At 34.2% G+C, this 57,671-nt stretch carries 55 protein-coding genes and 10 pseudogenes (1 of these 65 running past the window's edge); 49 read left to right on the top strand and 16 right to left on the bottom strand.

Translation table 11 applies throughout. The annotated features are described in order from the left end of the window. Positions 1 to 39: 39 nt before the first annotated feature. The 8 genes from Y7E_RS0101295 (at position 40) to spoIISB (ending at position 6,442) form a co-directional block, all read left to right on the top strand. Complete coding sequence (locus Y7E_RS0101295; protein WP_026049041.1) at positions 40 to 1,350, top strand: DEAD/DEAH box helicase; 1,311 nt, start codon at positions 40 to 42, stop codon at positions 1,348 to 1,350. 206 nt (positions 1,351 to 1,556) lie between these two features. After that, positions 1,557 to 1,967, top strand: a complete 411-nt coding sequence (locus tag Y7E_RS0101290; protein WP_017149508.1) for a VOC family protein — start codon at positions 1,557 to 1,559, stop codon at positions 1,965 to 1,967. Positions 1,968 to 2,135: 168 nt separating this feature from the next. Further along, on the top strand, positions 2,136 to 2,621 hold the full coding sequence (locus tag Y7E_RS0101285; protein WP_017149507.1) for a MarR family winged helix-turn-helix transcriptional regulator: 486 nt from the start codon (positions 2,136 to 2,138) through the stop codon (positions 2,619 to 2,621). Between the two features lie 284 nt (positions 2,622 to 2,905). Beyond that, positions 2,906 to 4,060 carry an IS200/IS605 family element RNA-guided endonuclease TnpB gene (gene tnpB, locus Y7E_RS0101275; protein WP_017149506.1) on the top strand — a complete coding sequence of 385 codons (1,155 nt, stop codon included), beginning with the start codon at positions 2,906 to 2,908 and terminating at the stop codon, positions 4,058 to 4,060. A gap of 205 nt (positions 4,061 to 4,265) precedes the next feature. After that, a complete protein-coding gene (gene gpmA, locus Y7E_RS0101270; RefSeq protein ID WP_017149505.1) occupies positions 4,266 to 5,000 on the top strand; it encodes a 2,3-diphosphoglycerate-dependent phosphoglycerate mutase in 735 nt (244 codons plus the stop codon). A gap of 196 nt (positions 5,001 to 5,196) precedes the next feature. Next, on the top strand, positions 5,197 to 5,937 hold the full coding sequence (locus Y7E_RS0101265; RefSeq protein WP_017149504.1) for a type II toxin-antitoxin system SpoIISA family toxin: 741 nt from the start codon (positions 5,197 to 5,199) through the stop codon (positions 5,935 to 5,937). Positions 5,938 to 6,060: 123 nt separating this feature from the next. Further along, positions 6,061 to 6,189: a hypothetical protein gene (locus tag Y7E_RS0101260; protein ID WP_017149503.1), complete on the top strand. Its 129-nt coding sequence runs from the start codon at positions 6,061 to 6,063 to the stop codon at positions 6,187 to 6,189. Between the two features lie 76 nt (positions 6,190 to 6,265). After that, the gene (gene spoIISB, locus Y7E_RS31205) at positions 6,266 to 6,442 is read left to right on the top strand and encodes a stage II sporulation protein SB (RefSeq protein ID WP_017149502.1); all 177 of its coding nucleotides are present in this window, start codon (positions 6,266 to 6,268) and stop codon (positions 6,440 to 6,442) included. Between the two features lie 15 nt (positions 6,443 to 6,457). Here the strand turns inward: spoIISB and Y7E_RS0101250 are convergent, their stop codons facing one another. Next, entirely contained in the window at positions 6,458 to 6,844 is a 387-nt protein-coding gene (locus tag Y7E_RS0101250) for a GNAT family N-acetyltransferase (protein WP_017149501.1), read from the bottom strand. Positions 6,845 to 7,079: 235 nt separating this feature from the next. On the opposite strand from Y7E_RS0101250, the gene Y7E_RS0101245 reads away from it, so the two are divergent. The 14 genes from Y7E_RS0101245 to Y7E_RS0101180 all read left to right on the top strand — a co-directional run bounded on the left by Y7E_RS0101245 (position 7,080) and on the right by Y7E_RS0101180 (position 21,771). Beyond that, positions 7,080 to 8,546 (top strand): aminoacyl-histidine dipeptidase, encoded by a 1,467-nt coding sequence (locus Y7E_RS0101245; protein ID WP_017149500.1) that lies wholly within the window; start codon positions 7,080 to 7,082, stop codon positions 8,544 to 8,546. 645 nt (positions 8,547 to 9,191) lie between these two features. Then, on the top strand, positions 9,192 to 9,443 hold the full coding sequence (locus Y7E_RS0101240; protein WP_017149499.1) for a hypothetical protein: 252 nt from the start codon (positions 9,192 to 9,194) through the stop codon (positions 9,441 to 9,443). Positions 9,444 to 9,652: 209 nt separating this feature from the next. Beyond that, positions 9,653 to 10,378 (top strand): ABC transporter ATP-binding protein, encoded by a 726-nt coding sequence (locus Y7E_RS0101235; protein WP_017149498.1) that lies wholly within the window; start codon positions 9,653 to 9,655, stop codon positions 10,376 to 10,378. Next, positions 10,375 to 11,394 (top strand): ABC transporter permease, encoded by a 1,020-nt coding sequence (locus tag Y7E_RS0101230; RefSeq protein WP_017149497.1) that lies wholly within the window; start codon positions 10,375 to 10,377, stop codon positions 11,392 to 11,394. The genes Y7E_RS0101235 and Y7E_RS0101230 overlap by 4 nt, the downstream gene beginning before the upstream one ends. Positions 11,395 to 11,419: 25 nt before the next feature. Further along, the gene (locus Y7E_RS0101225; protein ID WP_017149496.1) at positions 11,420 to 12,073 is read left to right on the top strand and encodes a TetR/AcrR family transcriptional regulator; all 654 of its coding nucleotides are present in this window, start codon (positions 11,420 to 11,422) and stop codon (positions 12,071 to 12,073) included. A gap of 4 nt (positions 12,074 to 12,077) precedes the next feature. Further along, the gene (locus tag Y7E_RS0101220) at positions 12,078 to 13,046 is read left to right on the top strand and encodes a YbgA family protein (RefSeq protein WP_017149495.1); all 969 of its coding nucleotides are present in this window, start codon (positions 12,078 to 12,080) and stop codon (positions 13,044 to 13,046) included. Between the two features lie 215 nt (positions 13,047 to 13,261). Beyond that, positions 13,262 to 14,407 carry an acyl-CoA dehydrogenase gene (locus Y7E_RS0101215; RefSeq protein ID WP_017149494.1) on the top strand — a complete coding sequence of 382 codons (1,146 nt, stop codon included), beginning with the start codon at positions 13,262 to 13,264 and terminating at the stop codon, positions 14,405 to 14,407. A gap of 14 nt (positions 14,408 to 14,421) precedes the next feature. Then, positions 14,422 to 15,759 (top strand): acetyl-CoA carboxylase biotin carboxylase subunit, encoded by a 1,338-nt coding sequence (locus tag Y7E_RS0101210; RefSeq protein WP_017149493.1) that lies wholly within the window; start codon positions 14,422 to 14,424, stop codon positions 15,757 to 15,759. Positions 15,760 to 15,786: 27 nt separating this feature from the next. Continuing rightward, on the top strand, positions 15,787 to 16,002 hold the full coding sequence (locus Y7E_RS0101205; RefSeq protein ID WP_026049038.1) for an acetyl-CoA carboxylase biotin carboxyl carrier protein subunit: 216 nt from the start codon (positions 15,787 to 15,789) through the stop codon (positions 16,000 to 16,002). Positions 16,003 to 16,024: 22 nt separating this feature from the next. Beyond that, complete coding sequence (locus Y7E_RS0101200; protein WP_017149491.1) at positions 16,025 to 16,936, top strand: hydroxymethylglutaryl-CoA lyase; 912 nt, start codon at positions 16,025 to 16,027, stop codon at positions 16,934 to 16,936. 4 nt (positions 16,937 to 16,940) lie between these two features. Beyond that, positions 16,941 to 17,729, top strand: coding sequence for an enoyl-CoA hydratase (locus Y7E_RS0101195; RefSeq protein ID WP_017149490.1), 789 nt, complete (start codon positions 16,941 to 16,943; stop codon positions 17,727 to 17,729). 2 nt (positions 17,730 to 17,731) lie between these two features. Next, positions 17,732 to 19,273 (top strand): acyl-CoA carboxylase subunit beta, encoded by a 1,542-nt coding sequence (locus Y7E_RS0101190; RefSeq protein WP_017149489.1) that lies wholly within the window; start codon positions 17,732 to 17,734, stop codon positions 19,271 to 19,273. 48 nt (positions 19,274 to 19,321) lie between these two features. Beyond that, a complete protein-coding gene (locus Y7E_RS0101185; protein WP_017149488.1) occupies positions 19,322 to 21,262 on the top strand; it encodes an AMP-binding protein in 1,941 nt (646 codons plus the stop codon). A 158-nt stretch (positions 21,263 to 21,420) separates the two neighbouring features. Continuing rightward, complete coding sequence (locus tag Y7E_RS0101180) at positions 21,421 to 21,771, top strand: hypothetical protein (protein WP_017149487.1); 351 nt, start codon at positions 21,421 to 21,423, stop codon at positions 21,769 to 21,771. A gap of 85 nt (positions 21,772 to 21,856) precedes the next feature. Here the strand turns inward: Y7E_RS0101180 and Y7E_RS0101175 are convergent, their stop codons facing one another. Then, positions 21,857 to 22,537 (bottom strand): ArsR/SmtB family transcription factor, encoded by a 681-nt coding sequence (locus Y7E_RS0101175; RefSeq protein WP_017149486.1) that lies wholly within the window; start codon positions 22,535 to 22,537, stop codon positions 21,857 to 21,859. 95 nt (positions 22,538 to 22,632) lie between these two features. Here Y7E_RS0101175 and Y7E_RS0101170 point away from each other — a divergent pair, with 95 nt between their 5' ends. The 7 genes and pseudogenes from Y7E_RS0101170 to Y7E_RS0101135 all read left to right on the top strand — a co-directional run bounded on the left by Y7E_RS0101170 (position 22,633) and on the right by Y7E_RS0101135 (position 26,758). After that, positions 22,633 to 23,247: a flavin reductase family protein gene (locus tag Y7E_RS0101170; protein ID WP_017149485.1), complete on the top strand. Its 615-nt coding sequence runs from the start codon at positions 22,633 to 22,635 to the stop codon at positions 23,245 to 23,247. Positions 23,248 to 23,269: 22 nt separating this feature from the next. Then, positions 23,270 to 23,758 carry a GNAT family N-acetyltransferase gene (locus tag Y7E_RS28895; RefSeq protein ID WP_017149484.1) on the top strand — a complete coding sequence of 163 codons (489 nt, stop codon included), beginning with the start codon at positions 23,270 to 23,272 and terminating at the stop codon, positions 23,756 to 23,758. Between the two features lie 307 nt (positions 23,759 to 24,065). Beyond that, positions 24,066 to 24,242, top strand: a complete 177-nt coding sequence (locus Y7E_RS34035; protein WP_017149483.1) for a hypothetical protein — start codon at positions 24,066 to 24,068, stop codon at positions 24,240 to 24,242. Positions 24,243 to 24,249: 7 nt separating this feature from the next. Further along, a pseudogene (locus Y7E_RS28890) lies at positions 24,250 to 24,648 on the top strand (alpha/beta fold hydrolase); the annotation flags it as partial. Positions 24,649 to 24,663: 15 nt separating this feature from the next. Beyond that, entirely contained in the window at positions 24,664 to 25,125 is a 462-nt protein-coding gene (locus tag Y7E_RS0101150) for a DinB family protein (RefSeq protein WP_017149481.1), read from the top strand. A gap of 47 nt (positions 25,126 to 25,172) precedes the next feature. Further along, the gene (locus Y7E_RS0101145) at positions 25,173 to 25,619 is read left to right on the top strand and encodes an AAA family ATPase (RefSeq protein WP_017149480.1); all 447 of its coding nucleotides are present in this window, start codon (positions 25,173 to 25,175) and stop codon (positions 25,617 to 25,619) included. Between the two features lie 329 nt (positions 25,620 to 25,948). After that, entirely contained in the window at positions 25,949 to 26,758 is an 810-nt protein-coding gene (locus Y7E_RS0101135; protein ID WP_017149478.1) for a glycosyltransferase, read from the top strand. 60 nt (positions 26,759 to 26,818) lie between these two features. On the opposite strand, the gene Y7E_RS0101130 is transcribed toward Y7E_RS0101135, so the two are convergent. Further along, the gene (locus Y7E_RS0101130; RefSeq protein ID WP_017149477.1) at positions 26,819 to 27,829 is read right to left on the bottom strand and encodes a D-alanyl-D-alanine carboxypeptidase family protein; all 1,011 of its coding nucleotides are present in this window, start codon (positions 27,827 to 27,829) and stop codon (positions 26,819 to 26,821) included. A 393-nt stretch (positions 27,830 to 28,222) separates the two neighbouring features. Between Y7E_RS0101130 and Y7E_RS0101120 the strand changes: the two genes are divergently transcribed. Continuing rightward, a complete protein-coding gene (locus tag Y7E_RS0101120) occupies positions 28,223 to 29,596 on the top strand; it encodes a short-chain fatty acid transporter (protein ID WP_017149475.1) in 1,374 nt (457 codons plus the stop codon). A 183-nt stretch (positions 29,597 to 29,779) separates the two neighbouring features. Further along, positions 29,780 to 30,097, top strand: coding sequence for an antibiotic biosynthesis monooxygenase family protein (locus Y7E_RS33855; RefSeq protein ID WP_017149473.1), 318 nt, complete (start codon positions 29,780 to 29,782; stop codon positions 30,095 to 30,097). Between the two features lie 105 nt (positions 30,098 to 30,202). Here Y7E_RS33855 and tatC read toward each other — a convergent pair whose 3' ends face one another. The 4 genes and pseudogenes from tatC to Y7E_RS28880 all read right to left on the bottom strand — a co-directional run bounded on the left by tatC (position 30,203) and on the right by Y7E_RS28880 (position 34,134). Then, on the bottom strand, positions 30,203 to 30,949 hold the full coding sequence (gene tatC / locus Y7E_RS0101105; RefSeq protein WP_017149472.1) for a twin-arginine translocase subunit TatC: 747 nt from the start codon (positions 30,947 to 30,949) through the stop codon (positions 30,203 to 30,205). A 54-nt stretch (positions 30,950 to 31,003) separates the two neighbouring features. Further along, the gene (locus Y7E_RS0101100; protein WP_017149471.1) at positions 31,004 to 31,207 is read right to left on the bottom strand and encodes a twin-arginine translocase TatA/TatE family subunit; all 204 of its coding nucleotides are present in this window, start codon (positions 31,205 to 31,207) and stop codon (positions 31,004 to 31,006) included. A gap of 171 nt (positions 31,208 to 31,378) precedes the next feature. Then, entirely contained in the window at positions 31,379 to 32,788 is a 1,410-nt protein-coding gene (locus Y7E_RS0101095; RefSeq protein ID WP_017149470.1) for an amidohydrolase family protein, read from the bottom strand. Positions 32,789 to 32,914: 126 nt separating this feature from the next. Continuing rightward, positions 32,915 to 34,134: pseudogene (locus tag Y7E_RS28880) on the bottom strand (amidohydrolase). A 198-nt stretch (positions 34,135 to 34,332) separates the two neighbouring features. On the opposite strand from Y7E_RS28880, the pseudogene Y7E_RS28875 reads away from it, so the two are divergent. Then, a pseudogene (locus tag Y7E_RS28875) lies at positions 34,333 to 35,215 on the top strand (LysR family transcriptional regulator). 463 nt (positions 35,216 to 35,678) lie between these two features. On the opposite strand, the gene Y7E_RS0101080 reads toward Y7E_RS28875, so the two are convergent. Then, positions 35,679 to 36,836 (bottom strand): sensor histidine kinase, encoded by a 1,158-nt coding sequence (locus tag Y7E_RS0101080; protein ID WP_017149469.1) that lies wholly within the window; start codon positions 36,834 to 36,836, stop codon positions 35,679 to 35,681. Beyond that, entirely contained in the window at positions 36,826 to 37,521 is a 696-nt protein-coding gene (locus Y7E_RS0101075) for a response regulator transcription factor (protein WP_017149468.1), read from the bottom strand. Before Y7E_RS0101075 ends, Y7E_RS0101080 begins: the two co-directional genes overlap by 11 nt. A gap of 354 nt (positions 37,522 to 37,875) precedes the next feature. On the opposite strand from Y7E_RS0101075, the pseudogene Y7E_RS31190 reads away from it, so the two are divergent. From Y7E_RS31190 to Y7E_RS33080, 5 genes and pseudogenes are all read left to right on the top strand, one after another. After that, a pseudogene (locus tag Y7E_RS31190) lies at positions 37,876 to 37,989 on the top strand (DUF3885 domain-containing protein); the annotation flags it as partial. Between the two features lie 24 nt (positions 37,990 to 38,013). After that, the gene (mtnN, locus tag Y7E_RS0101065) at positions 38,014 to 38,721 is read left to right on the top strand and encodes a 5'-methylthioadenosine/S-adenosylhomocysteine nucleosidase (protein ID WP_017149466.1); all 708 of its coding nucleotides are present in this window, start codon (positions 38,014 to 38,016) and stop codon (positions 38,719 to 38,721) included. A gap of 34 nt (positions 38,722 to 38,755) precedes the next feature. Beyond that, positions 38,756 to 39,391, top strand: a complete 636-nt coding sequence (locus Y7E_RS0101060) for an SDR family oxidoreductase (RefSeq protein ID WP_017149465.1) — start codon at positions 38,756 to 38,758, stop codon at positions 39,389 to 39,391. A 74-nt stretch (positions 39,392 to 39,465) separates the two neighbouring features. Next, positions 39,466 to 39,822, top strand: a complete 357-nt coding sequence (locus tag Y7E_RS28870; protein ID WP_237741327.1) for an SRPBCC family protein — start codon at positions 39,466 to 39,468, stop codon at positions 39,820 to 39,822. Between the two features lie 176 nt (positions 39,823 to 39,998). Continuing rightward, positions 39,999 to 40,157, top strand: a pseudogene (locus tag Y7E_RS33080) (IS1595 family transposase); the annotation flags it as partial. 131 nt (positions 40,158 to 40,288) lie between these two features. On the opposite strand, the pseudogene Y7E_RS31185 reads toward Y7E_RS33080, so the two are convergent. Beyond that, a pseudogene (locus Y7E_RS31185) lies at positions 40,289 to 40,462 on the bottom strand (GyrI-like domain-containing protein); the annotation flags it as partial. A gap of 573 nt (positions 40,463 to 41,035) precedes the next feature. Here Y7E_RS31185 and Y7E_RS0101050 point away from each other — a divergent pair. The 3 genes from Y7E_RS0101050 to Y7E_RS33075 all read left to right on the top strand — a co-directional run bounded on the left by Y7E_RS0101050 (position 41,036) and on the right by Y7E_RS33075 (position 45,058). Continuing rightward, on the top strand, positions 41,036 to 42,415 hold the full coding sequence (locus Y7E_RS0101050) for an aldehyde dehydrogenase (protein WP_017149463.1): 1,380 nt from the start codon (positions 41,036 to 41,038) through the stop codon (positions 42,413 to 42,415). 787 nt (positions 42,416 to 43,202) lie between these two features. After that, positions 43,203 to 43,808 (top strand): sterol desaturase family protein, encoded by a 606-nt coding sequence (locus Y7E_RS0101045; RefSeq protein ID WP_017149462.1) that lies wholly within the window; start codon positions 43,203 to 43,205, stop codon positions 43,806 to 43,808. A gap of 425 nt (positions 43,809 to 44,233) precedes the next feature. Then, positions 44,234 to 45,058 (top strand): NPP1 family protein, encoded by an 825-nt coding sequence (locus Y7E_RS33075; RefSeq protein ID WP_161603947.1) that lies wholly within the window; start codon positions 44,234 to 44,236, stop codon positions 45,056 to 45,058. Between the two features lie 4 nt (positions 45,059 to 45,062). Here Y7E_RS33075 and Y7E_RS34940 read toward each other — a convergent pair. Then, positions 45,063 to 45,235, bottom strand: a pseudogene (locus tag Y7E_RS34940) (IS4 family transposase); the annotation flags it as partial. A 74-nt stretch (positions 45,236 to 45,309) separates the two neighbouring features. Between Y7E_RS34940 and Y7E_RS0101035 the strand changes: the two are divergent. Further along, positions 45,310 to 46,245: an alpha/beta hydrolase gene (locus Y7E_RS0101035; protein ID WP_237741326.1), complete on the top strand. Its 936-nt coding sequence runs from the start codon at positions 45,310 to 45,312 to the stop codon at positions 46,243 to 46,245. A 195-nt stretch (positions 46,246 to 46,440) separates the two neighbouring features. On the opposite strand, the pseudogene Y7E_RS28865 reads toward Y7E_RS0101035, so the two are convergent. Then, positions 46,441 to 48,128 (bottom strand): annotated as a pseudogene (locus Y7E_RS28865) (M3 family oligoendopeptidase). An 18-nt stretch (positions 48,129 to 48,146) separates the two neighbouring features. Continuing rightward, entirely contained in the window at positions 48,147 to 49,085 is a 939-nt protein-coding gene (locus tag Y7E_RS0101025; protein WP_017149458.1) for a DMT family transporter, read from the bottom strand. A 124-nt stretch (positions 49,086 to 49,209) separates the two neighbouring features. Between Y7E_RS0101025 and Y7E_RS0101020 the strand changes: the two genes are divergently transcribed. From Y7E_RS0101020 to Y7E_RS28860, 3 genes and pseudogenes are all read left to right on the top strand, one after another. After that, on the top strand, positions 49,210 to 50,583 hold the full coding sequence (locus Y7E_RS0101020; protein WP_017149457.1) for an aminotransferase-like domain-containing protein: 1,374 nt from the start codon (positions 49,210 to 49,212) through the stop codon (positions 50,581 to 50,583). An 81-nt stretch (positions 50,584 to 50,664) separates the two neighbouring features. After that, a complete protein-coding gene (locus Y7E_RS0101015) occupies positions 50,665 to 50,946 on the top strand; it encodes a hypothetical protein (RefSeq protein ID WP_051128641.1) in 282 nt (93 codons plus the stop codon). An 18-nt stretch (positions 50,947 to 50,964) separates the two neighbouring features. Then, positions 50,965 to 51,843, top strand: a pseudogene (locus Y7E_RS28860) (SDR family oxidoreductase). Positions 51,844 to 51,952: 109 nt separating this feature from the next. Here the strand turns inward: Y7E_RS28860 and Y7E_RS0101005 are convergent. Continuing rightward, positions 51,953 to 52,168, bottom strand: coding sequence for a spore germination protein (locus Y7E_RS0101005; protein ID WP_017149453.1), 216 nt, complete (start codon positions 52,166 to 52,168; stop codon positions 51,953 to 51,955). A gap of 185 nt (positions 52,169 to 52,353) precedes the next feature. On the opposite strand from Y7E_RS0101005, the gene Y7E_RS0101000 reads away from it, so the two are divergent. Next, positions 52,354 to 52,770 carry a CHRD domain-containing protein gene (locus Y7E_RS0101000; protein WP_017149452.1) on the top strand — a complete coding sequence of 139 codons (417 nt, stop codon included), beginning with the start codon at positions 52,354 to 52,356 and terminating at the stop codon, positions 52,768 to 52,770. Between the two features lie 299 nt (positions 52,771 to 53,069). Here the strand turns inward: Y7E_RS0101000 and Y7E_RS34025 are convergent. After that, positions 53,070 to 53,291 (bottom strand): annotated as a pseudogene (locus Y7E_RS34025) (RDD family protein); the annotation flags it as partial. A gap of 90 nt (positions 53,292 to 53,381) precedes the next feature. Here Y7E_RS34025 and Y7E_RS0100990 point away from each other — a divergent pair. Continuing rightward, positions 53,382 to 53,936 carry an undecaprenyl-diphosphatase gene (locus Y7E_RS0100990; RefSeq protein WP_017149450.1) on the top strand — a complete coding sequence of 185 codons (555 nt, stop codon included), beginning with the start codon at positions 53,382 to 53,384 and terminating at the stop codon, positions 53,934 to 53,936. Between the two features lie 26 nt (positions 53,937 to 53,962). On the opposite strand, the gene pdxR is transcribed toward Y7E_RS0100990, so the two are convergent. Continuing rightward, a complete protein-coding gene (gene pdxR / locus Y7E_RS0100985) occupies positions 53,963 to 55,399 on the bottom strand; it encodes a MocR-like pyridoxine biosynthesis transcription factor PdxR (RefSeq protein WP_017149449.1) in 1,437 nt (478 codons plus the stop codon). Positions 55,400 to 55,546: 147 nt separating this feature from the next. Between pdxR and Y7E_RS0100980 the strand changes: the two genes are divergently transcribed. The 3 genes from Y7E_RS0100980 to Y7E_RS0100970 all read left to right on the top strand — a co-directional run. Then, positions 55,547 to 56,464, top strand: coding sequence for a DMT family transporter (locus Y7E_RS0100980; protein WP_017149448.1), 918 nt, complete (start codon positions 55,547 to 55,549; stop codon positions 56,462 to 56,464). Between the two features lie 345 nt (positions 56,465 to 56,809). After that, positions 56,810 to 57,241 carry an isochorismatase family protein gene (locus Y7E_RS28855; RefSeq protein ID WP_017149446.1) on the top strand — a complete coding sequence of 144 codons (432 nt, stop codon included), beginning with the start codon at positions 56,810 to 56,812 and terminating at the stop codon, positions 57,239 to 57,241. Positions 57,242 to 57,455: 214 nt separating this feature from the next. Continuing rightward, positions 57,456 to 57,671: the start of a GNAT family N-acetyltransferase gene (locus Y7E_RS0100970; RefSeq protein WP_017149445.1), read on the top strand. Its footprint extends 249 nt past the window's final position; the window shows 216 of its 465 coding nt (coding positions 1-216); it begins with the start codon at positions 57,456 to 57,458; the stop codon falls past the right edge of the window.

The raw sequence follows: 57,671 nt of genomic DNA, 5'->3' as shown, positions 1-57,671 counted from the left end.
GGTACAATATAAACTTAATGTGAAAAATAAGGAAAAGAAGTGATCTGTTTGAAAAACTTTTTAGAATTAGGAATTAGTGAAACATTTAATCATACACTACGTGAAACCGGGATTGCTGAAGCAACGCCAATCCAAGAGAAAGCAATTCCAGTTGTTATGGCTGGAAAAGATATAATTGGTCAGGCAAAAACAGGAACAGGAAAGACTCTTGCTTTTGTTTTACCAATTTTAGAAAAAATTGATCCCGAATCAAGTGATATACAAGCTTTAATCGTTGCACCAACTAGAGAATTAGCACTGCAAATTACAACTGAAATTGAAAAGATGCTTGTTCATAAAGAAGATATCAATGTTCTTGCTATATATGGTGGTCAAGATGTAGCGCAGCAAATGAGAAAGTTAAAAGGAAATACACATATTGTTGTAGCAACGCCAGGACGTTTATTAGACCATTTACGTCGTGAAACGATTGTGTTATCAAATGTTTCTATGCTTGTGTTAGATGAAGCAGATCAAATGCTTCATTTCGGCTTTTTATACGATATAGAAGACATTTTAGAAGAAACACCTGAGAGTAAACAAACGATGTTATTCTCGGCAACGATGCCAAAAGATATTAAAAAGCTTGCAAAGCGCTATATGAAAGAACCTGAGATGATTCAAATTCAAAGCGAAGAAGTAACGGTAAATAATATTAAGCAACGTGTAATTGAAACGACAGACCGTGCAAAGCAAGATGCGCTGCGCTATGTGATGGACCGTGATCAGCCGTTTTTAGCTGTTATTTTTTGTCGTACAAAGCGTAGAGCAAGTAAATTATATGGTGATTTAAAAGGATATGGTTATAACTGCGATGAACTTCATGGTGATTTATCGCAAGGGAAACGTGAACGAGTGATGAAAAGTTTTCGCGATGCAAAAATTCAATACTTAATCGCAACAGATGTAGCTGCTCGTGGATTAGATGTAGAAGGTGTAACGCATGTATTTAACTACGATATACCTGAAGATGTAGAGAGCTATATACACCGAATTGGACGAACTGGACGTGCTGGTGGATCAGGACTTGCAATTACATTCGTTGCACCGAAAGATGAAATGCATTTAAAAGAGATTGAAAAAGGCATTGGTACAACGCTGCAAAGACAAGAATTGGAGTTACCTGCAAATCAAGCACCTGTAAAAAATGAGCAAAAGAAAAAAGAACACACAAGGAAACCAAAGAAAACGGGACAATATCGTCAAAGAGATAATCGTGAAGGATCCAAAAATGAAAAACAACGATCATTTGATAAATCAAGTAAAAAGAAAAGTGATACAAAGCAAGGTCAGCAAAGACGCAGTCGTTAATATAGAGTAAGTATTAATAGTGAAAAGTCGTTTTCCTTTAAAGAAAGGAACGACTTTTTTATTTTGTTATTCTCTCAAAACTTAGAAGTTATTATAAGTTGACAACTTAGTATCTTTTGAGGAATATACAATTATAAGAATGTATGTTCCGTTTACTGAGGGACTAACGATTTCATGTGTATCTACATAAAAGGAGCTGTTTCTAAGTGAAGAATTTAAAACAAAAAATTACTACTTTTTTAATGTTTGAAGGCAATGCAGAGGAAGCGATGAATTTATATACTTCTTTATTTGATCAGTCGGAAATTATAAATATTTCTCGTTACGATGCAAATGGACCAGGCAAAGAAGGAACTGTAATGCATGCTACATTCACATTAAATGGACAAGAGTTTATGTGTATCGATAGTTATGTGAAGCATGAGTTTACATTTACTCCTTCGATGTCGTTATATGTAAATTGTAATACAGAGGAAGAGATTGCTGAAGTTTTTAATAAGTTAGCGCAAGAAGGAGAAGTTTTAATGCCACTTACAGCTTATCCATTCAGCAAGAAATTCGGTTGGCTAAATGATAAGTATGGTGTTTCTTGGCAGTTAAACCTTACTGAAAACTAGGTATATAGTTAGTAAATAAAAGCGTATTCTCAATTTAATGAGTAATACGTTTTTTTATTCATAGTGCTACTAATAAGTTTAAGCGGAATCCCCTTTATTAAGTCAAAACGGTTGATTTAATATTTCAGAAATAAATTGTGGTATAATTTACATATAGGGGGAAAGTAGATGACACAGCACAAAGAAGAACAAATGAATCAGGCGCTCGCACTGTTTTATTTTGCATACAAAACATTTACAGAAAAACCAGATGAGATTATAAAAAAATATGGTATACAGCGAGTGCATCATCGAATTTTATTTTTTATTGCTCGTTTTCCAGGGCTCAGTATAAATGAATTGTTATCTCTGTTAGAAATAAGTAAACAAGCTCTTCACGGACCACTTCGTCAGCTTCTCGAAAAGGGGCTTATTGAAAGCAATGAAGCAGAACATGATCGTCGCGTGAAACAGCTTATCCTAACTAAAGAAGGAGCAGAGCTAGAGAAAAAATTAAGCGATGTGCAAAGAAAGCAAATGGGAAGTATTTTTTCAAAATTTGGTGAAACATGCGAAGAAAATTGGCATCAAGTTATGACGGAACTAGCAAATAGCCGCTTAGGTTTTGATGCATGGTTATCTAAGCGTGAAGAGCCAGTTGATCAAAATGAGTAAATAAATCATTCGTCTGTTTTTAGAGTTTAAAAAAACAATTTTATCGTAAATAGGCGAGAAGACTCCCACCTCAAGGAATGTGTAGGGCGCAGTCCAATGAGTAGGCGGGAGATGAATAATAGTTTGGGTACGAGTTGTAAATCCCTTCTTTTCTTTGAATTCGTCAATACATTTCAAAAATTCTTTTGGATAACGCATATTTACAACTTGTGACATAGTATAATCCTCCTTGTTAAAATATACATGATACAATAAATGTATATTTTAACAAGGAGGTGAAATCAATGTTAGTGAAGAAAGCATACAAATTCCGTCTCTATCCAAACAAAGCACAAGAAATTCTAATCGCAAAGACGATTGGCTGTTCACGGTTTGTGTTCAATCATTTTCTAGCAAAGTGGAATGATGCTTATAAAGAAACAGGCAAAGGATTAACTTATAATGCTTGTTCTTCTCAATTAACTGAGCTAAAGAAAGAATTAGTATGGCTAAAAGAGGTAGACAGCATTGCTATTCAATCTTCACTTAAAAAACTTGCTGATTCGTATACTCGATTCTTCAAGAAACAGAATAAAGCACCACGATTTAAGTCTAAAAAGAATAGAGTTCAATCTTATACAACAAAGCACACGAACGACAACATCGCCATTGTGGGAAATAGAATCAAATTACCGAAACTTGGACTTGTAAAGTTTGCAAAAAGCCGTGAAGTAGGAGGGCGTATTTTGAATGGAACTGTTAGACGTAATCCAAGTGGAAAATACTTTGTTTCCATTCTTGCAGAAGTGGAAGTTCATGAATTTCCTAAAACTGGTTCATCTGTCGGTGTGGATGTCGGGTTGAAAAATTTTGCTATCCTTTCTACAGGTCAAATATTTGATAATCCTAAGTTTCTCCGTACTTTAGAAAAGAAGTTAGTCAAAGCACAACGGGTTCTTTCCAGACGGCAAGAGTTAGCAGTGAAACGAACATGCAAGTTGGACAAATCTAAAAACTATCAAAAACAAAAACGCAAGGTAGCTCGTATTCACGAAAAAATCACCAATGCGAGAACGGATTACTTGCAAAAAATCTCTACTGACATCATCAAAAACCACGATATAATCGGTATTGAAGATTTGCCAGTAAGCAACATGTTGAAAAATCACAAATTAGCTAAAGCGATTAGTGAGGTATCTTGGTCACACTTCAGAACGATGTTAGAGTACAAGGCGAAATGGTACGGTAAGCAAGTTATTGCAGTATCAAAGACATTCGCTTCTTCGCAGTTGTGTTCTCATTGTGGTTATCAAAATAAAGACGTTAAGAATCTAAACCTTCGTCAGTGGAACTGTCCATCTTGTGGCACGCACCACGATAGAGATATTAACGCAGGACAAAATCTTAAAAATGAAGCTATAAGACTTCTAACCGTAGGGACTACGGGGTTAGCCTACTAAGATAATCGAAGGATACTTTGGTGTTCGTAGGAATTCCCCACTTCAAACAGACCGTAAGGTTGTTAAGTGGTGGGTAGTTCAACCATGTATTTTGGCAACTATGGGTGAATCATAGACTAAATGGATAAAAAATTACATTACCAGATACTTTATGACGTGTACGCATTGAAAAATTTATATTTTTATTTCCGAAAGGGGAATTAATGTGATAAAACTTGTACTCATTCGTCACGGACAAAGTTTATGGAATCTTGAAAACAGATTTACAGGATGGACAGATGTAGACTTATCGAAAAATGGATTAAGTGAAGCAAGAGAAGCGGGTGCAATTTTAAAAAACAATGGATACACGTTTGATGTTGCATACACTTCTGTTTTAAAACGGGCAATTCGAACACTTTGGATTATTCTTCATGAAATGGATCTTGCTTGGGTTCCTGTACATAAGTCCTGGAAGTTAAATGAAAGGCATTACGGAGCATTGCAAGGTTTAAATAAGGATGAGACAGCAAAGAAATATGGTGATGAGCAAGTTCATATATGGAGAAGAAGTACGGATGTAAGACCACCAGCTCTTACTGAAGATGATCCAAAGTATGAAGCTGATGATCCGAGATATAAGTTTTTGAAAAAAGACGAGTTTCCACTTACAGAGTGTCTAGAGGATACGGGACAAAGAGTACTGGAATTTTGGCATAATGAAATTGTACCGACGTTACAATCTGGACAAAAGGTCATTATCTCATCTCATGGAAATACGATTCGTTCTCTTGTGAAATATTTAGATAATCTATCGGATGATGGTGTTGTATCATTAAATATTCCGACGAGTATACCACTCGTATATGAATTAGATGAAAATTTACGCCCAATTCGTCATTACTATTTAAGTATGAATGGTGAAGTTCCGGAAGGTGTGATTCCGAAACATATATCCTGATAAAAAATATTTGTGAAAATTTGAAATGCATGCTTGTCTACATATACAATGTAGATTCATTATAAAAGACGTGGGTTCCTTTTTAGTATATGCAATGTAGCTTACTTTAGAAGGTTGTCCATGTCTTTTGTCATAATGAGAGTGAAGTGAGCATGTAATGATATCGTGAGAAGTTTTTGAATGGAGGGTGATGTGATTGACAGTCTCTAACATTCGAATTGGTTTGTTTTTTCTCGTACTAGTTTTTTTATTTCTTATTTTCTTTTATTGGAAAAATGAAGAACTGTACGAAGAGAAAAAGCAACTTATTCGAAAAACATGGTATGGTGTGTTTATTACATCGGTTACAATTTATTTCATGATGAAAGGAATTGATTTGACCCTCTGGAAAAATATTTTACTGTTCGTTGCGATGGTGATATTTGTTGATATTGCATTTATTTTAACTCCAAATATTTCAGAAATATGGGGTGCGAAATTTAGTGATATCGGAAAGACCGTTCAATCCATTAAACGCTCACTAATCGCTTCGAAAGCACGAGGAGAGATTTATACTACAATTATTCAAAATGTAAATCCCGCAGCATTTGGTACGATGGAGTGGCGGGCAGAGGCTGAGTATGCACAAAGTTTAAATGCATTTCTTGATACGTACGCTGAAAAAATTGGAGCGAAAATCGTTGTATTTGTGACAGCAGATGAATTGAATACGAATTTCCGTGGTATCCGCTCTCAATTTAGTATTACAGTACCTTTAGAACATATAGAGCAGTTAAATGAGCAAAAAGCGGTGCAAGTTGAAAATGTCGGTATCATACCTGCGAAAATAGTAAAAGATGTTTGTATTGTTATTGATGGTCAAAAGAACAATCTTCAAGATCGAGATTTTGAAAATGTATATAATTTAACGATTCATCATAGTTATTTTAGGAAGTAAGGACAGAATATGAATTCTGTCCTTTTCTCCTATACATAATTTAGAACAAATTCCGAGTTAATCGGACAAAAGTTGAATAAAATCGGACAATCATTCCTACACTAGCACGTAGAGGTGATTGTAGTGGAAAAAGAGTATAGTAATGAATTCTTTAAAGAAGAAGCTGAGGATATAACAGATTTCTCTTTAATTAAAGGAGATACAATGCAGCAAGTAGAAGATTTAGAAGAAGAATTAAAAAGAAAAGGATAAAAGTGCGTCTGGTTTATATTTGGGATATAATTAAGAGAGAAAGATTGTATCTTTTTTAAAAAAGGGGGAGGAAAAAATGCAAGAAATGAAACAACAAAAACTTGCTTTTTTTAAGGAAAAAAAAGAAGCACCGAATACAGATTTCTCTCTTGTGAAAGGTGCATTAACGGAAAATATTAATCGACTAGAAAAGCTCATGAACGGTGATGCATCAAAATATATACAAGGGAAAAAATTGAAAGAAAATGTATAAAAGCATTTTCTTTTTTTATTTCTTCTTCATTCCTGTCGCAAATTCCTTAAAATCTAGTTTCTCATAGTAGGGAACATTTTCCTCTGTACAAAGTAATTGTAAATGAAGATTCGTTTGTTGACACTTCACTACCAACTTCTCAATTATTTTTCTACCTATTCCTTGATTCTGGTATAGTGGATGGACGATTAAGCCACAAAGATAAGCATTGATTGCTCCATCTGAAATGACGCGCCCTGTACCTATTAATTGATTTTTGTCATAGGCAGATACTACAAAAGTGCTTTGAGCAGTAGCTATAAATAATTGTTCTTTTGATAACTTCAGGTAATCATTCCAGCCGACAGAATCATACAAATCGAAAATATGCTCAGGACAAGGGAGCTCCTCTGTAAAATGCATATACATTCTCCTTAAAATTGAAAATTTAATGTGTTAATTTATACTAACATTTCTAAAGTAGTTACACGAAGAACACTTTAAGAGTTAAATAGAAAATAGTTTTGATAAGTAGAGCAGGGAAGATTCAAAACATTAATAAAAATTGAAACGATGAAGCGTGGTATAATGGTATGGAGAAGAATGAATTAAAATGAACTTTTATTCAATGAATTATATGTAAGAGAGGAGCTTAAAAATGTATTCTAATTTAGAACAATTAACAAAGCACCCTGTATTTTATCATTTTGCAGAAATTTCAAAGATTCCAAGAGGATCTGGAAATGAAAAAGAAATTAGTGATTTCTTAGTGAAATTTGCAAAAGATCGTAATCTAGAAGTGATACAAGATGAAGCTTTAAACGTAATTATTAAAAAGTCAGCAACTGCTGGCTATGAAAATGTTCCTGCAATTATTATTCAAGGCCATATGGACATGGTTTGCGAGAAGAACCAAGCAACAGTTCATGATTTTGAAAAGGATCCAATTGAGTTACGAATTGTTGGAGACATGTTGTATGCAAACCAAACGACTTTAGGTGCAGATAATGGTATTGCGGTTGCATATGCATTAGCACTATTAGATTCAACAGATATTCCGCATCCAGCTCTTGAAGTTGTTATTACGACAGAAGAAGAAACAACAATGGGTGGTGCTTTTACTGTTGATTCGAAGCACTTTGATGGAAAAATATTTATTAATATTGATTCTGAAGAAGATCATAAATTATTAGTGAGCAGTGCAGGCGGAGCAAAGGCAGTTGCAACGATTCCTGTTGTTTGGGAAGAATCACTTGCTGAACTAGAAGCATATCGTTTATATGTCGGAGGCTTAAAAGGTGGCCATTCTGGTATGGAAATTGATAAGCAACGCGGTAATGCGAATAAAGCTTTAGGAAGAGTTCTTCATGATTTATCAAATGAAATCCCATTTTACATGAGTGAAGTTCATGGTGGATTAAAAACAAATGCAATTCCACGTGAAAGTGTAGCAACAATCTTATTATCTGCAAATAATGTACAAAAAGTAGAAGAGAAAGTAGCAGGATGGACACGTATATTACAAGAAGAGTTGCGTGCTGTAGATCCTGATGTACATGTTTCTCTCACAAAATTAGAAGAAAAAGTAGAAAAAGTATTTGCAAAAGAAACACAAAAACAACTTATTTCTTCTTTATTCTTAATTCCAAATGGCATTCAAAGCATGAGCATGGACATTAAAGGACTTGTAGAAAGCTCAACAAATTTAGGTGTTATTGAAACAATACATAATGAAATTAAATTGCGAAACGAAGTAAGGAGTTCTGTAAGTAGTTTAAAACAGCACATTACGAATGAAATTAAGCATATTGCAGAATTAGTTGGAGCAAAGTTTGAGAAGGAATCTGAGTATCCAGAATGGCCGTACAATCCAAATTCATCTATTCGTGATTTGTTTGAAAAGGTGCATAAAGAAAAATATAATAAAGATGCTGAAATCTTTGCGGTACATGCTGGTATCGAATGTAGTGTATTTGTTCAAAAAATGCCTGAATTAGATGCGATCTCATTTGGACCAGATATTTTCAACGTTCATACACCAGATGAGCATATTAGTATTTCATCAGTTGTGAATAACTGGGGATATTTCGTTGATGTTATGAGAGAAACGAAAACATTAGCATAAAGATATAAATTAATTGAACTACCTAAGATTTCCTTAGGTAGTTTTTTATTGTATTAGGATGGCAAACACATAGAAATTTGTATACAGATAAAATCAATAAGAGGAAGAGGATATTTGTAATTTTAGTTAGAGAGGACGAAATTTGAGGGCGATAATTTCATGTACTGTATTGAAAGAAGAAATGAAATATTTTAAAACTAAACTATTTGATAAAAACTTAATGATGTGATTAAAAAGAAGTGCTAAAAATATATGTAATAGAACTTTTATAAGGGAAAAAATATGAAAAAAGGATATAAAAGATTATTCACTATAAGTGCGTTAGCAATAGGAGTGAGTACATTCTCATATTTACAAAATAATTTATTAAGTGTAAGTAAAATAGTAATAACATCTAGTAAAATATCTTCTCAGTTCAAAGGATTTTTAATAGACCAGAAATTGCAGTCGTACAGTTGAGTTAAGTTGTACCAAAAAGTACAGGTATCCATTACAATTTTGTTAAATTTGTTGTACGTTTCATAAACTAACAAATTTTGACGTCCTTTTTTGTTATAGTGTAAATAATTAAAATACTCAGCTTTTATTTAAATTAGAATGTTTATAGCTAGTGCATATAAAAACTTTTTATAAAGGAGTGTACACATGCATAAAGAATTTGAAATTGAGGAATACACTGCAATTGAGGAGCAAATCCATTATTATAGTCAGAGCTTATTAGTGAATCATCCAGAGCAAGTTGTAAAGTACTTAGAAAAGAGGTTAGAAAAATATACAGAAACATTAAAATATGCGCACTTGTATCCTGAAAAAGTTATTTTGCCTATACAACAATTAGTTATTGAGTATTCTTTAGATCTTGCTAGAATTAGAAAGTATTTAAATTTAGAGACGTAGCTTATAAATAATGAATTAAAATGAAACAGAGTCGACGGTGAGAAATTCATTCTATTGTCGACTCTGTTTCATTGTTTTATAGAAAATATATTCGTCGTTCGGTAAAGGTTAGAAAAATAATACTTATAAATAAAGTTTGACATATAATACTCTAAGAGTAAAATAAAAGTGAGTACTCACTCATTTTTTGTAAAAGGAGGATGATTTTAATGTCACAAATCCCCGTAATTTTAGAAAGTGTATCAAAGCGTTTTGGAAAGAAAGAAGTATTGCATAATATTTCTTTATCCATAGCGCAGACAGAGATTTTTGGTTTAGTAGGTCCTTCAGGTTCTGGGAAAACGACACTTATTAAGATGATTGCTGGTATTAGTGAAGCAACGACCGGTGAAGTAACAGCTTTAGGAACGAAAATGCCTAATTTAAGTGGCACGAAACAAATAGGGTATATGGCGCAAGCAGATGCGCTGTATGAAGAATTATCAGCATATGAAAATGCGGATTTTATTGCAACTATGTATGGATTAAAAGGTAAGCGTAAGAAAGAGAGAATAGAAGAAGTATTTACATTAGTTCAATTATCACAGCATGCAAAAAAGCAAGTACAACATTTTTCAGGTGGAATGAAGAAACGTTTATCACTTGCAATAGCACTTTTACATGAGCCAAAGTTATTGATTTTAGATGAACCAACTGTTGGAATTGATCCAGTTCTTCGTAAATCTATTTGGGAGAAATTTTATGAACTCAAAAAACAAGGAACAACGATTATTGTGACAACACATATTATGGATGAAGCGGAATTTTGTGAACGTCTTGGATTAATTAGAGATGGTAAGTTAATTGCGACGGGAACACCAAATGACTTAAAAGATCGAACTTCATCAGGACGGATTGAAGATGTCTTTCTATTGGAAGGAGCGATTGAATCATGAGAATTGGTGGTGTAGTTATTCGTATTATTCGTCAGTTTTTTCGAGATAAACGATCACTTGCGATGATGTTTGGAGCTCCGATGTTACTCCTTTGGTTATTATCGCTTGTGTTTACTCAGAAGGATTATACACCTCAGATTGCGCTAGTAGATGTTCCAGCACCTGTTGTAGAGGCAATGAAAAAACAAGATGCAACAATTTATGAGTATAGTAAAGACAATGCGCATTCTAAATTAGAAAAGCAAAAAATAGATGCGATTATAACTTTAGAAAATGGAAAAGTAAACGTATTATTAGAAGGTAGTGACTCTTCGAAAAATCGTGCCGTGCTACAAGTATTACAAAAGGGCGCCGAAAAAAATGAAATGCCTGGTATGAAACCAGAAATTGATTTTTTACATGGATCTGCAGACTTTACAATGTTTGATGGACTTGGACCTGTATTAATTGGTTTCTTTACATTTTTCTTTGTCTTTATTTTATCAGGTGTATCTTTTGTACGTGAGCGGTTAAGTGGAACGTTGGAAAGACTTTTATCCACCCCAGTGCGAAGATGGGAAATTGTTGTAGGTTATATACTGGGATTTGGTATTTTTGCGTTTTTACAATCTGTTATCATTGTAAGTTTCTCTGTTTATATTCTTGATTTATATGTAGCAGGATCTCCGTGGCTTACATTACTGATTACATGTATGCTTTCATTAACAGCATTAACATTAGGAACATTTTTATCAGCATATGCGAATAACGAATTCCAAATGATTCAGTTTATTCCGCTAGTCATCGTACCGCAAATTTTCTTTTCAGGTTTGTTTCCAATGGAATCAATGAATAAGTGGCTACAAATGCTTGGAAAGCTATTTCCGCTCACATATGGTGCTGATGCGATGAGACAAGTGATGATTCGTAATCAAGGATTTACTGAAATTGCAGGAGATCTTGGTGTGTTACTTCTTTTTGCGCTATTATTTGCGGTAGGAAATGTATTTGCTTTAAAGAAACATCGCAGAATATAATGTTTATAAAAAAGGGGCATTATGAATGAAAAAAGATTGGTTAGAGGAGTTGATCGCTGCTACGGATACAGATAAGCGTAATGAACGGCAGATGCGTATATTAGAAGCAGCGGTTGATATGTTTGGAGAGAAAGGATATGCATCCACTTCAACGAGTGAGATTGCAAAGCGTGCTGGTGTAGCGGAGGGAACGATCTTCCGCTACTATAAAACGAAAAAAGATTTACTATTAGCGGTTGTCATGCCTACATTAACAAAGTTCGCTGCACCATTTTTTGTACAAGCTTTTGCAAAAGAAGTACTTGAAAATACGTATAAATCTTATGAAGAGTTTTTAAGAGTGGCGATTCGAAATCGGTTTGAGTTCGCTAAAAAACATTTTCCAATGTTAAAAATTTTAATGCAAGAAGTACCGTTTCAACCAGAATTAAAAAATGAAATACAACAATTAGTAGAGGAGGAACTTTTTTCCCGCTTTAAAAAATTAATTGTGTATTTTCAAGAACAAGGGCAAATTATTGAAATGCCGACACCTTCAGTTATACGTTTTACTTTATCAGTTATAATAGGCTTGATTTTAACTCGATTTTTATTGCTACCCGAAGAAAAATGGGATGATGAAGTGGAAATTGAAAATACAATTCAATTTATTTTGTATGGATTAACGCCTCGGAGGTAATAAAATGCGACAATTTGCTAAGCCGACAGTTGTTGTCAGTAAATGTCTAGAATTTGATGCTTGTCGTTATAATGGAGATATGATTCCTGATGTTACAATTCGAAACTTACAGCCGTTTGTTACGTTTATTCCCGTATGTCCTGAAGTGGAAATTGGATTAGGAATTCCACGCGAAACCATTCGAATTGTCGAAGATAGTGGAGTTCATAAGCTTGTACAGCCTTCAACAAGAGAAGATGTGACAGAGAAAATGCAACGGTTTTCTGATCAATTTTTAAGTACTTTACCGGAAGTTGATGGTTTTATTTTAAAGAATCGTTCTCCGAGTTGTGGAACTAGAGATGTGAAAATTTATACGGGATATGAAAAATCACCAGCAAAAGGGAAAGGTGCAGGTCTATTTGGTAGTGCCGTACTAAAAAAATTTTCGCATGTTGCGATAGAAGAAGAAGGTAGATTGTCGAATTTTATTATTCGTGAGCATTTCTTTACGAGGTTGTTTACAATCGCTCACTTTAAAACGATTAAACAGAATAAAGCTTTGAAAGAACTAGTATCATTTCAGTCAGATCACAAATATTTATTTATGGCATATAATCAGGTGAAACAGAAAGAATTAGGCCGAATTATTGCGAATCATACAAAGGATAATATTGAAAATATCTTTGACAATTATGAGGAAACCTTATATGAATTATTGAAGCGGACACCTCGCTATACATCAAATATAAACGTATGCCAGCACATTTTTGGATACTTTAAAAGTAAGTTAAAAAAGCAAGAAAAAGAGTATTTTTTAACGTTGCTTCAAAAATATGCAGATAAGAAAATACCTCTTAGTAGTTTACTTGTCGTTTTAAAGTCGTGGGTCTTTCGTTTTGAAGAGCACTATTTGTTAAGACAAACATATTTTGAACCATATCCTGAAGCATTAGTAGAAATATCAGATTCAGGTAAAGGAAGAGATTATTAAAGAAAAATCGCATAATTCGACATGAAAATTCCTACGTTGTTGTAGAACAATGTAGGAATTTTTTTGTGCATGAGTACAGAATCTGTTTTAAAATTAAATTATGACAGAATTATAACAATTATCTAACTAATAATCTTGTCTTTTGAAAAGCAATGTTTGTAGTACAGACTCGCACGCTGTCGAAACTCAATATTCGATAAGGAGTGTGTAGCGGAATGGAATTTACTCTAACTCGCGAAAAACAAATGATTAAAGAAATGGTACGTGACTTTGCTGAAAAGGAAATTGCACCAAAAGCTGTGTATTATGACAAAACAGCTGAATTTCCATATGAAACATTTCAAAAAATGGGCGAACTAGGACTATTAGGAATCCCATTCCCAGAAGAGTATGGAGGTTCTGGCGGCGATACTCTATCGTACGCGTTAGCTGTTGAAGAAATTGGCCGTGCTTGTGGCGGTACAGGTTTAAGTTATGCTGCAACAATTTCATTAGGTGCTTCGCCAATTTATTACTTTGGTACAGAAGAACAAAAGCAGAAGTATTTAGTTCCAATGGCATCTGGAAAAACATTAGGTGCTTTTGGTTTAACAGAGCCGAACGCTGGATCCGATGCAGGTGGAACACAAACAAAAGCGTTTTTGGATGGCGATGAATATGTGATTAGCGGTGAGAAGTGTTGGATTACAAATGCAGAGTATGCAAATACAATTATTGTAACCGCTGTCAACGGTGTCGAAGAAAATGGAAAAAAACGTATTTCTGCATTTATTGTACCAACAACAAGTGAGGGATTAACGATTTCAAGTCCATACGATAAGATGGGTGTTCGTGCCTCTAATACTTGTGAAATCGTACTTGATAGCGTTCGTGTACCGAAAGAGAATATTCTTGGTGATGTAAATAAAGGATTTAAGCAATTCTTATATACACTTGATGGAGGCCGGATTTCAATCGCAGCATTAGCTGTAGGGATTGCACAGTCTGCTTTTGAGCGTGCACTTCAATATGCAAAAGAGCGCCAGCAATTTGGAAAAACGATTTCTAATTTCCAAGCGATTCAATTTAAACTGGCAGATATGGCTACTGAAGTGGAATTGGCGCGTAATTTAGTACATAAAGCAGCTTGGTTAAAAGATCATGATAAACCTTTCGGTAAAGAAGCGGCTATGGCAAAATTATTTGCATCTGAAGCAGCAAGCCGTATTGCGAATCAAGCAGTGCAAATTCACGGTGGATATGGTTATATGCGTGAATATGAAGTAGAGCGTCATATTCGTGATGCGAAACTTTTAGAAATTGGTGAAGGAACTTCTGAAATTCAACGTCTCGTAATTGCAAGACATTTAGGGTGTAGATAAAAGGAGGACTCACTATGTTTCAAAAAATATTAATTGCTAATCGTGGAGAAATTGCAGTTCGTATTATTAAAACTTGTCAAAAACTTGGAATTCGTACAGTTGCTATTTATTCAGAGGCAGATGAAAATGCGCTTCATGTAAAGCTAGCAAATGAGGCTTATGTGGTAGGTGGTCCTCGTGTTCAAGAGAGTTATTTAAACCTTGAAAAAATCATCGAGATTGCAAAGAAAACGAATGTAGAGGCGATTCACCCAGGGTATGGATTATTGTCAGAAAATCCTTCCTTCGCGATTCGCTGTAAAGAAGAAGGAATTGTATTTATCGGTCCTTCTGAAGAAATCATTGCAAAGATGGGTAGTAAAATCGAATCACGTCTGGCAATGCAAGAAGCAAATGTTCCAGTTGTACCAGGAATCACAACGAATATTGAGACTGCTGAGGAAGCGATTGAAATTGCAAAACAAATTGGTTATCCATTAATGCTCAAGGCATCCGCGGGCGGCGGAGGCATTGGAATGCAGTTGATGGAAACTGAGCAAACGCTCACCAAGGCATTTGAGAGCAATAAAACGCGCGCACAAAACTTTTTTGGTAATGGTGAAATGTACTTAGAGCGTTATATTGCAGATGCACATCATATCGAAATTCAACTTCTTGCGGATACACACGGTAATACGGTGTATTTATGGGAACGTGAATGCTCTGTGCAACGCCGTAATCAAAAAGTGATTGAAGAAGCACCGTCTCCATTTTTAGATGAAGAAACGCGTAAAGCGATGGGAGAAGTTGCTGTACAAGCAGCAAAAGCTCTTGGTTATACAAATGCAGGTACTGTTGAATTTCTTGTAGATGATCAGAAAAATTTCTATTTCTTAGAGATGAATACAAGATTACAAGTGGAGCATCCTGTTACGGAAGAAATTACCGGTTTAGATTTAGTTGAACAACAATTACTTATTGCGTCTGGTGAAAAGCTTTCCTTTACGCAGGAGGATATAAATCGTAGTGGTCATGCCATTGAAGTGCGTATTTATGCGGAAGATCCAAAGACATTTTTCCCATCTCCTGGGAAGATTACGGGGCTAACTTTACCAAAGACAGTGCGTATTGATCACTTTTTGGAAAATAATGTGACAATCACACCGTTTTATGATCCGATGATTGCAAAAGTGATTGCTCATGGAGAAACGCGTGAAGAAGCAATTGAAAAATTACATGATGCACTTCAAGAAATGAAAGTGGAAGGTATTAAAACAAATACCTTAATGCTTCTGCAAGTGCTAGAAGATGAAGTATTCCAAAGTGGCATTTATACAACAAGTTTTGTAACAAAACAACTTGTAAAAAAATAAGGTTTATGAATATTAAAGGGGGAAAAAATGATGACAAAAGTGTATGCATCGATGGCAGGTAATGTTTGGAAGATTGTTGTGGGAGTAGGAGACACAGTAGAAGAAGAACAGGATGTCGTCATTTTGGAATCTATGAAAATGGAAATTCCAATCGTTTCAGAAGAAGCTGGCACAGTCATGAAAATAAATGTGCAAGATGGCGATTTTGTTAATGAAGGAGATGTATTGGTAGAGATTGAATAGGGTAAAAAAGGGGTGAAATGTATTGAAGCTACCTACTTTTGCTGTCATTAAAGAAGTGGGACCACGTGATGGTTTACAAAATGAAAAGAAAATTGTTGGCACAGAAGATAAAGTGAAATGGATTCAATTACTTTCAGAAGCTGGATTATCGTATATTGAAGTTTCTTCTTTCGTTCACCCAAAATGGGTTCCTGCTTTAGCTGACGCAAGTGATGTATTTACAGAGCTAAAAAGGAAAACAGATGTTACATATGCTGCGCTTGTTCCAAATCAAAATGGTTTGGAACGAGCTCTATTGCAAAATGTAGATGAGGTGAATGTTTTTCTATCAGCAAGTGAGTCGCATAATAAAAGTAACATTAATAAGTCCATTAAAGAAGCATTATCTGTCGTACAAGATATTTCAAAGCAAGCAGAATTTGCAGGTAAAAGAGTAAGAGGTTACGTTTCTACTGTATTTGGTTGTCCTTATGAAGGAGACGTGAGTATTGATGCTGTAGACGAGTTATGTAATCAACTCTTCTCATATGGCATTTATGAAGTCTCGCTCGGAGATACGATTGGTGTAGCAAATCCATTACAAGTAGAGCGTGTATTAGAACATTTACTTAAAAAATATGATTCTTCTAAATTTGCAATGCATTTTCACAATACGTACGGAATGGCGCTTGCAAATGTCGTTCAGTCATTGGAATATGGTGTTACGAAATTTGATAGTTCTTGTGGTGGTCTTGGTGGTTGTCCTTATGCACCAGGGGCATCAGGTAATGTCGCAACAGATGATTTAGTACATATGCTCCATAAAATGGGCGTACAAACAAATATAAATGAAGAAAAGTTATTAAAGGCTAGTCAATTTATTCAAAGTAAGCTAGATATTCAATTGCCAAGTCATGTGTATAAAGCGTTGCAACATAAAACAATAAGTAGGTGATAAAATGCTACAATTACAAAACATTTCAGTAGATTATGTAACACCGCATATCGCAAAAATAACATTAAATCGTGAACGGCAAGCAAACTCATTGTCTCTTGCACTATTAGAAGAGTTGCAATCTACATTAAATCATATTAATGAAGAAGCTGATGTTCGCGTTGTGATTTTAACAGGCTATGGTGAAAAAGCATTTTGTGCCGGAGCTGATTTAAAAGAACGTGCCAATATGAATGAAGAGCAAGTACGTCATGCAGTTAGAATGATTCGCTCCACAATGGATATGGTTGAGCAATTATCACAACCTGTTATTGCTGCAATAAATGGAATTGCACTTGGTGGTGGTACCGAATTAAGTTTAGCGTGTGATTTTAGAATTGCAGCAGAAACAGCAAGCCTTGGACTTACTGAAACATCTTTAGCTATTATCCCAGGAGCTGGTGGTACGCAGCGCCTGCCAAGACTAATTGGTGTTGGCCGAGCAAAAGAATTGATTTATACAGCGAGACGCATTTCAGCGCATGAAGCGAAGGAATATGGAATGGTAGAGTTTGTGGTACCAGCTAACTTATTAGAAGAAAAAGCAATTGAAATTGCTAGAAGGATTGCTAGTAATGGTCCAATTGCCGTACGATTAGCGAAACAAGCAATTTCAAATGGAATACAAGTGGATTTGCATACCGGATTACAAATGGAGAAGCAAGCGTATGAAGGTGTAATTCATACGAAAGATCGTTTAGAAGGATTACAAGCATTTCAGGAAAAACGCAAGCCGATGTATAAGGGGGAGTAAATGTGCTAGAACAAAAACAACAATCTAATTCATTTCAAGAACGTGTTGAAACAATTAAACAAGGCGGGGCACCAAAATATCATGAGCAAAATAAAGCAAAAGGAAAAATTTTTGTTCGAGATCGCTTAGCTCTTCTATTTGATAATGGTGAGTATGTAGAAGACGCATTATTTGCTAATTGTGAGCAAACAGGCTTACCAGCAGATGGTGTTGTAACTGCTACTGGTAAAATACATGGTCGTACTGTATGCGTTATGGGAAATGATTCAACAGTTAAAGCAGGGTCTTGGGGTTCTCGAACTGTTGAAAAAATCTTACGTATACAAGAAACAGCTGAAAAGTTACGTGTACCACTTTTTTATCTTGTCGATTCTGCAGGTGCTCGTATTACTGACCAAGTTGAAATGTTCCCAGGGCGCCGCGGTGCGGGTCGGATTTTTTATAACCAAGTGAAGTTATCAGGTAAGGTGCCACAAATTTGTTTATTATTTGGCCCTTCTGCAGCTGGAGGTGCTTATATTCCTGCTTTCTGTGACGTTGTTATGATGGTTGAAGGGAATGCCTCTATGTATTTAGGTTCTCCGCGTATGGCTGAGATGGTTATTGGTGAAAAAGTAACACTAGAGGAAATGGGCGGCGCTCGTATGCATTGCTCCGTATCAGGATGCGGAGATGTATTATGTAAAACAGAAGAAGATGCGATTGCTCAGGCAAGACAATATATTTCATATTTTCCAAGTAACTATCAAGAAAATGCTCCTACGACTAAGCCTCAAGAACCAAAACAGTTCGAAAAAACGTTAGAACAAATCATCCCAGAAAATCAAAATGCTCCTTTTAATATGAAAGATCTTATTAATCGCATTATCGATGAAGGCTCTTTCTTTGAAGTGAAAAAATTATTTGCACAAGAACTTATTACAGGATTAGGACGAATTGATGGGAAACCTGTTGGTATTGTTGCAAATCAACCGCGTATGAAAGGCGGCGTATTATTCCACGATTCTGCTGATAAAGCAGCAAAGTTTATTAATTTATGTGATGCGTATCATATTCCATTATTATTCCTTGCGGATGTACCTGGATTTATGATTGGAACGAAAGTTGAGAGAGCTGGCATTATTCGTCACGGTGCGAAAATGATTTCTGCAATGAGTGAAGCGACAGTACCGAAAATTTCAATCGTTGTTCGTAAAGCATATGGTGCTGGTCTATATGCAATGGCAGGCCCAGCTTTCGAGCCGGATTGCTGCCTTGCATTGCCGACGGCTTCCATTGCTGTAATGGGACCTGAAGCTGCTGTTAATGCTGTGTATGCAAATAAAATTGCAGCATTGCCAGAAGAAGAGCGTGCAAGATTCATTGCTGAAAAACGTGAAGAATATAAAAAAGATATCGATATTTATCGTCTAGCATCAGAAATGGTAATTGATGGTATTGTTCATCCAAATGATTTACGTGAAGAACTGAAAAAACGCTTTGAAATGTACATGAGTAAATATCAAGTATTTACAGATCGAAAACATCCAGTTTATCCAGTATAAAAGCCCTATTAAGGGCTTTCTTGTTCGAAAAATGAGGAGGGGAAAACATTGAAACAAGCTGTTTGGTTTCCAACAGAAGAATATAAAGATAAAACACGCTTATATGGATGGATGAAATCGCTTGGCTATGAAGATTATGAAGCATTTTATAACAAATCAATTGAAGAAACCGCATGGTTTTGGGGGGAAGCAGAACGTGCAGTTGGCTATCAATGGATGAAACCATACACAGAAGTACTAGATTTAGAAAACGGTACGCCATTTGCACAGTGGTATACAGGGGGAACTTGCAATGTTGTAGAATCTGCATTATCTCGATGGCTTGCAGATGAAGAAACGAAAACACAGCCTGCCTTAATGTATGAAGGAGAAAATGGAACGACAAAATCGTTTACATATGAAGAGATTGATGAATGGGTAAGCCGTGTGGCAAACGGATTAAAGCATTCTGGAATCGAAAAAGGTGATCGTGTAACTATTTACATGCCGATGATCCCAGAAACAGTTGTTGCCATGCTGGCAGTAATGAAAATAGGTGCGATTATTTCCCCGATTTTTTCTGGGTTCGCAGCTGATGCAGTCATGACGCGTATACAAGCCGCAGGATCAAAAATGATTATTACAGCTGATGGTTTCTCACGCCGTGGTAAAATTGTCTCTTTAAAAGATGAAGTAGATAAAGCGTGTGAACATTGCCCATCTATTGAGAAAGTTGTAATTGTACGTCATGCGGGAAATGATTTTACACCTCATAACTATGACCTTTCATGGAGTATTCTTGAAAAAGAAAAGCCGTTTTCACATGCTGAAGAAATGAAAAGTGATGACCCACTGATGCTCATTTATACATCAGGGACAACTGGTAAGCCAAAAGGAACAGTACACACACATGCTGGATTTCCTCTGAAATCGGCATTTGATGCAGGGTTTGGTATGAATATTAAGCAAGGTGACCGCGTGTTATGGGTGACTGATATGGGCTGGATGATGGGACCATTTTTATTATTTGGCTCTCTTATTAATGGGGCAACAATGGTAATGTATGAAGGTGTTCCTGACTACCCTAAAGCAGATCGATTATGGGAAACGGTTGATCGATATCAAATTACTCACCTTGGAATTTCACCAACATTAATTCGAGCACTGATGGCAAAAGGTGATGAAAATGTACAGAAACATTCTTTAGAAAGTTTAGAGGTATTTGCTTCAACAGGTGAGCCTTGGAATCCGGATCCTTGGATGTGGCTCTTTGAAACAGTTGGAAAAGGAAAGGTACCAATTTGTAACTATTCAGGCGGAACCGAAATTTCTGGTGGAATCTTCGGGAACGTCTTAGTTAAACCAATTGCACCGATTAGTTTCAATGCATCTTTACCTGGGATGGCAGCTGTGGTATTAGATGAACAAGGAATTCCAATTCGTGATGAAGTTGGCGAATTATGTTTAGAAAAACCATGGGTTGGAATGACGAAAAGCTTCTGGGGAGATGACGAGCGCTACATCAATACGTATTGGTCACGTTTTGAAAATAAGTGGGTACACGGTGATTGGGTAATCTATGACGGAGAGCAATATATCATTACAGGACGTTCTGATGATACATTAAATATTGCTGGAAAGCGTATCGGACCAGCTGAATATGAATCAATCCTTGTAAAGCATCATGATGTAATAGAAGCAGCAGCAATAGGTGTACCAGATGAAGTGAAAGGCGAGGTTTGTCACTGTTTCGTTGTTTTACGAGAAGGGACAATATTTACGACTGAACTCAAAAAAGAGTTGATGAATTTAGTAAATTCACATATTGGAAAGGCGTTATGTCCAAAAGATATTCATGTTGTAGAGGATTTGCCTAAGACACGCAATTCAAAAGTGATGAGACGAGTAATTAAAGCGGCGTATATAGGAAAGGAATTGGGTGATTTATCTTCTTTAGTAAATCCAGAGGTTGTTTCATATATTCAGGAATTAAAAGCTAAACAAATATAATAATAAAAAATGAGTTCTTTATAAAGAGCTCATTTTTTATTATCTCTATTTTAAACACGGTATAGGACAATTGTTTGTTTTCTTGTATCTATGTGTTTGTCTCTATCACTTTATTTCTTTCTACATAATTTATAGTAAAAGGATAAAGGGGTGAAATAATGAGTTGTCGTGAAGATTGGTTTGAAAAGAAACATTCTAAATGTTGGGATCACAAAAAGCATTCTAAATGCTGGGATGATCATGATGATGACTGCTGGAGAGAATTTAAGAAGTGCAAAAAAGATCGAAATGAAAAATGCGATTGTTGTTGCACAACAGGTCTAGTTAAGAGACTAAGATCTTTCATAGGTACAGGTGTTGCTGTAACAATTACTACTAAAAGTGGTGCTACAGTGACTGGTACTGTTGCAGCTGTCTCATGTGACACTGTTGATATTGTTGCAGGCACTACACGGACAACAGTTTCGGTTTGCGAAATTGAGTTTTTCTCAAGAGCAAATGCGATTTAGTTGATAAAAGGCTGCTCTGTTTAGGGCAGCTTTTTTTGATAAGTAGTCATAAACACTCCTGTTATTTTGTAGTGAGTACTAGATATTATATCTGTATTGAAAAAGTCTCATATATTTTTCTCTTTCCTAATGGAGTAATGTGAATTGCTCTTGAGTGTTCGGCTCTAGCAATCCAATTTTCATGTAACAGTTGCTCCAAAATAGCGTTCCCCAAAGAGCCCGCTATATGATGTTGCCTTTCACTCCAATCTAAGCAACATTTTGAAAAAAACCTTCTTTTTTTATATAACGAATCTAAATCAATACCAAAACTCTCAAAAAATTCTTGTCCCTTTTTCGTTACTTTAAATTGTAAACCATCTTTGATTAATATTTCATTGTCTAAAAGTGAATTTGTAATTTCAACACCTAATTTTCCGGCTAAATGGTCATAGCAAGTTCGGGCATATTGAATTTCTTTAGTCTCCTTTGATTGCTTAAAGGATCGAATTGGTTCTGGAGAGGCCAAATATAGTATTTTTTCCAGCGATTCTGCTATTTCATGGTTGGCTATTTTGTAATAACGGTGTCTTCCATGTTTTTCAACATCTATAATCTGTGCTTCATATAGTTTTTGAAGATGAAAACTGGCTGTTTGTGGTTTGATTTTTGCTGCATGTGCTAATTCGGTAGCTGGATGTGGACGACCATCCAAAAGTTGAACTAGAATTGTTGCTCGTGATCTATCGCTAATAAGAGAAGCTATTTTTGCTGCATTTACATTCATTTGCATCACTCCTTATTTTACATCCATATTTCGATGATAATGGAATTATTTGTGTTTTACAATACAAATGAAGAAATAAGAATAGGAGTGATTTTATGGATTTCACATTTCAACAAGGTTCCTGTAAAGAAATCAAGCCAAAAATTTTATATTACGGAATGCCAATTTATTTATTATCAACATTAAATGAAGATGGAACAACAAATATAAGTCCAATGTCTTCTTCATGGGCTTTAGGTAACTATATTATTTTAGGTGTTGGACTTGGAGGAAAATCAATTGAGAATCTTGAAAGAAACAGAGAGTGCGTAATTAATTTACCTCCTTCATCGCAGTGGGAGCAAGTAGAAAAAATTTCACCTTATACAGGGGTAGAGAAAGTTCCGGTTTATAAACAAGAAATGGGATATACATATCAAAAAGATAAATTTACAATAGCGGGTTTTACACCAATTGATTCAAAATCTGTAAAACCACAACGAATAAAAGAATGTCCACTACAAATTGAGGCAAAAGTAAAAGACATACGTATTCCAGAATATGGTCCTTTCTTCGCAATTGTTGAAACGGAAGTTCTTCATGTATATGCCCATGAAGAAATAATTAAAGGGGAAAATCATATTAATCCAGAAAAATGGAATCCGTTATTTTATAGTTTTAGACATTATTTTTCAATAGGAAAAGAGTTAGGGAAGAATTATCGAGCTTAAATCTTAAAAGGGGCCAGAGGTAATGATTAAACTTGAATATTTTGAAAGAAGCGATTTCAAACAGCTGCTGGGTTGGATTCATTCAGAGGAATTTTTATTGCAATGGGGAGGACCAGCATTTACTTACCCATTACAGGAAAAACAATTAGAGAAGTATATAAAGAATGCAAATTATGAGAATGCAGACGTATTTGTATATAAAGTGATTGATCAAAAAACTGGAAAGGTTATAGGGCATATTTCGCTTGGGAAAATTGACCGAATAAATAACTCTGCAAGAATTGGAAAAGTTTTAGTTGGGGACTCAAGTATGAGAGGGAAATCTATTGGGAAAAAGATGATGGAAGCAGTGCTCAACGTTGCATTTGGACAACTAAAATTGCATAGAGTTTCTCTCGGAGTATTTGATTTTAATACATCTGCCATTGCATGTTATGAAAAAGTTGGATTTGTAAAAAAAGAGTTATTGAGAGATGCGAGGAAAATAGGAGATGAGTATTGGAGTTTGTAGGAAATGAGTATTTTAGAACATGAATGGTTTAATAGAATGTAACAAACAGGCAAGAGATGGAAGAGAGTATGCATCTAGGTGGAATGGAATGAACTGACCAGAATATAGTAAAGTGAGAGATATGAGAATGTACTCGTGTGAAAATGATGATAAACTTTCGGAATGTGAATCTATCTAGAAGTATAATTTTCTCATTTGTAGATTAATATATACGAGAGGTGGTTATAATCTGAGGGGGCTTGTCATTTTAGAATTATATACAAAAACCAAAGAGTACAAAGCACAAATCATCAAGCGAAACGACAATTTGTATACAATTGAAGTTTTTCGTTGGACAGAAGACGAGGGTTATGAATATTGGAATCCACTAACACGTAATCTCTCTTTGATAGATTCAAAAGAACACGTAATCGAACTTGCTTATGAACAAATAAGACAATATACTTCTGAAAAATTAATTATGACAGATAATATTGATACATAATTGCTATTCTTTTTATCCAGAAGAAACAGCAGGGTTAATATTAGTAGATTCAACGTCAGAAAACTATAGAGAAGATTTTCTATCCATAATGCCTCCTGAATTTCAAGAAGCATATTATAAACAATTTATATATGAAAGTACGTATGAAGAGTTTATGAGTAGCTTGGCTGAGGCTGGTCTTCATTGTAAATCAATAAGGAAGATTCCACTTGTTATAGTTGCTGCTGGAAAAAAAGCGTTTTATTCTCCTGAAGCTCAAGTAAAATGGCTACAAATGCAAAAAGAATTATTACAATTATCAAATAACAACGAATTGATTCTTGCACCCAATAGCGGTCATTATATTCAAAAAGATGAGCCTGAATATGTGATAGAAGCTGTTAAATGGATATTAACTCATATGTAAAAGGAGAGAAGTTGATTGAAAACTTTATTTCTATATAATTGGCAAGTTAGAGAGCAATGGTTTGAATGGTGTAAGCAGCTTTCGGAAGAAGATTTACTCTGTAAACGTGTTGGAGGAGTAGGGAGTATTTTGGAGACTTTGTTTCATATTATAGATGTAGAATATAGCTGGATACGTGCTCTTCAGGGAGAAGAAGATTTGAATCTGCAATTTCAAGACTATCAATCACTTGAAAAAGTGAAAGAACTTTCAGATTCTTTTAAAAATGAAATGAATTCTTTTTTGCAAACATGGTCAAGTAATTTAGAGAATAAAATATTAACAGCCTCATGGACTGAAGAGACGTACAAATATGGCGAAGTTGTACGTCATGTGATTGCACATGAGATCCATCATATTGGTCAATTATCTATTTGGGCAAGGGAGTTAGGTCTTCAACCTGTGTCAGCTAACTTGATTAGAAGAGGTTTAATGTAAGAAACAGCGAAAGTTTTTTTGTGAAAATCTATAAAGTGGTGGTTGTCTTGAAAAGTATTATACCTAATAAAATTCATATCATTGGTCCTGTTGGAAGTGGAAAAACAACCTTAGCAAGAGAATTGTCATCGCAATTAAATATTCCTCATTATGAGTTAGATAATGTTGTTTGGAGAAGGACCGAAAATGGCGATGTAAGAAATACACCTAAGGAAAGAGATGAACAACTTTATAATATTGTACATTCAAACGCTTGGATTGTTGAAGGTGCCCATCATAAATGGGTATCGCAAAGCTTGCAAAAAGCAGATTTAATTATATTTTTAGATGTCAGTGTAGTAAAGAGGAAAGCTAGAATAATAAAAAGATTTATGTTGCAGTTGCTTAATCTAGAAAAGACTAACTATACACCTACATTTGAAATGTTTATGAAAATGTTTAAGTGGACCAATGATTTTGAAAAAATTGTAAAAAAGAGATTTTACATATGTTGAAACAACATGAGGATAAGTTATTTATTTTAAAAGATAATACAGAAATTGAGTTGTCAAAAATAGGGATACTAATTTTGTATTGAACTATTTTATCCAGCATTAATGGGCAGTAAGATCTCCGCTGATTAAAGTGTCACTTTAATCAGCGGGGTTGTCATAAGACAAAAAACACCGAGTCGTTAGGCAGAAATTCTAAATTCCGGTGTTTTTTGTATGAAAAAGTAGGAGGGTTGTATTCATGAATGATTATAATTCAATGCGAATACAGAAATCTGTTCTATAGTAAAAGCAATGCCTAAATATAAAAATTGTATTGGGAGAGATGTGATATGGGTAGGTGTAGTTGTTTTGTAGGGGGAGATAATGAACAAGACATTAAATTTTCTATTATAGTCCCTGCACACAATGAAGAAAAGTATATTGGTAGATGTCTGGATTCTATTGTGGCCGCATCAAACATTTATAAAAATCAGGTCGAAGTTATTGTTGTGCTAAATCGCTGTAGTGATCGAACAGAAGAAATTGCACAGTCATATCATTGCATAACAGTGCAAGATGAAAACAAAAACCTTTCTAAAATTAGAAATGCTGGTGCAAAAATAGCTAGGGGAGAAATCATTGTTACAATAGATGCAGATAGCTCGATGAGTGAGAATATGTTGATTGAAATAGAAAGGCATTTAATGACCGGAAAATATATAGGTGGGGGCGTTAAAGGAAAGTTTGAACGTATTTCACTAGGAATCATAGTATCAGGTTTATTTTTAATTATTCCTCTTATATTTAAATATGGGTTCATATCAGTTGGGATGTTTTGGTGTTATAGGAAAGACTTTAATGCAATCGGTGGTTTTAATGAAAGTTTGTTAATGGCTGAGGATGCAGAATTTGCGATGCGTTTAAAAAAACATGGTAAGACGTGTAAAAAAAAATTCACTACGATAAAGAAAGCGTATATGACAACTTCATGTAGAAAATTTGATGAACATGGTGATTGGGCATTGATAAAGAGACCTCAAATTATTTTTGCATATTTAAAGGGGACAAATAGAAAATATGCAAATGAGTTATATTATGAAAAAGAAAAAGAAAAAGAAAAAGAAACAGAAAAAGAAAAAGAAACAGAAAAAGAAAACTAAAGATAAACCGACTTGTTTTGAAAATGCAAGTCGGTTTTTTATGTAAAAGAGGCTTTGAAATTAAAAATCCTCTGAATCTTTTTTTCGTATATGTACTAATAGAGAAATGGCGATAACAAGAAAAATTATTATTGCTTGCAAAAATAGATTTTTAAGCTGAAGCAGAGATATCCACGATATCAAATAATCCTTAACAGATTGCAGAGATGGAAGGTGAGTTGGTTCGAAACCGTAAGTAAATAGTTTTTGGGTTTCGATAAACGTACTATTTTCTCCATTTGCCTCTATTACAATCGAAATAAACCTTTTGTTTCCTTGTTTTGCTGTACTGGCAAAACTATATCCAGCAGTATTTGAAAAGCTAGTTTGTAAACCATCTACTCCTTTAAATTTTACATTGCTATCAAGTGAATACAACATTTTATTTGTATTGAAAACATGTATATCTTTGAAGGTAAATTGATAAGAGGTTAATTGGGCGATTTTTAATATTATAGGATAATCTGTTATTAAATGCTGGGCTAGTTTAGAGGCATCTAAGACGGTTATTTTAGATTCTTCTTGCTGATTCATTATGCCGGTTGCATTTGCAAAATAAGTTTTATGAGATAACCCCAATTGTGTCGCTTTTTCATTCATTAAATTCGTAAATTTTTGTTCGCTTTTTGAAATATGTTCTGCCAAAGATACGGCCGCACTATTATCAGATGCAAGAACCATTGCATGAAACAAATCACGAACTGTTATTTGATCTTTAGCCGTTATATCGATATTATCTCCTTCCGTTTGAATGGAAGGATTATTTATTTTTACATGATCATCCCACTGTATTCTTCCTTTATGTATTTGTTCTAACACAATATACTCAGTCATCATTTTTGATAGACTTGCTGAAGGGAAAGGAGTATCTTCATTTTTTTTATAAACAATTTTTTCTGATGTTGCATCTATTAATATAGCTGATTTTGCTTTAATTGAAGGTCCATTTACATAGAAATAAAAGTAAAAAACAAGAATTATAGTAATAAGAAAAGACAAGATAAGAAGCATCAATTTCTTAACATATTGCATAAGCGATCCTCCTTGTACATCGATATTACTAGTGTAAAAATTAATATTTAACTAGGAGGAAAGAAAAGTTAAAGAATTTCTAAAGAATTATAAGGAAAACATTAAGTTTGGATAATTATGGTCATGATGAGGCAGTGAAAATGTACTTTCATTCACATTTATACATAAAGAAGATTTCACATTAGAGGACAGGAATGCATTAAGAATGTTTACAGAATAAAGAATTCCAGTTTTATTAATATAGAAGCAAATTATGAAATGGAAATAGCAGCTAGAGATGAAAATCTCTTTAAGTCCAGTGGGGAAAGAATCCGCATGTGCAAAAGGATTTTATTTTCTTTTGTGGAATGATATTTACATTCACCTTATTAAAATTTGGAAAGGAGAATATTTATGAAGCATTCCCTATTGGAGAAAAACACAGGTGTAGATCCAGGAAAGAAAGAATCATTGCTTACAAGATGTGCAAATGTATTTTCGAGATGGTCCCAGAAGTATGTTCCGGATGCATTTGTTATTGCTGTGCTGCTCACCTTATTCACTTTCATTGTGGCCTTGTTGATGAACCCCTCTAAGCCGTACGCAATCATAAAATCTTGGGGAGATGGGTTTTGGACTTATTTGACTTTTACAATGCAAATGATATTGCTAATGGTTACAGGGATGACGTTAGCTTCCGTCCCGTTCGTTAATAGAGGTTTGCAGTCCGTTGCTAAGCTAGCCAACACACCTCAAAAGGCTTATACGATGACATTTTTGATTAGTGCAATGGCGTACTACATCAATTGGGGACTGGCAGTAGTTGTGGGGGCGATCATTGCGAAGGAAGTGGCGAAAAAGAATCCGAATGCACATTTTCCATTGCTTGTAGCAGCTGCCTATGCTCCGACAGCCTTATACAGTGCCGGTCTGTCCAGTTCTATTGGCTTGACTATTGCCACAAAGGATCATTTTCTTGCAGATATGATTGGGATTATTCCTACTTCGCAAACAATTTTTAGTTACTCTACTCTAATTATTTTTTTCGCTCTGTTCATCACGATGCCTATTATTATCGTACTTATGGCTCCAAAAAGCGGGATTATCGGATATAAAGCACCCGAAACAGATACAACTTCTTTTGTAAAACCTCTTCAAAAAGATTTAACCGCCGCGGAAAAATTGGAATGGACGCCGGTTCTGGGAATATTATTAGGTGTAATCGGTACGTTGTATTGTATATATGAATTCATGAACGGTCGCAGCTTAGATTTAAATATTATTAATCTGTTTTTCTTGTCACTCGGTTTGCTGCTGCATGGTTCTCTTGGAAACTTTGCACAAGGATTCAAAGAATCCGCGCAATCCATTTCTCCAATTATCCTACAGTTTCCGTTTTATGCAGGAATTATTGCTGTTTTAGGAAGTTCAGGATTGGGAAGCTCTATCATCGAATGGATGGCATCCATTGCGTCAAAGGATACATTTGATATATTTACATATTGGTCAGCGGGATTAGTGAACTTATTGGCGCCATCTGGCGGGGGACAATGGGCTTTGCAAGGACCACTGCAGGTCCCGGCAGGCTTGAAGTTAGGAGTAGATCCAGCTACTATCGCCATGGCGGTAGGGTGGGGAGACGCATGGACCAATCTGATTCAGCCGTTCTGGGCATTACCTCTTCTAGGGGTACTCGGTTTGAAAATCAAAGATATCATGGGGTATTGCTTCATTCTCTGTATTTGGGTCGGAATTGTCACAAGCTTATTGATGTTGTTTGTATATTAGCTTGCATAGGTATATGTTATCGCTATTAAGTTAAGGTCTTGAAATACCCTTGAAATGAAAGCAAAACTAATCTAGAAGTATAGGTGGGGCATTTATGAACATCCTAGATTTCAGTATCAATTTTCCGGATATCCATGGTGTTCTAAGTAGAAAAGATAATTTAATTTCAAGGAGGTTATTTAGATGAAATCTAGTGAAGCGATAGTGTGGATTAATGCATTTACTGCCAAACCAGGTAAACTAGATGAATTGGTTGCTATCCAAGCTGAAGAACTACTTAACTTTAAGAGGAAAGGTATTCCTGGTTGGATTAGTAGTCATTGGCATCGTTCTGTTGATAATAACAAGGCAATTATGATGACTACTTTTGAGAGTATTGAATATCATAAAGATTGGTTAGAAAAAAATGACTTCTCCAAACACTTAAACAAGATTGAACACTTAATTGAAGGAGTGGAAGGTGGATACTATACGTTAGTGGAAAGCATTGAAAATATGTAAACTACTTATATTCTAGATTTTTATTTTTCACTTTGATATTGAAAACTCGTTATACCGGACATAAAAGCCCATGGAAAACTCCATGGGCTTCATCAAGTTGAAAAATTAAACATATTCGTATGCTTTTTTGTTCCTTTCATTAGCTCTAAGCTGCCGTTTGTATACAAATTTAGATAAGCTGACGCTTCCCTCATATAAGAGCAGTAACGGTATGGCCACAAGGAAATCCGATAGAAAATCCGGCGGCGTAATTAAAACTGCAGCGACTATTAATAGAAAATAGGCGTATTTCCTAATTTTTTGCAGACGGTATGGATTGATAATTCCCAAACTTGTTAAAAACATAATAACAACGGGTAGTTCAAATAGAAATCCAAACGGCAATGTCATATGAAGCAAAAATCGGAAATATTTCTCCGCTGTAAACAAAGTAGTAAACATACCGTTTGATAGTGACATTAAAAAATGTAATACAAGAGGAAGTAAAATATAATAACCAAAACTAATCCCCAATAGGAATAGAATCAATAGTGCTGGAATATAAGCGATTGCAACCTTTTGTTCTTTTGGTGTTAACGCTGGACGTACAAACAACCAAGCTTGATGTGCAGCAACTGGTATAGTAATTGTACCGGCAGCGATGGCAGCAATTGTTAAATAAACGAGTAAGATATCACTTGGTCCTAACAGAGCTAGCTTAAATGGTAAATCTTTGACCAGTGTATGATAAATATCTTGTACATATATAAATGTCAGTATAAAAAACAGCAAAAAAACAACTAAAGTGATAATAATGCGTTTACGTAACTCTTCAAGGTGCTGAACAGTTTTCATATTTTTTTCTTTCAACATTAATCACCCCCATGAAATAGTAGATGTAAGACGTACTCTACATCTACTATTCATCTATTTGTCTAGTTTTTCTTTCTTATTTGGATTTTTTTGTAAATCATCTGTGTCATCCGCGATAAGATCTCTAGTGGGTTTTTTAAATTCTCTTAATGTTGAGCCGAATGCTCTTCCTAGTTCCGGTAACTTAGAAGGGCCAAAAATAATCAGGGCGAGCATTAAAACAAGTATTAATCCTGGGATTCCAATATTCTGAAACATAAGTTCCTCCTTAGTATCGAGTCTTGTAATTTCTTTTACATACTTATAGCAATATTTGAAAACGTTTTGGAAAAAGGAATCTTTAGGTCAAAGTTTTTGTGAAATTTTTCTGCCTTCCATTCAGTTGTATACCAAACAAATTTTTATCAATTTTATACGTATTCACACCGGTTAGTTTTTGGCTTTATCAAGAGAACCGGCAGCTAGAGTACCTTTATATAGCACGGAAGCACGCTTTGGCAGCCGCGCTACCGCTTCGGCCGAGCAGTTGGCAGGAACAAGTATGGCGGTAGCAGCATCGCCAACCTTTGGCCATACTTGCTTACCGGACTCATCTAATGGCGTAATGCCGCCGGTAGCAAGAGAAAGTGCGCGGGACAAGTTATATTCGTAGGACCATCCATACAGCTCTGCAGCAAGATGAGCTTTTTGCAGCGTGTCACCAATCCCAAGCGGGGACCAGTGATCCATAATACTATCATTGCCAAGCATGACATTCACCTTTTGCTTTTGAAGAAGCGGAATCGGCATCGCATTTTTGCCAATTGGAACAGTTGATGCAATCGAGATGCCCAGCGAAGCAAGTCGGTTTGCCATTTCGATGTCGGCGCCGGCTGTCAGCGATGCTAGTGAGAAAGCGTGGCTGATTGTCACTTTTCCCTGCAGACCGGCTTCTTCAGTCAAATCTGCCAATCGATGAATTGCTTTCAAACCTGTTTCACCGCCTTCATGAAGATGGATATCAATTCCTGCTTTGTTGTCCACCGCAATTTGTACCATAGTTTGTAGTGATTTTTCCATATCTGCATCAACCAAAGTAGGATCTAGTCCGCCAACATGTGTTGCTCCGAGCTGCATAGCTTCACGCAGCAGTCCCTCTGCATTTGAACGAAGTAAGCCGTGTTGAGGGAAGGCGACAATTTCGTGCGATAGTTTATCTGAATAGTTCGCTAAGGCGCGCTTTAAACTCTCGAGATTTTTGAGGCCGACGACAGGGTCAATGTTGCAGTGACTTCTGGCAAATGTTGATCCGTAGCTGAGAATCAATTCAATTAATTTTTCCGCACGCTCTTGGGCAGTTGGCAGCAACTCAAGTAGCAGCGTCTGTTCAACTTCAATCATGTCAAAAATGTTTTTTCTTTGCGATGCAGCTCTCCAAGGACCACCATAAAATGTTTTATCCAAATGAATATGCATATCTTTAAAGGAAGGAAGCAGCAGCATGCCTTTCGCATCATAGCGATCGATATTCTTTTTATAAGGAACTTTTGTATCTAATATTTTTGTAATAATACCTTTATCGATTTGAAGATTACAGAGCATGGTGTCCGTTGCGACAACCTGGCCATTTTCATATTTATATCCGCTTTCCAATCGCACATTCAACAACATGTAGGAGCTATTTTTTTCCGTTTTTTTGATGTTGTGATCATCTTTTTTTTCTTTTTCGTCCGCGCTTACATTTTCAGGGACAAATAATCCCATTGCGTCCGTGACGCCGAGAACAGCTGTAGCCCCTCCAATTTTGCAGACGTTACCTAGAAACTTTCTGCGAGAAAAACCTTTGTTTTCTTGATCCATCTGGAATATCCTCCTCTTATAATCTTTGCATGGAGCCTAAAGCATGCACTTTATAACCCGATATCTGCATTTCACTTACCCTTTATCTTAATTTAAAAATGATTAAGATCTTGCTTCTTCACTAGATTAAAGCGAACCTGCAACGATTTTCCCTTTATACATAGTGGCTGCTCGCTCAGCTTTTCTTGCAATGGCTTCAGCGGAGCAAGATGCTTTGACAAACACGATATTTGCATCGTCCCCGACTTGAGGCCAAACTTGTTTTCCTTCATGATTGAGCGGTGTCTTGCCACCCGTAATAAATCCTAGAGTTTGAGCCAATGACTGTTCATCTATCCATCTTGAAAACTCCGCTAAACGACCGGCGCGTTCGAGAATGTCTCCGTTGCCAAATGGCGACCAAACATCAAAAATATTGTCACATCCCAAGGCAACGTCCACTCCTTTGTTATGTAATAACCCAACAGGGGGGAAACTTCTGTCAATTGGAACGCTCGTGATAATTGAAATTCCTGCATCCGCCAACAGTTCTGCCATTTCACTTGCTTGATGTAGCGGAATATCTCCTAAGCCAAATGCGTGGCTAATGGCGACCTTTCCTTGTAGCCCGGCTTCTTTTGTAAGGGCAGCTAGCCTTTTCATCGTAAAAATACCAAGGTGATCGGCATCGTGTAAATGTAAATCGATATCTGCCTTTCCTTCCACAGCAATCTCAATCATTTCTTGTAATGATGCTTCGATGTTCCCATCAACAGTAGCCGGATCAACACCGCCAACAAGAGATGCTCCTTGGCGAATTGCTTCTCTTACTAAATTCCCTGATTGAGTGCGCAATAAACCGTGCTGTGGAAAAGCGACAATTTCATAAGATAACTTGCCGTCAAATGTTTGCAATACTTTTTGAATGTCATCTAAATTTTGTAAACCGATTTCTGGATAAATATCTACATGTGTACGAATATGGGTAGCTCCAGCTTTTAAGAAAGTCTCTAGTAAATGTTCCGCCCGTTCTTGGGTAGTGGTAGACAAAGAGGGAAGAACCTCTTTTTCCATTTCAAGTCGTTCAAAAATACTGTTAACAGGTATTACTGCTCTCCAACGGTCACCATTATCGTTTTATCCAAATGACAGTGCTTTTCAATAAACGATGGAAGAATTAGTAGTTGTTTCACATCTACTTTCGGCAAGTGATCTTGGAAAGGTTCGTCATTTGTAACAATTTTTGCGATTTTTTCATTGTCAATAAGAAGATGGTAAGAGCCTGTCTTCGTTCCTGTAATGGCTCCATTTTCAACGTAGTGACCGTTTTCTAATTTGGCATTGATTAACCAAAAAGCGGTGTTCATAGAGTATCCCGACCTTTCTTTTATAAATGATTAAAATGGTCTTTTTCCCTTGTGAAATTTTAATAAGTCAGGAAATATTACAAGGGAAACGTAAAAAGATTCATAAGATTATGATAAACTAAAGAAGAATATATGAAAAATATAAAAAAATTAATTTTACTTAAGTTTTTCATATACAAAAGGGAGTGTTTTCTATTTATGGATATAAGACAACTGCGTTATTTTATTGCGATTGTCGAGGAAAGACAAATTTCGGCTGCTGCTCATAGACTTCATATTTCACAACCTCCGCTCAGTCAACACTTGAAAGCGATGGAACAGGAACTAGGAACAAAATTGGTTGAGAGATCCGGGAAATTTTTAGAAGTAACGCAAGCAGGTCAAGCTTTATATAAATATGCATTAAAAATGACGCAATTATTAGAAGAAGCAAAAATGGAAGTAAAAGAAGTGGGGAATGGGATAACAGGTAGGCTAACACTTGGTGTCAATACTTTATCAGTAGTCGGGTTACCTCAATTGCTACAACAATTTCATGAAAAATATCCTAGAGTCTCGTATAAAATTCAACAAAATGAGTCAGCTCAGCTTTGTCAGTTAGTGAGAGATAGAGTAGTAGAATTGGCAATAATTCGATTACCGCTAAAATTGGATGATTTTTCTGTGATCCATCTTCATACAGAACCGTTTTATTTTATTACTTCAAAAAAAACAGCAATTAGCTAATCGTAAGATTACCTTGGAGGAGATGAAAAAATTCCCATTAATCTTGCCTAGCACGGAGGGATTAGGCGTATATAATATGATTCTAGATGTATTTTCCAAATATCAGTTATGCCCAAATATCGTTGCCGAGTGTTCTGATATTTCTATTTTATTAGATTTAGTTGCGTCTGACTTTGGAGCGTCCATTGTTCCAGAAACCGTAATTCAACGACATAAAAGCTATCCTATCCAAGCTTTTAAAATTGCCGATACAAATTTGTCTGCCTCTACAGGTTTAATTTGGTTGAAACATCATGAATTATCAAGTATCGCTCAAAACTTTGTTAATTTATATAAGTCCATATTAAAAATTTGATATCTGTGTAAAAAATGCCCATTAGGTGATACCATTGCGATTACAGTAAATAATGGTTAAGGGGCAATAACCATACATATCCATACTTTAGAGCAAGGAGAAGAGATTATCATTTCTACAAAAGCTGTCAGAGGAGATGATTTAAGAAAGAATGTCCGTAATTTAAGTAGTGGAGAAGTAATCCAGCTAGTATTCTAGCAACTGTTTTGGTAAGATCCAATGTGCTAGTTTTTGACGAACCGACAAATATTGAGGTGATGATAGAGGGGAAGGTATAGAGTATTTCCTTGAAATCGTGAAACGATATATATTAGATAACTCAGAGTAAAAAATGCCAGTTATCATGATACTATCTCGAAATGAAATGATTCTTTTTGAGATAGTATCATGATTTTGTTGTTAAAATACAATACTTTTATTGTTTTAGTAGATAATTTATATAATTATTGAGACGAAATATCTTTTAGTGATTATATGGAAGCAGTTTTACAGTAAATGTTGTTTTTTCATCATTACTATATACTTCAATGGTTCCATTATGAATCTCCACAATACTTTTAGCGATAGCCAAGCCCAGTCCAGATCCTCCTGTGTATGCGGAACGTGATTTTTCAACACGATAAAAACGTTCAAAAATATGTGGTAAATCTGTACTTGGGATAGGCTGCCCGTAATTTGCAATATCGATTGCAATCATTTTACCGTCTTGATAGGCTGTTATATCAATGAATTTCCCATCATTACCATATGTCATCGCATTCATAATTAAGTTTTCAAATACGCGTACTAATTTATCTCCATCAGCAAGTACCATTAGTTTTTCTGATGGAAATGAAGGTCTACATTCAATATTTGCTTCTTGAAATTGCATACGAAATTGAACAGATAGTTGACCAAGCAATTCAATTATATCAATAGGTACAGTATTTAGTTGTAACTCTTTATTTTGAACTCGCGTATATTCAAACAAGTCATTCATTAGCATGTTTAATCTAGTTACTTTATCATAAATAACTTGAATATAATGACGTAATTCTACTTCATCTCTGTAATTATCATGGTGAATGAGATTAACATAGCCAACTATGGATGTTAACGGTGTTCGTAAGTCATGTGAAACATTTGTGATGAGTTCACTTTTCGCTTGTTCAGTTTGACGCTCTTCTTCAATTGAAACTTTTAACTGCTCTACAATGTGATTGACACCAGTTGCTAAGTCTTCTAAATAATGATGGTGTAAAATAGATACTTTATGATTAAAATTACCATCTGCAATATAACGAATTTCGTCAATCATTTGCTTTATGCATACTTCATAATATAGTTTTTTTTCGTGACGATAAAAAATATAAACATAGAATGAAAAAATTGAGAATAAAAATAAATAGGACCCCATCATTGTCCAAAGAGACTCTTTTAATCCTCTATACTTTTCGTAGCCGACGATTCTGACAAATTCTCCACTTAATGCCGTTAATGTAAGGGAACTGTCAATTACACTCGTAACAAGACGGGATATGACAACCTCGGTAATGGGTGTAAGCAAAATAGATACTAAAAGCCAAAATACGATTTTCCATTTGGGGATTACTTTCAATATATCAAACGTTTCATTTTTCAATTTTATAACCCACTCCCCAAACAGTATGAATGAGTTTTTCACCATTTGTTCCTGTTTCAAGCTTATCCCTTAAGTTACTAATATGAACCATTACAGTTTTATTAGAACCGTAACCATCTTCATTCCAAACACGTTCAAATATTTCTTCTGAACTAAATACTCTACCAGTATTACTAGCAAGCAAATATAAGATATCAAATTCAATAGATGTAAGTTTAATATATTCTCCATTTACTGTCACGGTATGATTATGCTTATGTATTTCCGCGGAACGAATCCGAATGATCCCGTCTTCTTTTATTTGTGATGCAGCATACTGAAATGAAGACCTACGTAATAATGCTTTAACCCTAGCAATTAATTCTAATGGATTAAAGGGCTTAATCATATAATCATCGGCACCCGTCATAAGACCTAGGATTTTATCCATATCTTCTGCTTTTGCACTTAACATAAGAATAGGTACTGTATTTTCTTCTCTAACTTGCTGACAAACTTCCAACCCATTTCTTTTTGGCATCATAATATCTAATATCATAAGGTCAACCTGATGAAGTGAGAGCATGTGTAACGCTTCATCACCATCATATGCTTTATAAATGTTGTAACCTTCATTTCGTAAATAAACTGCTAGTAATTCTACAATGTCTTTATCATCATCAATAATTAAAATGTTTCTTTCCATCGTATACTTAATTCCTTTCTTTGCATTTCTTCATTATTAATATAATAACAAACATTTAGGTGTTTGGGAGTTAAGATCATATATAAAATTTCATGTAACGTATTAAAAAGGATTTAAAAAATACATCACGAATAAAAAATAAGAGGATGATTTGATACTAATGATGTGTTGAATCAACATTTTATCGAGGAGAGAGTAACATGTTACATAAAAACCTATATACATTCGAGGCAAGTGGGGATTGGGAAAGTGACATAAAACATTTTTTTAGAATACAACCACTTGGGAATTAAAATATAAAATAAGTGGAATTTGAATTGTTTAAAAGAAATAGTAGATTAGAAAGGATGTAGAAGAGGATGTGAGGTAATTGCGAAGAATAAAGAAATGATACGAGATTTATATAAAAAATATAAAGAGTGGATTCCATGTTATGAACGGAAAAGTATTGAGAGATTATTCAAATGAAAATAGGGGGAAGTGAAAAGTGTAATGAAACGTATTGCAATTGTATCCGCATGGGAACCAGAGCTTACATACTTGCAGCAGCATTATCCAAGTCATCGTGTAGAAAAGCGAGCAGCTTGGGAATTTCATTTTCATTCTATAAATAAATTAGAAATAATATCTGTAATTACCGGTGTGGGAAAAGTGAACTGTGCCAGCTGTGTACAGTTACTAATAAGTGAATTTAAGCCTGAACAGTTATTTATGACAGGTATTTGTGGAAGTTTATCTGAGAAAGTAAAGAATGGTCATATTGTTGTTGCACTTAACACACTACAGCATGATGTAACAGCTGCGGGAACAGGAACGGATAGTTTCGATTTATATACCGGTAGAACAGCTCCTATTGAAACAACGAAATATCTTGTGAGGCAAATGAAAAAAATGCAATCTTATGATCAAGTCCATTTTGGAACTTTTATATCAGGAGATCAACGTATTCGTAGTACGGAAATGAGATGTTTATTACATACTGTATATGGTGCAATAGCTGTCGATCAAGAAGTAGCAGCTTTTGCATACGTATGTCATGTGAATAAAAAACCTTTTCTCTGTTTGAAAGCAGCTTCAGATCAAGCAAATGATAGAACGGTAGAAGAACAAAAGATTTTTAAAATGTTCGCTTGTGAGAGAGCGTGTGAATATTTACTTGCGTTTTTACGTGTATATGAAGTAACTACAGTTCGTCAATAAATCATTATTTTTTAGAAGGAGCCTAATTTTAGTCATGAAAATAATAAATAAAATAGCAATTATCGGTGCAAACGGAAAGGCTGGTAAATATCTTGTAAATCAAGCACTGCAAGAAGGCTACTTTGTTCGTATTCTTACACGAAACCCACAAAAATTTAAAATCTCGCATAAACATTTGGAAGTTGTAAAAGGAGATGCTCGCGATATTTCTGCAATACGTCAATTACTACAAGCTTGCGATGCTGTTATTAATGCAGTAGGTCAGCCTAAAAAAGAGTCATATATATTTAGCACGGTTACAAATCATATTTTAGAAGTAATGGTAGAATACAGGATCAAGCGATATGTTCTTATTTCTGGAGGATCAATGGATGTAAAAGGAGATGCTAAGAGTGTATTAAATAAAATAGGGGCAATGTTATTTCGTTTGTTACTTTCAGATATGATGAAAGATAAGTATAAGGAGTTAAAACTGATACGAGATAGTAATGTGAATTGGACTATTGTACGATTACCTTTTGTTGTAGACGGGGAAGGGACCGGTAAAATAAAAGAGAGTCTCAGAGATTTACCAGGAATTAAAATTCAAAATGGAGATATTGCGCCGTTTGTTATAAAACAAATTCATGATGAAATGTATAGTAAGAAATGTCCCTTTATTTCAAATTAGTAGGAAAGGTAGATTTTTCTTTAGGGTCAAATGAATGATTTGAATGTATCATTTAACTGAATTCAAATGGAGGTATGACAATGTTAGCTTTAATAGAAAAAATAGATAATGAAGATGGTTCTGGAAAATTTATTGATATCGATATTTTGGAATGTCAACTGAATTCCGTATTAGAATTTACTTGGGGAGAGGACCGAGTTCGATTTGAAATACATAAAAATCTAGAGGGATCTCTATTAGTACTAAAGGAGTTTATTCATGAAATAAATGATCACACACCAAAGGACTTATCTGGATGGCATATATGTTTAGAAATGTTTTCTTCTGTATTAGATGGACATAATATGGAGTTTCCAAAAGATGAGTGGGAAAAATGGTATGAAAGGTATAAGTTAGTAGTTAATAAAATCGGAAATAAGGATGTAAATTAACTGTATTATTATGTAATAATTATAGGTTAAAAATGCGTTTATCGAGAAATAAAAAACCGATTGAAAGCTTTATGTTTATTATATAAATGCAGATATTACAGAAAAGAGTATATTAGTTATTACACGTACAATTGATGCGCCACCAAACTTATTGTTTTAAAATGTGAACTGACCCGGAATATCTTGATAATTACCTTGCTTGGTTTTTATTTGTCGATAATTGTAGTAACGAAAGTACTAAACAGCATATTAAGGAATTTCTATTGACATCATTTGTATTTGAAATGACTGACACATATGACAGTTTGCGACTGTCCAAATTCAAAGTTTTATGATTCTTTCGCTAACAGGTCATTTATTGAAACTTGAACAAGAAGTTATCGGTACTGATAACTTCTTGTTCTTCTCCTTGTATTTTTATTTCCTGTTGATGATAAAGTACTAAACAAGAAAAAAACTAATCAAACTATAACGGTTTTATAGGTACACATATTTCGCAATAAGGGTTGTTAATCATATCGCCAATGTATTTTTCCATAATTGGTTTGTTGTCCAATTGATATCCATTGCTTGGTAGGGATGTAAAAATATCAGAATATGCTTTTTGAATATCTTCTGCTGTATGTTTAACCTCATATAAAAAGGAGATGATTATACTGAAAATCTTTGTCTATTTCTTAATCATTCTGTTATTTCTTGTGGTTGATTACTATTGCTTAGATATGGATAGCAAAAGATGGGGATGATTTAAAAATAGAAGTAAAAAGCAAAAAAGAATATTTTTTACTCTTGTTCTTCTCTTAACTTTCATAGAATACATACTTCTTGATGCTAAATACTTTAAAACCTGAAACCTTGAGTAGGCTAAAAGAACCAATTTTTCCTTTGGATTCAATAGTTAATAGCACTTACTTCCCGTTCCCAAAATACCGATTATGCGAAGGGAAAGTCCTTTCATTACTTCTGAAGGGGATATTAAAGGTTTTACAATACTTTAAGTTAGTAAAAAGTGCTTGCACATACAGAAAACACCTTTTCAGTCTACAACTATTTTTTAATGGGACATCAACATTTTCTAAGATAATCACTCTTAGTTTAACAGTAGCCTTTTTCAACAAACGGATGCAATAGTGAATAGGATATATGGATTAAATACTCTCTACAATTGATGTACATAGTATTTAAATTTTTTTGTTATTGGAGGGATTTTCTAATGGCTGGTAATATTCAACAACTTATTCAAGAACATAAACAATTTTTCTATAATGATTATACAAGAAGTCTTCAATTCTGTCTTGAAAAATTAGAAAAATTGAAAAATTCTATTCGAAAATATGAGAATCAAGTGTTAAGTGCTTTATATCAAGATTTACACAAAAGCGAGTTTGAAGCGTATACTGCAGAAATTGGTTTCGCCTTTAACAGTATCAATTTTATAATGAAACACCTAAAACAGTGGATGAAACCTCAAAAAATAAAAACACCTATTCATTTTTTACCTTCCAAAAGCTACATAATAAAAGAGCCATATGGTACAGTGCTAATTATTGGACCTTTTAATTATCCATTCCAATCATTAATTGAACCTCTTATCGAGGCAATTGCGGGAGGAAATTGTGTAGTTCTCAAACCTTCAGAAAATGCGCCAAATGTTTCAGCTGTAATTAATAAAATAATAAGTGAAACGTTTGATAAGCAATATATTCGTGTAATCGAAGGAGACAGAGAAACAACTTCTTTATTGATTCATGCACCATTTGACTATATTTTTTTTACTGTTAGTGTTCAAGTCGGGAAAATTGTCATGGAAGCTGCGGCGAAAAATCTTGTACCAGTAACATTAGAACTGGGTGGAAAAGGACCAGCTATTGTCGATGAAACAGCTAACCTTGATATATCAGCCAAACGTATTATCTGGGGGAAATTCATAAATGCTGGGCAATCCTGTATTGCACCTGATTATGTTATTGCACACAAATCTGTCAAGGGAAAACTGATTTCGAAAATGAAAGAAATCATCACCAGCTTTTATGGATCAGATATATTAAAAAGCAATGATTACGGTCGAATTATTAATGAGAGACAATTCGATAGACTTATTTCTATATTAGAACAAGACCAAAATTATATAGTATTTGGTGGGAATTCATCTAGAAATCATTTATATATTGAACCAACACTTCTTGAAGTAAATTCATGGGATGCTGCAGTTATGAAAGAAGAAATTTTCGTACCGATTTTACCAATTATGGATTACAATGATTTAGATGAGGTCATTCATATGGTTAACAACCATCCTAAACCGTTAGCTTTGTATGTGTTTACTGAAAATAAAAATGTTGAAAAACAGATATTAGGACGAATTTCTTTTGGAGGAGGGTGCGTCAACGATACAATGTCACATATGGCTAATCTCCACTTACCTTTTGGTGGAGTAGGAAATGCAGGGTTCGGTGCCTATCATGAGAAACATAGTTTTGATTCTTTTACACATCGTAAAAGTATTTTAAAGAAAAGTTCAAGAGTAGAGTTAGGATTGGTATTTCCACCTTATAGGAACAAAATTAAAATTTTGCGAAAGATTTTTAAGTAATACGCGCTGTTAAACATTAATGTTGATATTAAAGAAGAAATAATAAAGGGAATCCAGTAGAATGGACTCCCTTTACCTTGTAACAACCTAATCTATTTGTTTAGCAATAGTTCTCCCTGTTTTAAACAGGACGGGGAGAAGAATTAGCAATGTTATAGCTACTGTCAATGTTGATAAGAGAAGAGTTTTTAACGTTAGTTCTTCAATTACGAAAAATTGATACAGAATCGTAGCATTGACGGGAATATATGATCCATACGCGGACAACCATAATATTTATAATAAATAATAACCATATATTTTATATGTATTTTAGCACTTAAATTAGCCCCACATTAATATCAGTTTCTCACTAATTTGTCCTAACGGTCTCTTGGAGTTTTTCCATTACATAAATCTCTTCCTTTTTTATGTTTTTATAAACATTAATTACCTATCTTAAGGCGATACGCGTATACAGTTATTGGTTCTAAGACAAAATGTGTTGCACCCTAAAAAAATTCATACAAATGTTCAACCAGAGTATCTATAAAAGTATACTTTTACAGATGGACAATGCGTGTTCTGTAGCAATAAATGTATATAAATCATAATTATTTTTAGCTGGTTAAAAATGATTTACCAAATATATATTTTCAAAATCTTAACATTTTGAAAATATGGACTATAATATATTCATAAAGACGAGTATTTTTTTCTTCATTTTTTAGTTAACTTATGCATTATATTATCCATACTAAAAGTATATTAGTCTAAAAATCAAATAAATCTTTATTGGAGGTATTACATGAAAAAAGTTTACCGAGATTTTTTTTTTCATTTTGATATTCTAGTAATGTTCGTTTCTTTACTTGTCTTTGTTCTGTATATTATTTACATGGGTGTTAATGCTTTTACATTTCTTTCATTTTTCCTTGGAGTCGTAACGTATGCATTTATGGAATATTTCACACATCGCTTTCTTTTTCATATGAAGCCTCCGAAGAACTTATTTTTATTAAAGCTAATTAAACGCCTACACTACGATCATCATCTGTATCCTAATAATTTAAAATTACTATTTTTACCACTTTGGTATAGTATACCCAATGCAGTAGTACTTTCACTTATTTTTTATAGTATAGTTCATTCAATTGAATTAACGGTTCCCTTTACAATGGGATTAACAGTCATGTTACTAATTTATGAATGGAAGCATTATATAGCTCATGTATCCATTAAACCTAGTACACCGCTCGGAAGATGGTTGAAAAAAACACATTTGTTACATCATTTTAAAAATGAAAATTATTGGTATGGTGTTTCAAATCCATTTTTTGATATGATTTTTGGAACATTAAAAGACGAAAAAGAAGTAAAAGTAAGTCCAACAGCAAAAAATTTAGAGCAGTAATGGAATCCAGTTTAAGACATGTGAGCATTCCTATAAAATTAAACAGAAATAAATATCCAACATAAAAAAGAGGGTGGTGCAACGATTGGCTAATTATTGGAATTATGCATATAAAAATAAATCAGCTTCTTATGTAAAAGGAGCAGACAAAAGTTAATATAAAAATTCTCAACATTATGATTCTCATAAAAACAAGGCAATATATAGTGATAAGGTTACTACTGAACCAGATAATGTAAATAGAGGAATAGCCGATGAATATAGTTTAGAAGATTCTAATACTAGCATGGCAAAAAACTATAAGCTATTAAACAATAAGCATAAAAGTTTTCTTTATGAAAAAGCTTTTATGCTTATTTACATATTTTAAAATTGAATTTATGTATTATAGTATTGTTATACGAAATAAAGTAGGTGAAAAAATTATGTTTAGCAAACGGAATTTCCTTAAAAAGATATTCATAACATTTTCTGCAATAGGGGGATCTTTTGGAATCCTTTCATCAAATGTTGAAGCGGCTCCCAATCCTTCTGCTTATTTAGCAACACTTCAATTTGATGGAACAGATTGGATGGATACAGGGGAAAAAAATTTCCCTCACGCTTTTCGTTTCCAGTCTTATGATAACGATATTGAACATAATAAAGAAAATGAAATTCGTTTCAAAATTGGAAATACCGTAACAGGAATAGGATCAACAGGATTAACAAATCGGGGTCCAAATAATCAACAACCAGCTGTCTATTTTCATATTGCTAAAAAAGGAGAATATGAAATATATGAGTATTGGCTTTATTATGCTGATAATGATTGGATTAATAACCATGAACACGATTGGGAAAAGTATTTTGTTTACTTGAAAAATGGCGTTCCAACACATTTGCTTATATCGAGTCACAACGGTTATAAAATAAAGCTATGGTCAGAAGTCCCAAAAGATGATGGGCATCCCTTAATTGGTGTTGATGGAGGAGCTCATGCGATGAAATGGGATAAAGAAGATGGAGTTCAAATTCGTTATAATGGAGATATTATAAAAAATAATGGACGTCTTGATGAAGGGGATCAAACGAATCAACCATGGATTCTCTATAGCAATGATCCTATTGATGATGTAACAAAATATTTAACTGATCCTGATACGTTTTATTACGGTGATCCAGCTTATCTCCTATATTCAAACGAATATAGCGACCCTCGCCAAGCACCTTGGAAACGCGAAGAATGGGATAATCCACCGCTTCCTTAAACAAGACTGTTTTTTTCTCATACCTATAGGATTTTCGTCCGTTTTCTGTAAGAGATTGAACAGACGAAACAATATCTTTATTAATCCTTTGGGGTCTTTTTGTAAAGATTGATAAATAAGTGAAAAATATTCTTTTATGATATAAGTCGCTTTATATTCGCTTAATTCTCGTTTCTGTATTGCTTGGCAACAAACTGGAGGGTATTATTTTGTTCTTTTCGAAAGTTATAGATTTATGCGCCTTATAAGATATGCATAGGAAGAGAAGTAAAGAATTTCAATACAATTCAAATTCAGTGGTTATATTGAATGAGGATATAAAGAGTTTTTATAAGATAAATTTAGATAAGATTGATATTGAATTTGATATGGTTCGTTCAGAAGATAAACGTTATGAAGTTGGTAAGTTTAAATATAAAAGTTCAATTCAATTGGACGATCAACGCAATGATATAGTGACAGGAGAAGCATTTATACATAATAAAGAATCGCCAAATATAGTCTTTGTTCATGGCTGGCGAATGGATTCTAATGAGCGTGTAAAAAAAATATTTCACGATAAAATGCTAGATTTAACGTGGAACATGTATTATTTTACACTTCCTTATCATTTTGAAAGGGAACCAAAGGATTCATTGTACAGTGGTGAATTTATGGTAAGTGCTAATATTGAAAGGACCGTAAAATCTACACAGCAAGCAGTAGTTGATTTGAGGGCTTTAATACAATGGATTAAGGCAAATAAAAAAGGGCCAGTTATTCTAATTGGTGTAAGTTTAGGTGGATTTATTACCAATTTAACATCGTTGGTTGAATCAGAAATTGACGGATTGGTATCTGTATTTTATGCAAATAGACTTTCTTATTCAATTTGGAATACAGTTCCAGGAAAATATATTAGAAAAGATTTAGAACATCATGGAGTTACATATGAAGAATTAAAACGATTTTGGAAGATTACAGAACCTAGTCAAGCGTTACCAGTGATTGATAAAGAACATATTTTATTGATTTCTGGAAAAAATGACCAATATGTTTTAGGTGAAGATACTGATTATTTATGGGAAACATGGGGAAAACCAACCAGATATATATATAACTGTGGACATGCAGGTATCGTTCTTAAAAGAAATAAAATTGCGCATGATACTATCCAATTTATCGGAAAATGGGTAATGGAGATTTAATTGATAGTTTTGGTGCTTTTGTTGAGGATGATCGCTGCATTTCTTTACAAACTGTTGCCGAGCATTAAATTTACTTCATGAAAGAGAATATGTAATTACTATAATTTCATTATGTAAACTTATAGTAATCAACTTAGACCCTAATATTAATATTAGGGTCTAAAGATAGGGTAATACAGTGCAACGTATTTTTAATTACTTATATTTTTCTAGTAACTGTAATTCTTCTTCTACAAAACACATAACTTCTTTTATTGTTTCATCAGAAAAATCAAATCGAATTCCAGCTGTTTCATATACTTCTTTTACAGATTTAGAACTACCTAAAGATAAAGCTTTTTATAGTTTTCTAGCGCTTGTTGTGGATTTTCTTTGTACTGTTTATACATTTGCAGAGCTCCAATTTGTGCAATTGCATACTCAATATAATAAAAAGGTACTTCAAAAATATGCAGGACAGATAACCATTGTGCGACTATCCAATTTTCATACCCATTTGTATTTACTACGCTTGAATTATATGTTGTAGAGAACTCTAAAAACTTAGCATTTCGTTCTTCGGTAGTATGATTTGGATTCTCATACAACCAGTGTTGAAATTGATCGATGATAAGCGTAATTGGTAAATACTCTACAATTTGTGTTAATTGTTCTTGCTTAGCTTGTTTGAAATCTTCTTTATTACTATAAAAAATATCCCATTTGTCCATTGTAAATAGTTCCATTGTCATACTTGCTAATTCAGCAGTCTCCATTGGTAAATGTTGATATTGATGTATGGAAATATCTTTCATTAAATCATGATGGATACAGTGGCCCATTTCATGTAAGAAAACAACTACGTCAGCTTGTGTTTTTGTTAGGTTCATAAAAATAAATGATAATTTAGATGCGGGCAAATACTCACAAAATCCACCAGGTGCTTTTCCTTTTCTGCTTTCTAAATCTAAATGGTTATGCATTTTGTCTAGAAGGGTTGTAAAACCTGTATCTATCCTTGAGAAAAGTAGCTTACTTTTTTCTATTAATTCATTTTCATTTTTTACAGGCTGTAAAGGTTTGTGATCTGTAGACATAGCCTGTATATCCCACGGACGTAATGTATCTACTTGAAGATTTTCCTGTATTTGTTTATGCATTTTTTCTTGAAGTGGCACGACGTATTTACGAATCGATTCGGCAAATTGATTGCATTGCTCGACAGAGTAATCAAAGCGCTCATATTTTTTAAACATGTAGTCACGATAATTCGTTAAACCAACATTCCTAGCTTTTTTTGTTCGAAGAATAATTAACTGGTTTAAGATTTCTTGAATTTCATTTTCTACGGATAGAAATTTTTCAGAGATAGCAGTCATTGCTTTTTGACGAACGTTTCGATCTGAGTCCTGTAGATAGACACTTAATTCAGAAAGATTTACTTCTTCACCGTTCCATATAGAAGTGAGGTTACCAGTGATTTCAAAATATCTTGTTATTAACTCATCTTCAGTAATTTCTAAACTAATATTTTCTTCGCTATAGAGTTCTCTAGTGTTTTGAATTTTTGAATCTAAGAACCCAAACTGAGAAGGATTTAATTGCGAACGATAGGGTGATTCATAATACTTTTGGTCTAATAGACTTTTATAACGCTTTAATATAGGCTGTACGTGTTTTTGATCAAAGTCAAAAGTTTCTTTTGCCTCTATATCATTCGTATTTCGTTGAAAGGCAATATAATGTTGCATGAGTTGTTCATTGATAAAATGTAAAGTCTGTGATTGTTTTATTAACCAATTCTTAAGTTCTTGACTAGAAGATATTGATGTGTTCAATAGAACATCCAATTCTTTTATTAATTCATCTATATTACTAATATTGATAGTTATCGATTGCTGCATGAAATATCCCTCACTTTTTTAGTCATTAATAGAGATATTCTTTTCTTTATTATGGATTCCTTTTTTACCCAAAAAGTTTGTTCCTACTATACCAAGTATGATCATCATGGCTCCAACGATATGATAATATGCAATTTGTTCGTGTAAGAATAATACTCCTGCAATAATTGTAATAAGTGTAGATAGATTACTAAAAACACTCATTTTAGCTGCTTCAATATAAGACAATGAATAATTGAGTAAGAATGCTGTTAGCAAGGAAGACAATAATCCTAAATATAAAATGGATATAAGAAATGTCCCGTTTGTAAATGGTTTAAAGTATACATTTACTGTACCTTTATTCATATGCTCAATGACAGCTATTAAATTGAAGCTAAGAAAACCAATCGTTGTCATCATATATGTTAAGTCTATTAACTTGAATCTCTTTGTCATTTTCCGGGCTAATACATTGTAGCAAGCAGATGATAATGCCGATAGCAGAATAAGTATAATGCCAATAAAGCTAGTTTCATGAGTCTTCATACCATTCATTACAAATATATAAATGATGCCCATTACAGAAATGAGTACAGATATTTTTTGCCATGCATTTGTATATTCTTTTAAAAAGTAAGAAGCTAAAATCATTGTAAATATAGGTATAGCAGCTTGTATAATACCAGCTTCAGATGAGCTGGTATATACTAAACCGAAAGCTTGAAAAGCGAAAAATAGTGCAGGATAAAATATTGCTATTGGCAAAATTGCAAGTATGGTTTTGGATGAAATATTTAGTTTTACAAAACCAAATATGACAGGAATAGTTGCTATTAAAAAAGCAACCGTAAAACGATGAGCAAGTGTATCAAGAGCGCTTGTAACTGTTAATGCTAATTTCACAAACATAAATGAAAAACCAATAATAAATGCATATAGTAATGCGGCTAAATATGCTTTCGTTGTATTTTTCATAATTTCACCTCATATAGTCAATTTGTTACTGGCCAGTATATGTACATGGTAATCTTTCTGAGTCAGTGCTACAATGTGAACAAATATAAACTGTACCGGTACAAAATAGATATGGAGGATAATCATGTATAAATATTTAAATATATTAAATGATTTAGAAAGCATGATCCAAAAAGGAGAGATAAAAGAAGGAAAGAAATTACCGTCGATACGTTCACTTGTGACACAATATCAGTGCAATAAAGCAACAATTATACGTGCGCTTCATGAATTAGAGAAACGTCATATTATTTATTCCGTACCTCAAAGTGGATATTATGTAGTGAAGAAAACGGCGAATTATGAAGTAGATGAAACGGAAAATATTGACTTTGTTTCGTCAGCTCCGGATCCTGATGTATTTCCTTACTTAGATTTTCAGCATTGTATTAATAAAGCGATTGATACGTATAAGAATGATTTGTTTATATACGGTACACCTAAAGGGTTACCATCTTTAATTTCAGTTGTGCAAAAACAACTAGCAAACTATCAAGTTTTCACAAAAGAAGAAAACATCTTTATCACCTCAGGAGTCCAGCAAGCACTAGCAATATTAACTTCGATACCATTTCCAAATCAAAATAAAGCAGTGCTTATTGAACAACCTAGTTATCATCTATACATTGAATATCTAGAAACAAATGGAATCCCTGTAATGGGTATAAAACGTACTGCTGAAGGTATTGATTTAATTGAGTTAGAAAGGATATTCGAAACGGGAAAAATTAAGTTCTTTTATACAATTCCAAGATTTCATCATCCACTTGGCACTTCATATTCTAAGACAGAAAAAGAAAAGATTATTTCTCTCGCAAAGAAATACAATGTATTTATAGTAGAAGATGATTATTTAGCAGATTTAGAACAAAATCAAAAGGAAAATCCACTATATAGTTACGATAATTCCTCACATGTAATCTATTTAAAAAGTTATTCAAAGGTTATGTTCCCTGGATTACGAGTAGGCGTGGCAGTCATTCCTCCTTCTATTGCAGAGGATTTTCATACATATAAAAAAATATTAGATATTGATAGTTCAATGATCTCACAAGCTGCGTTGGAAATTTACATAAAAAGCGGGATGTTTGAACGGCATAAACAAAAAATTCGATTGTCTTATTTTAATAGATCCAGGGCATTATTTAGAGCATTAGAAAAAGCTTATAAAGAAAATCAACATCTATTTACATATAAAACAGGGAACAAAATAGGAATACATACGTGTTTATCATTACAAAAAAATATTATTACGGAAATGCTTATTAAAAAATTAAGGCAAAATCAAGTATTTATAGAGACTGTTGATAAAAATTATTTGGCTTCTTTCCATAAAGAAAAGCTTTTAAAATTAAATGTATCAAATGTGAAAGAAAACAAAATTGAAGAAGGTATCCATAAAATAATTGAAGAAATGAAACAAGTGAATGATGTAGATTTCCATTTTAAGAAAGACTAATCCTTCATATAGGAGGTTTATTATGAAGAAAAACATAATACCTTGTTGATATGTATTGTCGTAGGAACCGGAGCGATAGCAATTGTGATATACAATAAAGAAAGAGAACAATGTACAGCGGTTGCTATGCTTATAAAAGCAACTGTTGTAGATCATAACAACTTACCTTTTGCAGATGTAAAAATTTATGAAGATTCGATTACAAATAAGGAACGTGCTATTTCAAATTCACAAGGCGGGTTCAAATTTTACACTGGTGTTTGTGGTAAGATTACGCTACAATTTGTTACTCCAGATGGAGAGAAACATACAAAAAAATATGATCGTGAGCATGTACCTAAATTGATTCAATTAAAAAATTAACATTAAGGAGAATTTTATATGAAACCATTACAAGGAAAAGTTGCAGTCGTAGCCGGTGCAACACGCGGTGCTGGAAGAGGTATTGCAATGATGCTGGGTGAAGCTGGAGCAACTGTATATGTAACAGGAAGAAGTACAAAAGGTAATTTATCATCAATGGGAAGAACGGAAACGATTGAAGAAACAGCAGAACTAGTTACAAAGTAAGAAGGAAAAGGGATTGCTGTTCGCGTTGATCATACAGTCGAAGAAGATATAAAAGCACTCTTTGAAAGAATTCAAGTAGAACAAAACGGGCAGCTTGATATTTTAGTAAATGATGTCTGGGGTGGAGATCCACTTACTGAATGGGGAAACCCTTTTTGGGAGCATAACTTACATAACGGATTGTTGATGCAACAGCGTGCCGTCCATTCGCATATGATGACAAGTTATTATGGTGTACCGCTTATGGTGAAGAATAAGAAAGGGCTTGTCATTGAAATTACAGATGGTGTAGATTATCAATACCGTGGAAATCTATATTATAGTTTAGCGAAAATCTCAACAATTCACTTAGCGGAAGCGATGGCGAAAGATTTAAAGAAACATCATATTACTGCTGTTGCGGTAAGCCCTGGCTTCCTCCGTTCTGAAGCTATGTTAGATTTGTTTGGTGTAACGGAGGAAAATTGGCAAGAAGGTGCAAAGAAAGAGCCCCACTTTATCGCATCCGAAACACCTTTCTTTATTGGAAGGGCAATCGCTGCTTTAGCAAGTGATTCGAATGTTCATAATAAAACAGGAAAAGCACTTAGCTCATGGGAGTTAGCGAGGGAATATGGATTTAGAGATATTGACGGAAGACAACCTGATTGGGGAAAATATTTTGAAGAGAACGCTATAAGCGAACGGTGATATTATATCGTTTTTATAAAATGTTAAAATAAAATGAAGGATAAAACACATTACATATAAGGTGTTTTATCCTTCATTTTTCGGTTTTGTAAATGCTTTTACTACATCATCATGCTGTTCCAACTTGATTTTGGTCTGCAACATCAGAATCAAATGTATTCGTTGCACTCACACCGTTAAAGGTATTAGTAATAAAAGCAACATTTGATGAGCCTGAACCGTTATAAGCTTTTGTATTCTCTTTCGGAGAAACGTTATAAAAATCACCTAAGTTAAAAGAACCGTTACTATTTTGAACGACAAGATTTCCGACAACAGAGGGCATAGTCTTCACCTACTTTATTAGGAATTGTTTAAAACACTATATGATTCGCCTTGTTAAAAGTGCATCTTAGTATACAGATAGTTATCATATGAGCCAAATACCTTTTTATAGTGAAAGCGAACAAGCCATTTTTCATTAAGTGAATATAAATATAGTATTAAATAAATAGGGAAGTGGACCATATTATGTCTAAATGTTTTTTTGCTAAATTAACAGGGCGGGAAGAAGTGCCTCCCGTAAGAACAGATGCTTGTGGTATAGCGCAATTTAAATTTAACAATGACTTTACGAGACTTCGATTTAAATTGGTTGTCAATGACATAGACAAGCTAACAGTTGCTCATATTCATTTAGGAATGAGGGGTGAAGAAGGCGATGTTGTCGCATTTCTTTTTGGGCCAGTTACACCTGGTATTAGTGTCGATAGAGTGGTGGTAACGGGGATAATTACAGAAAGCGATCTTGTCGGACCTTTACAAGGGATGTCTTTATTAGATCTTGCAAGAGAAATGGAAGATAGAAATACGTATGTAAATGTTCATACAGAAAACCATCCAGATGGTGAAATACGAGGTCAAATTAAACAAGTGTATCATTCGTAATCATCTGTAATTTTAGAGTCGACCTTTTTCTTTATGTTAAGTATGATGACAGTAACCTTTAGCCATAATTATGACTAAAGGTTTTTTACTTTGAAACATTGAACAGAATAAAAAATTATAAGGAGACAATTTTATGGAAAATAATAAAAATGTAATTCTTGTTTTTATTGCCATGGCTATAGCTTTAGCGTTCTTTGTTGGTGGGATGGTTTATGGATTGTGGGGACCATCTTGACTTTTGGTGCATACAAATGTTTACTGACTTGCCATTTGGAAATTGCTTTCGTTCCTGCAATCCAGTCATAGAGCGTTTTTCTCTTTTTATTCATCAGTTGACTTAATAAATATATGAAAGCAACAAGATTTACGGCACTAAGAATAGTCAGAACAGTAATCTCCAAAAGATTAGTCGAAAGAATTAAGCACCATATGCAGAAGTGAGCAATTTCCTGTGGAAGAAACTTGACGGTTGTACGAAAAATTGAGCGACCGAGTCCTATACGCTGACTAGATATGTCCACAACTTGGATTTACAGTTACATGTTTGTCTTTGGAAAGGGAATGATATGTATATACCGTTTCAGATTCAGAGATAAAGGAGAACATTTGTAATGAATTATATGCTATTTAAGGTTATTAATCGTCTTGCTAAACGTAATGCTGCAATGGATACGATTATGGTGTTAATTTCTCAGAAAGCTCGATATGTGTACCTTTTCATGCTAATTTTTATGTGGTTTAGAAGTAATGTATACAAAAAAGTTATATTGTATGCTGGTGTTTCGGCAGGACTCACTTTATTTGTAAACCGGATCATTCAGCGCTTTTACTTCAAGCCGCGCCCATTTATTTCACGTGATGTTCGTTTACTTATCCCGGCAATGAAAAATTCTTCATTTCCAAGTAAACATACGGCATTAGCTTTTGCTATAGCGACTTCCGTTTTACTTCGAGACCGCTTAGTTGGTTCTATTATGTGGGTATTAGCCATTTTGACAGGTTTTTCACGTATTTGGGTAGGACATCATTATCCATTTGATATTATTGGAAGTGCTTTTATGGGCAGTTTAATTAGTATAGTGGTTGATAAGAATACATATACATTGAAGCCTTTTGTCACTTGGATAATAAATACATACACATCGTTAACAACATCAATGAGATAAAAAGAGGGGGATAGATTCCCCCTCTTTCATTTTTGAAAATCATAAATAATTTTATAAAGTCTTTGTAGTCCAACAATTAAATCTTGTTCACTTAACATTGAATAACTGATACGTAAATGATTATGTTGTGATTCATGAACATAACAAGCAATTCCAGGTAAAAAAGAAACGTTAGATTCATTTGCCTTTTCAAGTAATGCAAAAGAATCTATTGAATCAGGGAGTTTGATCCATAAATTAAAACCACCTTGCGGCTTTTGAAAATAAATTGTATCTGTTAAAGGAGAAAGTATCTTTATTGCCGTGTCACGTCGAACTTGTAAGGCAGTGCGTAGTTTTTCTAAATGGTTTTTCATTCTCTCAGCTCGTAAAAAAGGGAGAATGGCTTTTTGAGTCAATAGTGGACTCCCTATATCCATTGAAGCTTTTACTGCGTATAGCCAGTCAAAGATTGGTCCTTCTGTCACTAATGCTGCAATGCGAAGTCCTGGTGCTAATGTTTTACTAAATCCCTTTAAGTAAATGACATGACCATTTGTATCTAAGTGTTTAAGTGGAGTTGGGAGTTTAACTTCTTCGAAATATATTTCTCCAAAAGAATCATCCTCAATTATAAAAAATTGATACAACTCTGCTAGTTCTACAAGTTCAGCCCTTCTATGTTTACTCATTACAGTTCCAGTAGGGTTTTGGATGGTAGGATTCACATATAATAAAACTGGTTTTTTGTTTTGACAAACTTCATCGATTAAATCAGAACGAATCCCTTGTTCATCAAGTTCAATTGGTATGACTTGCACGCCTTTATTTACAAATACATCAATCGCTGCACCGTAGCATGGGCTTTCTACCAATACTATATCTCCTGGCTTTAATAGCGTTTGAGCAATTAAGTCAATCCCTTGCTGGGCACCACTAGTAATTAATACTTGGGCTGGATTAATCGTTAAATCTTGATAATCCTTTAAATATTTTGTGATTTCTATGCGTAGTTCCTCATCTCCCTGGACAGGTCCGTAAGTGGCTAATATCATTTGATCTCTATTTATTATTTTTTGCATTTCATTTGAAAGAAATGGATTAGGTAATAGACGAGGATAAAGGATTGCTTGTGAAAAATCATAATACTTTCTATGTCCACTTAGTACATGTTGAGATCTCGCGACATTAACTGTTTTCAAATGTTGCCATTTATATGGTTCAGGCGTCTTTGGATTATGATTTTCGTTTCTTTTTATATAAACACCTTTCCCTTGTTGAATATGTACAAAACCTTTTGTTTCGAGCCATTTATATGCTTTACGAACTGTTAATACACTTATTTTCAAGTCATCTGCCATGCTACGTAGAGAAGGGAGGGGCTCAGCTTCTGCTAACATGCCATTTTGAATACGCTGAACAATTTGCATGTAGATTTGTTGGTAGATTGGGATATTAGATTTTTTATGCAGTACAATCTTCATGATTTCACCTGGATTTCTTTTTCTTTTATTAAAACTGAAATAATATCTACAATCAAATAAAAATTCATTTAACTGTTATATACCTTAATGTACTGTTATACACTGTTTCTTCTATACTCATTTCAAGAATGAAAAGGAGGAAACAGAATGGTCATTTTAAATTATATTTTGATTTGTATCATTTTCGGGACAACATTTTTAACGATAAAAATTGGGATTGAAGCGGGGGCCCCGCCATTATTCTCGGCGGGAATTCGTTTCTTTTTAGCAGGTATTATTCTCATTATCATATTTATGTTAAAGCGAAAAGATGTTACGCCGTACTTGTTATCTAAACGGATTATGTATGCTGGTTTTTGTTTAACTTTTATGACGTTCGCAACATTATATTGGGCAGAACAGCATATTTCTTCAGGATTAGCAGCTGTTCTTTCTGCAACAGGACCGATGATGATCTTATTACTACAATCGAGGAGAAATAAAACAAAACTACAAAGGGAACAGCTCTTTGCCTTAATCATAGCGCTTATAGGAGTGAGCGGTATCTCCTTACCTGGAATGCACCAGCAACTTACTTTCATATGGAGTATTGCTTGCCTTATCATATTAGTCGGTGAATTATTTTACGGAATAGGCTCCATCCGTTCAAAAGAAATACTTTCAGACTTACCGAAAGTATCACCGTTTTTCATAAATGGAATTCAAATGTTTTACGGCGGAATTTTTCTGCTGATTGCTTCTATTCTCATAGAACAACCCAATCTAGCTATATTAACCTCTTGGAGCGTACGGTGGCCGATTTTATATCTTATATTTGTAGGATCAATTGGTGGGCATGGACTATATTATTGGCTCTTGTCAAAGACCAATCCAGTATTCCCATCAACTTGGCTGTATGTATCTCCATTAATTGCTGTTATTACCGGATATGTATTTTTAGGAGAACCGATTAATCCAGTAATGGGGATTGGAGCATGCTTAATCTTAATCGGTGTATTTTTAGCAAATCGTTCTACACTTAAAGTGTACTTTAAACAGGGGGGATTATTGAAAAAAGAAACGTAACATGATTGAATGTTAGTTATGAAATTGAAGAATAATACTTTTATAGAAACTTAACGCACCTATAAATAACAGAAAAAACAAACTATTAGATAGAGTTAGAACTTTTTATATGTTATAATTATATATCATTTTAATAAAAGAGCCCTGTATATAATAGGGCTCTTTTGAAGTGTGAAGTAGAAGATAGATAATATATATTAAAGGGCAATAAAAATTTTAATTCAACAAACGGATAGGGGAGATACATGTGAAACAAGCATTAATTGTTATCGATTTGCAAGAAATCTTTTTTTCAGAAGAAAAAATTACTTATATCAGCATGAACAGTTGCTTGAGAATGTAAATATGGTCATTAACTGGGCAAAAACCAAGGCTGTACCGGTTATTTTCATCCAGCATACAGACCAAAATCCATCAAATGAAATGGCAAAGGGTAAGTACGCTTGGGAATTACATAAAGGGCTGTACCGAGAAACTAGTGATATTGTAATCGAGAAAATCACATGGGACTCCTTCTATCAAACTACTTTAGAGGAAACATTAAAAAAATTAGGTATCGAACAACTGATTTTCGTGGGGGCTCAAACTGAATTTTGTTTAGATACGACAATACGAATCGCCTATAGTAAGGGTTATCAGCATAATTTACTAGTAAAAAGCGCGCATAGTACATTAAATAGTAACCAACTCAGCGCAGAGCAAATTATAGAGCATCATGAATCTGTATGGAATAACCGTTTTGTACAAATACAGCCGCTTGATTTATATAAGTTATGAGAGGATTCATGAGGCTTTTCCAATCCCATTAAACAACTTGAATAAAAGGGGGGGGAAATGCTAGATGTTATGATTTCCGGTATTAAAGAAGAACCGCTAGAGAATAACAAGTGCTCCTCTTGGAGTTAGAGCGCAAGCATCAATTAAAAAAGTTAGTATGTTTGTTTATGAATTTATAAAAAGTAAGGGAAATCTTGATAATAAGGGGAGTCTTATGGAGATAAAAATAGATGATTTAACTGGTACTGAAGTAGAAAAATTATTGATGGATCATCTGCAAAGCATGGCACTACATTCTCCTCCAGAAAGCAGACATGCTCTAGATTTAGACGGATTGCGGAAAGAAGATATTACATTTTGGAGTGCATGGGAAGAAAATGATTTAGTTGGATGCTGCGCACTTAAAGAACTCAATAGCCAACATGGAGAA

It is taken from the genome of Bacillus bingmayongensis (assembly GCF_000299035.1).
GTDB classification, from domain to species: Bacteria; Bacillota; Bacilli; order Bacillales; family Bacillaceae_G; genus Bacillus_A; species Bacillus_A bingmayongensis.
The sequence above is the reverse complement of the archived record's forward strand: the minus strand, read 5'-3'. Positions and strand labels throughout refer to the sequence as shown.

Bases quoted from the DNA above. Each gene is read 5' to 3' on its own strand.
- Y7E_RS0101175 (WP_017149486.1), bottom strand. From the start codon at position 22,537: ATGAATGTAAATGCAGCAAAAATAGCTTCTCTTATTAGCGATAGATCA.
- Y7E_RS0101285 (WP_017149507.1), top strand. From the start codon at position 2,136: ATGACACAGCACAAAGAAGAACAAATGAATCAGGCGCTCGCACTGTTT.
- Y7E_RS0100980 (WP_017149448.1), top strand. From the start codon at position 55,547: ATGGTCATTTTAAATTATATTTTGATTTGTATCATTTTCGGGACAACA.
- Y7E_RS0101095 (WP_017149470.1), bottom strand. From the start codon at position 32,788: ATGGATCAAGAAAACAAAGGTTTTTCTCGCAGAAAGTTTCTAGGTAAC.
- Y7E_RS0101195 (WP_017149490.1), top strand. From the start codon at position 16,941: ATGCTACAATTACAAAACATTTCAGTAGATTATGTAACACCGCATATC.
- Y7E_RS0101240 (WP_017149499.1), top strand. From the start codon at position 9,192: ATGCATAAAGAATTTGAAATTGAGGAATACACTGCAATTGAGGAGCAA.
- Y7E_RS0101025 (WP_017149458.1), bottom strand. From the start codon at position 49,085: ATGAAAAATACAACGAAAGCATATTTAGCCGCATTACTATATGCATTT.
- Y7E_RS28870 (WP_237741327.1), top strand. From the start codon at position 39,466: ATGACAATGTTAGCTTTAATAGAAAAAATAGATAATGAAGATGGTTCT.
- Y7E_RS0101130 (WP_017149477.1), bottom strand. From the start codon at position 27,829: ATGCAATATGTTAAGAAATTGATGCTTCTTATCTTGTCTTTTCTTATT.
- mtnN (WP_017149466.1), top strand. From the start codon at position 38,014: ATGAAACGTATTGCAATTGTATCCGCATGGGAACCAGAGCTTACATAC.
- Y7E_RS0101045 (WP_017149462.1), top strand. From the start codon at position 43,203: ATGAAAAAAGTTTACCGAGATTTTTTTTTTCATTTTGATATTCTAGTA.
- Y7E_RS0101135 (WP_017149478.1), top strand. From the start codon at position 25,949: ATGGGTAGGTGTAGTTGTTTTGTAGGGGGAGATAATGAACAAGACATT.
- Y7E_RS0101210 (WP_017149493.1), top strand. From the start codon at position 14,422: ATGTTTCAAAAAATATTAATTGCTAATCGTGGAGAAATTGCAGTTCGT.
- Y7E_RS0101100 (WP_017149471.1), bottom strand. From the start codon at position 31,207: ATGTTTCAGAATATTGGAATCCCAGGATTAATACTTGTTTTAATGCTC.
- Y7E_RS0101060 (WP_017149465.1), top strand. From the start codon at position 38,756: ATGAAAATAATAAATAAAATAGCAATTATCGGTGCAAACGGAAAGGCT.
- Y7E_RS0101170 (WP_017149485.1), top strand. From the start codon at position 22,633: ATGGATTTCACATTTCAACAAGGTTCCTGTAAAGAAATCAAGCCAAAA.
- Y7E_RS0101215 (WP_017149494.1), top strand. From the start codon at position 13,262: ATGGAATTTACTCTAACTCGCGAAAAACAAATGATTAAAGAAATGGTA.
- Y7E_RS0101205 (WP_026049038.1), top strand. From the start codon at position 15,787: ATGATGACAAAAGTGTATGCATCGATGGCAGGTAATGTTTGGAAGATT.
- Y7E_RS33855 (WP_017149473.1), top strand. From the start codon at position 29,780: ATGAAATCTAGTGAAGCGATAGTGTGGATTAATGCATTTACTGCCAAA.
- pdxR (WP_017149449.1), bottom strand. From the start codon at position 55,399: ATGAAGATTGTACTGCATAAAAAATCTAATATCCCAATCTACCAACAA.
- Y7E_RS0101220 (WP_017149495.1), top strand. From the start codon at position 12,078: ATGCGACAATTTGCTAAGCCGACAGTTGTTGTCAGTAAATGTCTAGAA.
- Y7E_RS0101035 (WP_237741326.1), top strand. From the start codon at position 45,310: ATGCATAGGAAGAGAAGTAAAGAATTTCAATACAATTCAAATTCAGTG.
- Y7E_RS0101075 (WP_017149468.1), bottom strand. From the start codon at position 37,521: ATGGAAAGAAACATTTTAATTATTGATGATGATAAAGACATTGTAGAA.
- Y7E_RS0101235 (WP_017149498.1), top strand. From the start codon at position 9,653: ATGTCACAAATCCCCGTAATTTTAGAAAGTGTATCAAAGCGTTTTGGA.
- Y7E_RS0101020 (WP_017149457.1), top strand. From the start codon at position 49,210: ATGTATAAATATTTAAATATATTAAATGATTTAGAAAGCATGATCCAA.
- Y7E_RS0100990 (WP_017149450.1), top strand. From the start codon at position 53,382: ATGAATTATATGCTATTTAAGGTTATTAATCGTCTTGCTAAACGTAAT.
- Y7E_RS0101250 (WP_017149501.1), bottom strand. From the start codon at position 6,844: ATGCATTTTACAGAGGAGCTCCCTTGTCCTGAGCATATTTTCGATTTG.
- Y7E_RS0101050 (WP_017149463.1), top strand. From the start codon at position 41,036: ATGGCTGGTAATATTCAACAACTTATTCAAGAACATAAACAATTTTTC.
- Y7E_RS0101005 (WP_017149453.1), bottom strand. From the start codon at position 52,168: ATGCCCTCTGTTGTCGGAAATCTTGTCGTTCAAAATAGTAACGGTTCT.
- Y7E_RS28855 (WP_017149446.1), top strand. From the start codon at position 56,810: ATGGTCATTAACTGGGCAAAAACCAAGGCTGTACCGGTTATTTTCATC.
- spoIISB (WP_017149502.1), top strand. From the start codon at position 6,266: ATGCAAGAAATGAAACAACAAAAACTTGCTTTTTTTAAGGAAAAAAAA.
- Y7E_RS0101225 (WP_017149496.1), top strand. From the start codon at position 11,420: ATGAAAAAAGATTGGTTAGAGGAGTTGATCGCTGCTACGGATACAGAT.
- Y7E_RS28895 (WP_017149484.1), top strand. From the start codon at position 23,270: ATGATTAAACTTGAATATTTTGAAAGAAGCGATTTCAAACAGCTGCTG.
- Y7E_RS0101180 (WP_017149487.1), top strand. From the start codon at position 21,421: ATGAGTTGTCGTGAAGATTGGTTTGAAAAGAAACATTCTAAATGTTGG.
- tatC (WP_017149472.1), bottom strand. From the start codon at position 30,949: ATGTTGAAAGAAAAAAATATGAAAACTGTTCAGCACCTTGAAGAGTTA.
- tnpB (WP_017149506.1), top strand. From the start codon at position 2,906: ATGTTAGTGAAGAAAGCATACAAATTCCGTCTCTATCCAAACAAAGCA.
- Y7E_RS0101000 (WP_017149452.1), top strand. From the start codon at position 52,354: ATGTCTAAATGTTTTTTTGCTAAATTAACAGGGCGGGAAGAAGTGCCT.
- Y7E_RS0101230 (WP_017149497.1), top strand. From the start codon at position 10,375: ATGAGAATTGGTGGTGTAGTTATTCGTATTATTCGTCAGTTTTTTCGA.
- Y7E_RS0101120 (WP_017149475.1), top strand. From the start codon at position 28,223: ATGAAGCATTCCCTATTGGAGAAAAACACAGGTGTAGATCCAGGAAAG.
- Y7E_RS33075 (WP_161603947.1), top strand. From the start codon at position 44,234: ATGTTTAGCAAACGGAATTTCCTTAAAAAGATATTCATAACATTTTCT.
- Y7E_RS0101245 (WP_017149500.1), top strand. From the start codon at position 7,080: ATGTATTCTAATTTAGAACAATTAACAAAGCACCCTGTATTTTATCAT.